This is a genomic window from Shewanella sp., assembly GCF_047975355.1.
In the GTDB taxonomy this organism is placed as follows: domain Bacteria; phylum Pseudomonadota; class Gammaproteobacteria; order Enterobacterales; family Shewanellaceae; genus Shewanella.
The window spans coordinates 1-56,655 of the sequence record NZ_JBKEDJ010000070.1; the positions used below are offsets into that span (position 1 = coordinate 1).

The 56,655-nt window shown below is 47.6% G+C and carries 51 protein-coding genes; 32 read left to right on the forward strand and 19 right to left on the reverse strand.

All coding sequences use genetic code 11. From position 1 onward, the window contains the following. Positions 1-109: 109 nt before the first annotated feature. Entirely contained in the window at positions 110-436 is a 327-nt protein-coding gene (locus ACK5NH_RS17150) for a putative quinol monooxygenase (RefSeq protein WP_416922026.1), read from the forward strand. Positions 437-462: 26 nt separating this feature from the next. Continuing rightward, complete coding sequence (locus ACK5NH_RS17155) at positions 463-1,350, forward strand: radical SAM protein (protein WP_416922028.1); 888 nt, start codon at positions 463-465, stop codon at positions 1,348-1,350. 67 nt (positions 1,351-1,417) lie between these two features. Here ACK5NH_RS17155 and ACK5NH_RS17160 read toward each other — a convergent pair whose 3' ends face one another. After that, positions 1,418-3,526 carry a TonB-dependent siderophore receptor gene (locus ACK5NH_RS17160; protein ID WP_416922030.1) on the reverse strand — a complete coding sequence of 703 codons (2,109 nt, stop codon included), beginning with the start codon at positions 3,524-3,526 and terminating at the stop codon, positions 1,418-1,420. 317 nt (positions 3,527-3,843) lie between these two features. On the opposite strand from ACK5NH_RS17160, the gene ACK5NH_RS17165 reads away from it, so the two are divergent. The 9 genes from ACK5NH_RS17165 (at position 3,844) to ACK5NH_RS17205 (ending at position 11,947) form a co-directional block, all read left to right on the forward strand. After that, complete coding sequence (locus ACK5NH_RS17165; protein WP_416922032.1) at positions 3,844-4,188, forward strand: metalloregulator ArsR/SmtB family transcription factor; 345 nt, start codon at positions 3,844-3,846, stop codon at positions 4,186-4,188. 35 nt (positions 4,189-4,223) lie between these two features. Next, positions 4,224-5,243, forward strand: coding sequence for an ACR3 family arsenite efflux transporter (gene arsB, locus ACK5NH_RS17170; RefSeq protein ID WP_416922035.1), 1,020 nt, complete (start codon positions 4,224-4,226; stop codon positions 5,241-5,243). Between the two features lie 41 nt (positions 5,244-5,284). Beyond that, on the forward strand, positions 5,285-6,280 hold the full coding sequence (locus ACK5NH_RS17175; RefSeq protein WP_416922037.1) for a permease: 996 nt from the start codon (positions 5,285-5,287) through the stop codon (positions 6,278-6,280). A 9-nt stretch (positions 6,281-6,289) separates the two neighbouring features. Beyond that, positions 6,290-6,526 (forward strand): thioredoxin family protein, encoded by a 237-nt coding sequence (locus tag ACK5NH_RS17180; RefSeq protein ID WP_416922038.1) that lies wholly within the window; start codon positions 6,290-6,292, stop codon positions 6,524-6,526. 180 nt (positions 6,527-6,706) lie between these two features. Beyond that, entirely contained in the window at positions 6,707-7,720 is a 1,014-nt protein-coding gene (locus tag ACK5NH_RS17185) for an ArsJ-associated glyceraldehyde-3-phosphate dehydrogenase (protein WP_416922040.1), read from the forward strand. A 9-nt stretch (positions 7,721-7,729) separates the two neighbouring features. Next, positions 7,730-8,992 (forward strand): organoarsenical effux MFS transporter ArsJ, encoded by a 1,263-nt coding sequence (arsJ, locus tag ACK5NH_RS17190; RefSeq protein WP_416922042.1) that lies wholly within the window; start codon positions 7,730-7,732, stop codon positions 8,990-8,992. 4 nt (positions 8,993-8,996) lie between these two features. Continuing rightward, the gene (locus ACK5NH_RS17195) at positions 8,997-9,866 is read left to right on the forward strand and encodes a DUF2927 domain-containing protein (RefSeq protein ID WP_416922044.1); all 870 of its coding nucleotides are present in this window, start codon (positions 8,997-8,999) and stop codon (positions 9,864-9,866) included. 118 nt (positions 9,867-9,984) lie between these two features. After that, positions 9,985-11,427: an MBL fold metallo-hydrolase RNA specificity domain-containing protein gene (locus tag ACK5NH_RS17200; RefSeq protein ID WP_416922046.1), complete on the forward strand. Its 1,443-nt coding sequence runs from the start codon at positions 9,985-9,987 to the stop codon at positions 11,425-11,427. 148 nt (positions 11,428-11,575) lie between these two features. Further along, a complete protein-coding gene (locus ACK5NH_RS17205; RefSeq protein ID WP_416922048.1) occupies positions 11,576-11,947 on the forward strand; it encodes a hypothetical protein in 372 nt (123 codons plus the stop codon). Positions 11,948-12,003: 56 nt separating this feature from the next. Here the strand turns inward: ACK5NH_RS17205 and ACK5NH_RS17210 are convergent, their stop codons facing one another. Next, positions 12,004-13,359 carry a flavohemoglobin expression-modulating QEGLA motif protein gene (locus ACK5NH_RS17210; RefSeq protein ID WP_416922051.1) on the reverse strand — a complete coding sequence of 452 codons (1,356 nt, stop codon included), beginning with the start codon at positions 13,357-13,359 and terminating at the stop codon, positions 12,004-12,006. Positions 13,360-13,638: 279 nt separating this feature from the next. On the opposite strand from ACK5NH_RS17210, the gene ACK5NH_RS17215 reads away from it, so the two are divergent. Next, positions 13,639-14,601: a PDC sensor domain-containing protein gene (locus ACK5NH_RS17215; RefSeq protein ID WP_416922053.1), complete on the forward strand. Its 963-nt coding sequence runs from the start codon at positions 13,639-13,641 to the stop codon at positions 14,599-14,601. A 106-nt stretch (positions 14,602-14,707) separates the two neighbouring features. On the opposite strand, the gene ACK5NH_RS17220 is transcribed toward ACK5NH_RS17215, so the two are convergent. Further along, positions 14,708-14,884, reverse strand: a complete 177-nt coding sequence (locus tag ACK5NH_RS17220; RefSeq protein ID WP_416922055.1) for a PA3496 family putative envelope integrity protein — start codon at positions 14,882-14,884, stop codon at positions 14,708-14,710. A gap of 315 nt (positions 14,885-15,199) precedes the next feature. On the opposite strand from ACK5NH_RS17220, the gene ACK5NH_RS17225 reads away from it, so the two are divergent. From ACK5NH_RS17225 to rimK, 4 genes are all read left to right on the forward strand, one after another. Next, positions 15,200-17,353, forward strand: a complete 2,154-nt coding sequence (locus ACK5NH_RS17225) for a CHASE domain-containing protein (protein WP_416922057.1) — start codon at positions 15,200-15,202, stop codon at positions 17,351-17,353. Beyond that, positions 17,350-17,784 carry a response regulator gene (locus ACK5NH_RS17230; RefSeq protein ID WP_416922059.1) on the forward strand — a complete coding sequence of 145 codons (435 nt, stop codon included), beginning with the start codon at positions 17,350-17,352 and terminating at the stop codon, positions 17,782-17,784. Before ACK5NH_RS17225 ends, ACK5NH_RS17230 begins: the two co-directional genes overlap by 4 nt. 9 nt (positions 17,785-17,793) lie before the next feature. Beyond that, complete coding sequence (locus ACK5NH_RS17235; protein WP_416922061.1) at positions 17,794-19,512, forward strand: putative bifunctional diguanylate cyclase/phosphodiesterase; 1,719 nt, start codon at positions 17,794-17,796, stop codon at positions 19,510-19,512. Positions 19,513-19,678: 166 nt separating this feature from the next. Beyond that, positions 19,679-20,584, forward strand: coding sequence for a 30S ribosomal protein S6--L-glutamate ligase (gene rimK, locus ACK5NH_RS17240; RefSeq protein WP_416922063.1), 906 nt, complete (start codon positions 19,679-19,681; stop codon positions 20,582-20,584). Positions 20,585-20,627: 43 nt separating this feature from the next. On the opposite strand, the gene ACK5NH_RS17245 is transcribed toward rimK, so the two are convergent. From ACK5NH_RS17245 to ACK5NH_RS17260, 4 genes are all read right to left on the reverse strand, one after another. Then, on the reverse strand, positions 20,628-21,320 hold the full coding sequence (locus tag ACK5NH_RS17245) for a TorF family putative porin (RefSeq protein WP_416922065.1): 693 nt from the start codon (positions 21,318-21,320) through the stop codon (positions 20,628-20,630). Between the two features lie 288 nt (positions 21,321-21,608). After that, entirely contained in the window at positions 21,609-21,881 is a 273-nt protein-coding gene (locus ACK5NH_RS17250; protein ID WP_011621350.1) for an HU family DNA-binding protein, read from the reverse strand. Between the two features lie 146 nt (positions 21,882-22,027). After that, a complete protein-coding gene (locus ACK5NH_RS17255; protein ID WP_416922067.1) occupies positions 22,028-22,825 on the reverse strand; it encodes a response regulator in 798 nt (265 codons plus the stop codon). An 81-nt stretch (positions 22,826-22,906) separates the two neighbouring features. After that, the gene (locus tag ACK5NH_RS17260; protein WP_416922069.1) at positions 22,907-23,290 is read right to left on the reverse strand and encodes a hypothetical protein; all 384 of its coding nucleotides are present in this window, start codon (positions 23,288-23,290) and stop codon (positions 22,907-22,909) included. A 124-nt stretch (positions 23,291-23,414) separates the two neighbouring features. On the opposite strand from ACK5NH_RS17260, the gene ACK5NH_RS17265 reads away from it, so the two are divergent. Further along, entirely contained in the window at positions 23,415-23,924 is a 510-nt protein-coding gene (locus ACK5NH_RS17265; RefSeq protein ID WP_416922071.1) for a DUF4240 domain-containing protein, read from the forward strand. A 6-nt stretch (positions 23,925-23,930) separates the two neighbouring features. Here ACK5NH_RS17265 and ACK5NH_RS17270 read toward each other — a convergent pair whose 3' ends face one another. Together ACK5NH_RS17270 and ACK5NH_RS17275 are read right to left on the reverse strand one after the other, a co-directional pair. Then, positions 23,931-24,245, reverse strand: a complete 315-nt coding sequence (locus ACK5NH_RS17270) for a hypothetical protein (RefSeq protein WP_416922073.1) — start codon at positions 24,243-24,245, stop codon at positions 23,931-23,933. A 150-nt stretch (positions 24,246-24,395) separates the two neighbouring features. Further along, positions 24,396-24,704 (reverse strand): hypothetical protein, encoded by a 309-nt coding sequence (locus ACK5NH_RS17275; protein ID WP_416922075.1) that lies wholly within the window; start codon positions 24,702-24,704, stop codon positions 24,396-24,398. Positions 24,705-24,974: 270 nt separating this feature from the next. Here ACK5NH_RS17275 and ACK5NH_RS17280 point away from each other — a divergent pair, with 270 nt between their 5' ends. Further along, a complete protein-coding gene (locus ACK5NH_RS17280; RefSeq protein ID WP_416922077.1) occupies positions 24,975-25,499 on the forward strand; it encodes a DUF3016 domain-containing protein in 525 nt (174 codons plus the stop codon). A gap of 28 nt (positions 25,500-25,527) precedes the next feature. Here the strand turns inward: ACK5NH_RS17280 and ACK5NH_RS17285 are convergent, their stop codons facing one another. Both ACK5NH_RS17285 and ACK5NH_RS17290 read right to left on the reverse strand, forming a co-directional pair. Then, positions 25,528-27,282, reverse strand: coding sequence for a GGDEF domain-containing protein (locus tag ACK5NH_RS17285; protein WP_416922078.1), 1,755 nt, complete (start codon positions 27,280-27,282; stop codon positions 25,528-25,530). Between the two features lie 138 nt (positions 27,283-27,420). Further along, positions 27,421-27,729, reverse strand: coding sequence for a prephenate dehydrogenase (locus tag ACK5NH_RS17290; protein WP_416922080.1), 309 nt, complete (start codon positions 27,727-27,729; stop codon positions 27,421-27,423). A 48-nt stretch (positions 27,730-27,777) separates the two neighbouring features. On the opposite strand from ACK5NH_RS17290, the gene ACK5NH_RS17295 reads away from it, so the two are divergent. Beyond that, positions 27,778-28,677, forward strand: a complete 900-nt coding sequence (locus ACK5NH_RS17295) for a TraB/GumN family protein (RefSeq protein WP_416922082.1) — start codon at positions 27,778-27,780, stop codon at positions 28,675-28,677. Between the two features lie 129 nt (positions 28,678-28,806). Here the strand turns inward: ACK5NH_RS17295 and ACK5NH_RS17300 are convergent, their stop codons facing one another. Then, positions 28,807-29,595, reverse strand: coding sequence for a methyltransferase domain-containing protein (locus tag ACK5NH_RS17300; RefSeq protein WP_416922084.1), 789 nt, complete (start codon positions 29,593-29,595; stop codon positions 28,807-28,809). A gap of 396 nt (positions 29,596-29,991) precedes the next feature. Here ACK5NH_RS17300 and ACK5NH_RS17305 point away from each other — a divergent pair, with 396 nt between their 5' ends. Beyond that, positions 29,992-30,822: a MaoC/PaaZ C-terminal domain-containing protein gene (locus ACK5NH_RS17305; RefSeq protein ID WP_416922113.1), complete on the forward strand. Its 831-nt coding sequence runs from the start codon at positions 29,992-29,994 to the stop codon at positions 30,820-30,822. Between the two features lie 57 nt (positions 30,823-30,879). Here the strand turns inward: ACK5NH_RS17305 and ACK5NH_RS17310 are convergent, their stop codons facing one another. Then, the gene (locus ACK5NH_RS17310; protein ID WP_416922086.1) at positions 30,880-31,770 is read right to left on the reverse strand and encodes an aldo/keto reductase; all 891 of its coding nucleotides are present in this window, start codon (positions 31,768-31,770) and stop codon (positions 30,880-30,882) included. Positions 31,771-32,010: 240 nt separating this feature from the next. Between ACK5NH_RS17310 and ACK5NH_RS17315 the strand changes: the two genes are divergently transcribed. Further along, positions 32,011-33,723 (forward strand): formate--tetrahydrofolate ligase, encoded by a 1,713-nt coding sequence (locus tag ACK5NH_RS17315; protein WP_416922088.1) that lies wholly within the window; start codon positions 32,011-32,013, stop codon positions 33,721-33,723. An 81-nt stretch (positions 33,724-33,804) separates the two neighbouring features. Here the strand turns inward: ACK5NH_RS17315 and ACK5NH_RS17320 are convergent, their stop codons facing one another. Then, positions 33,805-35,457 carry a mechanosensitive ion channel family protein gene (locus tag ACK5NH_RS17320; protein WP_416922090.1) on the reverse strand — a complete coding sequence of 551 codons (1,653 nt, stop codon included), beginning with the start codon at positions 35,455-35,457 and terminating at the stop codon, positions 33,805-33,807. Between the two features lie 221 nt (positions 35,458-35,678). Between ACK5NH_RS17320 and ACK5NH_RS17325 the strand changes: the two genes are divergently transcribed. Beyond that, a complete protein-coding gene (locus tag ACK5NH_RS17325; RefSeq protein ID WP_037430156.1) occupies positions 35,679-36,008 on the forward strand; it encodes a hypothetical protein in 330 nt (109 codons plus the stop codon). Between the two features lie 84 nt (positions 36,009-36,092). Here ACK5NH_RS17325 and ACK5NH_RS17330 read toward each other — a convergent pair whose 3' ends face one another. Further along, a complete protein-coding gene (locus ACK5NH_RS17330; protein WP_011627280.1) occupies positions 36,093-36,218 on the reverse strand; it encodes a hypothetical protein in 126 nt (41 codons plus the stop codon). Positions 36,219-36,473: 255 nt separating this feature from the next. On the opposite strand from ACK5NH_RS17330, the gene ACK5NH_RS17335 reads away from it, so the two are divergent. From ACK5NH_RS17335 to rraB, 6 genes are all read left to right on the forward strand, one after another. Further along, positions 36,474-36,764: an ABC-type zinc uptake system zinc chaperone gene (locus ACK5NH_RS17335; protein WP_416922093.1), complete on the forward strand. Its 291-nt coding sequence runs from the start codon at positions 36,474-36,476 to the stop codon at positions 36,762-36,764. An 81-nt stretch (positions 36,765-36,845) separates the two neighbouring features. Next, positions 36,846-38,027 carry a hypothetical protein gene (locus ACK5NH_RS17340; RefSeq protein WP_416922095.1) on the forward strand — a complete coding sequence of 394 codons (1,182 nt, stop codon included), beginning with the start codon at positions 36,846-36,848 and terminating at the stop codon, positions 38,025-38,027. Further along, on the forward strand, positions 38,011-38,919 hold the full coding sequence (locus ACK5NH_RS17345) for a metal ABC transporter solute-binding protein, Zn/Mn family (RefSeq protein ID WP_416922097.1): 909 nt from the start codon (positions 38,011-38,013) through the stop codon (positions 38,917-38,919). The genes ACK5NH_RS17340 and ACK5NH_RS17345 overlap by 17 nt, the downstream gene beginning before the upstream one ends. Before the next feature lie 4 nt (positions 38,920-38,923). Next, on the forward strand, positions 38,924-39,703 hold the full coding sequence (locus ACK5NH_RS17350) for a metal ABC transporter permease (RefSeq protein ID WP_416922099.1): 780 nt from the start codon (positions 38,924-38,926) through the stop codon (positions 39,701-39,703). A gap of 183 nt (positions 39,704-39,886) precedes the next feature. Further along, a complete protein-coding gene (locus tag ACK5NH_RS17355; protein ID WP_416922101.1) occupies positions 39,887-40,630 on the forward strand; it encodes a 1-acylglycerol-3-phosphate O-acyltransferase in 744 nt (247 codons plus the stop codon). Between the two features lie 43 nt (positions 40,631-40,673). Further along, a complete protein-coding gene (gene rraB, locus ACK5NH_RS17360; protein WP_011715766.1) occupies positions 40,674-41,081 on the forward strand; it encodes a ribonuclease E inhibitor RraB in 408 nt (135 codons plus the stop codon). A 59-nt stretch (positions 41,082-41,140) separates the two neighbouring features. Here rraB and ACK5NH_RS17365 read toward each other — a convergent pair whose 3' ends face one another. Beyond that, the gene (locus tag ACK5NH_RS17365; RefSeq protein ID WP_416922103.1) at positions 41,141-42,112 is read right to left on the reverse strand and encodes a GGDEF domain-containing protein; all 972 of its coding nucleotides are present in this window, start codon (positions 42,110-42,112) and stop codon (positions 41,141-41,143) included. A gap of 18 nt (positions 42,113-42,130) precedes the next feature. Continuing rightward, complete coding sequence (locus tag ACK5NH_RS17370; protein WP_011621374.1) at positions 42,131-43,126, reverse strand: response regulator; 996 nt, start codon at positions 43,124-43,126, stop codon at positions 42,131-42,133. Between the two features lie 578 nt (positions 43,127-43,704). On the opposite strand from ACK5NH_RS17370, the gene ACK5NH_RS17375 reads away from it, so the two are divergent. Then, positions 43,705-44,511 carry a crotonase/enoyl-CoA hydratase family protein gene (locus ACK5NH_RS17375; protein ID WP_416922106.1) on the forward strand — a complete coding sequence of 269 codons (807 nt, stop codon included), beginning with the start codon at positions 43,705-43,707 and terminating at the stop codon, positions 44,509-44,511. Positions 44,512-44,578: 67 nt separating this feature from the next. Here ACK5NH_RS17375 and ACK5NH_RS17380 read toward each other — a convergent pair whose 3' ends face one another. Further along, positions 44,579-45,502, reverse strand: a complete 924-nt coding sequence (locus ACK5NH_RS17380; protein ID WP_416922115.1) for a DUF3530 family protein — start codon at positions 45,500-45,502, stop codon at positions 44,579-44,581. 235 nt (positions 45,503-45,737) lie between these two features. Continuing rightward, positions 45,738-48,644, reverse strand: a complete 2,907-nt coding sequence (gene rapA, locus ACK5NH_RS17385) for an RNA polymerase-associated protein RapA (protein WP_374913075.1) — start codon at positions 48,642-48,644, stop codon at positions 45,738-45,740. Between the two features lie 401 nt (positions 48,645-49,045). On the opposite strand from rapA, the gene ACK5NH_RS17390 reads away from it, so the two are divergent. From ACK5NH_RS17390 to ACK5NH_RS17400, 3 genes are all read left to right on the forward strand, one after another. Beyond that, positions 49,046-50,440 (forward strand): PhoH family protein, encoded by a 1,395-nt coding sequence (locus ACK5NH_RS17390; RefSeq protein WP_011627270.1) that lies wholly within the window; start codon positions 49,046-49,048, stop codon positions 50,438-50,440. Positions 50,441-50,659: 219 nt separating this feature from the next. Then, the gene (locus tag ACK5NH_RS17395; RefSeq protein WP_416922109.1) at positions 50,660-54,370 is read left to right on the forward strand and encodes a response regulator; all 3,711 of its coding nucleotides are present in this window, start codon (positions 50,660-50,662) and stop codon (positions 54,368-54,370) included. An 84-nt stretch (positions 54,371-54,454) separates the two neighbouring features. Then, on the forward strand, positions 54,455-56,655 hold a 2,201-nt coding region (locus tag ACK5NH_RS17400), incomplete at its 3' end, for a zinc-dependent metalloprotease (protein WP_416922111.1).

Here is a 56,655-nt window from a genome sequence, read left to right on the forward strand (position 1 = left end):
CCTGTTCCGAAATGTATTTGGAAGATGGCATTCCCCATATTGATATGCGCTACCAACCTGAGTGAACAGTTTTTTAGTGTTTGAATTTACATCATATTAAGGAAATTAAATGGCTATAGTTACGGACTATAAAATCAATCAACAACAAATAGTTTGTGTCGCAAGCTTTTTAGCTAAGGAAGACAAAACTGAGGCGCTTATCGCGGCGCTTGCTTCGCTGATCCCCGATACACGCCGCGAAGCGGGCTGCATCCGTTATGAACTTAACGTTAGCCGTGATGAACCGCGCCGCGTGACTTTTGTGGAGAAGTTTGTCGATATCACCGCGTTCGATGAGCACTGCGCTAAGGATGCCATTCAGCATTATTTCCATCAGGTGATGCCGGATTTAGTCGAGTCTTTTCATGTGGAAACTTACCATCAAGTCATCGCTTAATTTATCTTACTTAACAGGAGTTTGCAGTGTTAATTAACTATATTGAGCCAGTGTTTAGACCGCCCTCAGAATGGAAGTCATTGATACTGCAAGTGACTAACGGTTGTAGTTGGAATCAGTGTAGTTTTTGCGATATGTACACTCAGCCGCAAAAAGCCTTTAGAGCACAAAAGCTCGATAAGATTGAACAAGATATTATCGCTATTGCCCGTTCTGGAATGCCAGTATCGCGTGTGTTTTTGGCCGATGGTGATGCGATGAGCTTACCCTTTGCACGCCTTGAAGCGATTTGTGAGTTAATCCATACCCACTTGCCACAGGTGACGCGGATCAGTAGTTATTGTTTGCCGCGCAATCTGAATAATAAAACTCCAGAACAGCTAGCACGTCTGCGTGAACTCGGGTTGTCTTTACTCTATGTTGGCTGTGAAAGTGGTGATGACGAAGTGCTGGCCAAAATTAAAAAGGGCGAAACCTTCGAATCATCGCTGGCGGCATTACAAAAAATTCGCGCAGCGGGGATGAAGTCTTCGGTGATGATCCTCAACGGCTTAGGCGGTGTGGCGCTATCGCAACAACATGCCATTAACTCTGCCAAATTGATGAATGCCGCCCAGCCGGATTATCTCTCCACCTTAGTGGTGACTTTACCCTTAGGCACAGAGCGGATGGATGCCGTGTTTGATGGTCAGTTTCAGTTACCGGATCAGCTGGGTTTATTCCAAGAAATGCATACTTTATTGGATCATTTGGAATTAGAGCAGACGATATTTAGATCCGACCATGCCTCCAATTACTTAGTGCTCAAGGGCGTATTAGGAAAGGACAAGGCGAAATTGCTGGCACAGGTCGAGCTGGCCATTAATGCGCCGCGCAGCATTCCACTCAGGCAGGAATGGCTGCGCGGATTGTAATTTATTCCCGAGTAAAAAGCCCCAGACAGATGCTGGGGCTTTTTTATTGGAAACGAATCAGCAGCATTTAGAAATTGTAACGCAGGCTGACTTTGTAGCTGCGTGGCTCGCCTGGCATAGTCCACATCGATGAGTAAGAGCTTTGATAGTAAACTTCGTCGAACAGGTTAGTGATATTAAATTGCAGGCTAAGATCTTGATTTAACGCGTAGGTGCTAAATAGATTCACTAAGGTATATGCCGGCAGTATATAACTTGGATCAATAGTTTCACCCAAGCGATCGCCCACATAAAGTAATGTCGCCCCTGCGGAGGCATCGGAACCAAACAGTGAAGTATCATGTTTGAGCGTGAGATGACCATTGTGTTTTGGGATGTTGATTAAACGGCTGCCTTCGGGAATGCTCACACCCCAATCGACGTTGAGAATATCGTTCGCCGTCTTGGCATCGGTATAGGCGTAGGACAACAGCAACTGAGTATTGGCCGTCAGATAGGCAGCCAAATCCAGCTCAATCCCTTGGCTATCGGCTTTACCCAATGCAGCAGAAAAACCTGAATTCACCGGATCGGCTGTTAGCACATTACTCTTTTCGGCGCGGAAGAGGGCGATAGAGCCTATCAGGTTTTCTAACTCAAACTTAGTACCTAGCTCATAGGATTTACTCTCTTCGGGCTCGAATGCGACACCGCGAGAATCCGAACCTGTGTTAGGGCGGAAACCTTCAGAGTAACTGCCATAGAGACTTAACCAAGGTTGCCATTCGTAAACGATACCGGCTCTTGGACTAAAGACATTTTGGCTCTGATTGGATTCTGTCTGATTTTTATGGTTTTCAATGTTTTGCTCGAAACTGTCAAAGCGGCCACCTAAGGTCAGCTTCCATTTTTCGCTGAGATCGAGTTGATCCTGCAGATAGATCCCGTAGTTATCCTGAGTCTCGACTTGGTTGTAGAGCAGGGTGCCCTCGGGCGCAATTTGTCCATACACTGGATTATAAACATTGATGCTGTAGGTGGTGTCACCTGGTGTTGGGCGGAAGCGCTCCCAATATTTGTCGAAATGGAAGTGATAGCCGTCTGCGCCAATAAGAATGTGGTGGCTAATATCGCCAGTTTCGACTTTGCCGCTTAGTTCAACGCGACCCGATAAGTCTGTTGAGGTAAAATTACGGTAGTTATGCTGCCGGCTAAGGGTTTCACCGTCGATGTTGAGCATTTGACGACTTTTCACTAGTTCAGGATCGCTTGAGTAGCCTTCAAGTCCTGTGTCGCGGTAGCTTATCCCCGATAACAAACTCCAGTTACCAAATTCATGTTCTAAGGTCAGTTGGTGGGCTAACAGATCAATTTGGGTCGCGCCATCGCTGGCTTCAGCTAGATATCTATCAATGGGTAAGGCTTTAATGTCGCCGTTGATAGCCACAATGCCACGGTCGAAGGGGACTTTTTGGTTTGCATATTCCAGTTCATAGCTAAGACGCGTTGCATCACTTGCTACCCAAAGCAAAGACGGAGTTAAAACACGTTTTTCCGAATCAACGGGATTGCGGAAACTGCCCTTGTCTTCAATTGCACCGTTAACCCTAAAGGCTAAATCGTCGGTAATGGCGTTAGTATAATCACCCTCAAGGCGATAATTATCCCAGCGACCTGCACTGGCTTGCAGATAGCCTTCTTGGGAGAATTTAGGTTTTTTGGTGATGATATTAATAGTGCCACCGGGTTCTGCACGGCCGTAAAGCGCAGAACCTGGCCCTTTCATGATTTCGATACTTTCTACGTTCGCAGTATCGCGGGTACCACCAAAACCACGTCCCGCATCATAACCATTAACTAGGTAGCCCGAGGGAACGTTTTCATCGCCCACAAAGCCGCGCACGGCGAAACTGTCCCACATACCACCAAAATTATTTTGGCGATTGACTGAACTCGATAAATCCAGCGCATCCATCAGCGTCGATATACCTGCATCGCTAATTTGCTCCATAGACAAGCTTTCTACCGCCTGCGGCTGAGCTTTCAGTGGCACATCTCCCCTAAAGGGTTGGCGAATACCTTTGACTTCGAGGTGTTCGATATTGGGCCTGGATTCTTCGGCATAAACTGTTTGAGTAAGTACACCTAATATAGCGATTTGAATCAGGGATACACGAAAAATGCCTTTAGTAGACATATGGTTAGGCTCCGAATTTTGGCGGTATCTAATGTTTTTATGATTGCTTAGCTTTGGCTTGATGGTGTGGTAGAGGAGAGAAAACAACATTTTGCGCCATAACCTTTAGCTCAACACGGATTTTAATGTCAACCATTATCATTTGCAATTAATGGTTTTTATGTCAATTGAGTTGATGTGATCTGATTCAAATAACACCTTTCTTATATATAAATGGGTGATATACAGAATTTATTTTGGTTATGGTGACTAGATATATATGTTTTTACATATATACTATTTCCCATATATCTGTTCGATTTGTACAGGGCTATTTCATGCAACCCGTCGCATTTTTTAAGGCTCTTGCCGATGAGACTCGGCTGAAATGTTTACTGCTGATCCAGCGGGAAGGTGAGCTGTGCGTCTGTGAATTAATGGCCGCGCTGTCGGAGATCCAACCTAAGATCTCGAGGCATTTAGCGCAGTTAAAAAAAGCAGAGATCTTAGTCGATAGACGCCAAGGTCAATGGGTATTTTATCAAATAAATCAAGAGCTTAGTCCTTGGTGTCGGCAAGTATTAGCACAAAGTTGTGAGGCCAACAGCGCGTTTTTAGCTGAGAGTATGAAGAACCTGTGCAACATGGGTGGTCGTCCCGAACGCGCTAAAGCCTGTTGCTGAGTTTAAAAGGAAGCATTTTGTGAGTAGAGGACGTTATGGGGATCTTTGAACGCTATTTAAGTGTTTGGGTTGGCTTGAGTATTCTTGCCGGGGTTGTGTTTGGAAATCTGGCTCCGGGTGTGTTTGCCGCTGTGGCTGCCCTCGAATTTGCCCATGTTAACTTAGTGATAGCCCTGTTTATCTGGGTAATGATTTATCCCATGATGGTGCAAATTGATTTTTCCGCAGTGAAAGATGTCGGGAAAGCACCGAAAGGATTGATGTTAACGCTCATCATCAACTGGCTAGTCAAACCTTTCACTATGGCATTGTTGGGCTGGTTATTTTTTAAGTTAATATTTGCCGATTGGGTTGACCCTCAAACTGCCAGTGAATATATCGCGGGAATGATATTACTTGGAGTGGCGCCTTGTACTGCTATGGTGTTTGTGTGGAGCCAATTGACTAAAGGCGATCCTAACTACACCTTAGTGCAAGTCTCTGTTAACGATATCATTATGGTGTTTCTATTCGCGCCACTCTCGGCATTATTGCTCGGTGTGAGCGATATTCAAGTGCCATGGGAAACTCTATTACTTTCCGTAGTCCTCTATGTGTTACTGCCTTTGATTGCGGGTGTCGCGACTCGAAAACGCCTCGAGGCTCGCCACGATGCGAGTGCCGTACCGCAGTTGCTGGCTAAACTCAAACCTTGGTCTGTGATTGGGCTACTCGCAACTGTGGTGCTGTTATTTGGCTTTCAAGCTAAGACCATTGTGAGTCAACCGCAGAATATTCTACTCATTGCTATCCCTTTGATTATTCAGAGTTATGGCATCTTTATCTTGACCTATTGGTTAGCCTTAAAACTTAAGTTAACCCATGCGATTGCGGCACCAGCGAGCATGATAGGTTCTTCAAACTTCTTTGAATTAGCCGTGGCGGTTGCGATCTCGCTCTTTGGTTTGCACTCGGGGGCTGCTTTAGCGACTGTGGTCGGGGTATTGGTTGAGGTGCCAGTGATGTTATCGCTGGTGTACTTTGCTAATCGCACGCGGCATTGGTTTCAATCTTGAGTCATCGAAGGACGTAGGTCGGCATTGCATTAAGGAGCAATATGTTCCAAATATTTACTGATTTTGCGACTTGGCTAGTGTACGGCGTGTTTGGCCTAGAGGCGAGTTCGGCCTTGGGCGCAGCCGTGCACTTTTTTGTTGAAGATGTCAGTAAAATTTTTGTATTGCTGTTGGTGATGATTTATCTCATCGCCTTGCTGCGGGCTTCCTTAGATGTCGAGCGAGTTCGAAATTATTTAGCGGGCAAGAATAAGGGCGCGGGTTATGTGCTGGGGTCGATTTTTGGTGCCATCACGCCTTTTTGTTCTTGCTCGAGTATCCCTGTCTTTTTAGGTTTTACTTCGGCAGGGATCCCCCTTGGGATCACTATGGCTTTTTTGATCACTTCACCTTTGATCAACGAGGTCGCCGTTCTACTGCTGATGAGTTTACTCGGCTGGAAATTTACCTTGCTATATGTGGCTGTGGGGATGACAGTAGGTATGCTGGGTGGACTATTGCTCGATGTGATTAAGGCCGAGCGTTGGTTGCAATCCTTCGCCGCCGAAGCCCTCGTTCGTGGACGCCAAATGGCGGCATCGAATGCCGTTTCTACAACTAAGCGAGTCCTATCTTTTGCCGAGCGGCATCAATTTGCGAAAACTGAGGCACTTGAGATTTTTGGCCGCGTTTGGAAGTGGATCATTATCGGTGTGGGTCTTGGCGCTGCTTTACACGGTTTTGTGCCAGAGGGGTGGGTTGAAACCCATTTAGGTCAGGGGCAATGGTGGTCTGTGCCTGCGGCCGTGTTAGTAGGCATCCCTCTGTATTCGAATGCGACTGGCATTATTCCAGTGATGGAAAGTTTGCTGGCGAATGGCTTGCCTATTGGTACTACGCTGGCGTTCTGTATGAGTACAGTGGCGGCCAGTTTTCCCGAATTTATTTTACTCAAACAAGTTATGCAGTGGCGCCTGTTGGCGGTGCTGCTGGTTGTGCTATTGACGGCATTTACGTTAGTAGGTTGGATTTTTAATTTTGCAGCACCGTATCTTTAAGGAAATAACATGAAACAAGTCAAAGTATTAGGTAGTGGTTGCGCTAAATGTAGTAAAACCGCTGAGATGATTGCGAACATATCAGAAGAAATGGGCATAGATGTGATTGTGAAAAAGGACACCGATCCGCAAACCCTATTGAAATTTAACGTAATGAAAACCCCTGCGGTTGTGATCGATGGCGAGTTAATCCACAGCGGCTCAGTTCCCACCCGTGACGAAATCGAAACTTGGTTAAATGACTAAGGTGTTATTTGGTTAAGCAAGGCGTGCTATCGGCTTTGCCTTAATCGTTAACAAGGCGCCATTGTCATCCAAAATGTTTGGCAATGGCGGTGTTATTACGTAAGTAACCTATTAGTATTGTTAAGAAAATATAAAGATTAGCGACATCAAAATTTTAAATCAACATATTGGAATATCAGCATGGCAATCAAAATTGGCATTAATGGCTTCGGGCGTATGGGGCGTTTAGCCCTGCGCGCGGCGTGGGAATGGGATGATGTTGAGTTTGTGCAGATCAACGATCCGGCGGGTGATGCGGCCACCTTGGCCCATTTGCTTGAGTTTGATTCAGTCCATGGTCGCTGGCGTTATCCTGTGATGGCGAGTAGCGAGCAGATCCACATTCAGGATAAAACTATTCCTACCACACGTAATAAGGCCATTGCCGATACCGATTGGTCGGGATGCGATGTGGTGATTGAAGCCTCCGGCGTGATGAAAACCAAAGCCTTACTGCAAGCTTATTTAGATCAAGGTGTTAAGCGGGTCGTTGTCACCGCTCCCGTGAAAGAAGAGGGTGTGTTAAATGTGGTGATGGGTGTGAATCACCAATTATACGACCCAGCGATTCATCCAATCGTCACCGCCGCATCTTGCACCACCAATTGCCTCGCGCCTGTGGTGAAAGTGATCCATGAGCAGATTGGCATCAGGCATGGTTCCATGACGACTATCCACGATATTACTAACACTCAGACAATTCTCGATGCGCCGCATAAAGATTTACGCCGTGCCCGCGCCTGTGGTTTGAGTTTAATTCCAACCACCACGGGCAGCGCGACGGCGATTACCCATATTTTCCCAGAGCTTAAGGGCAAGCTTAATGGCCATGCGGTGCGGGTGCCTCTGGCTAATGCTTCACTCACCGATTGCGTGTTCGAGCTTGAGCGCAGTGTGACCGAAGCCGAAGTGAATGCATTACTGAAAACCGCCGCCGAAGGCGAGCTTAAGAGCATTTTAGGCTATGAAGAGCGTCCATTGGTGTCGGTCGATTATAAAACCGATCCCCGTTCGAGCATTGTCGATGCGCTCTCGACCATGGTGGTGAATGGTACCCAGTTAAAGCTATACGTTTGGTACGACAACGAGTGGGGATATGCCAACCGTACGGCAGAGCTCGCCCGCTTAGTCGGCCAGCTTGATTTGCCGCGTTAGGAGAGCACAGTGCCTGCTGCCAAGCTATTTGAACAACTGATGCAATTGCCCGCTGCTGTGCGGCAATATTTGCTGATCACCTTCAATTATTGGAGTTTTACCTTAACTGACGGCGCACTGCGGATGTTGGTGGTGCTGCATTTCCACGATCTCGGTTATACGCCATTCGCGATTGCAATGTTGTTCTTGTTCTATGAGATTTTTGGTGTAGTCACTAATCTGGTGGGCGGTTATCTCGGCGCCCGCCTAGGGCTAAATCGCACCATGAATCTAGGCCTTGGCATGCAGGTGTTAGCACTTGGGATGTTATTGGTGCCAGCGGCCAGTTTACCGCTCTGGCTCGCGGGCGTGCCCTGGGTGATGGCGGCGCAGGCGCTTTCGGGGATAGCTAAAGATCTCAATAAGATGAGCGCAAAAAGCGCGATTAAGTTGCTGGTGCCAAAAGGTGAGCAGGGCAAACTTTATCAGTGGGTAGCCTTATTAACGGGTTCTAAAAATGCCCTTAAGGGCGCGGGATTTTTCCTCGGCGGTGCTTTGTTGGCCTGGTTAGGTTTTAACATGGCAATCACCGCCATGATGACGGTGCTGGCGTTTGTGTGGATCATGAGCCTCGTCTTGCTGAAAAAGGATCTAGGTAAAGCCAAGAACAAACCAAAGTTTACTGAGATTTTTTCGAAGAGCCGCAGTGTAAATATTCTCTCGGCGGCGCGACTCTTCCTGTTTGCCGCAAGGGATGTGTGGTTTGTGGTGGCGCTGCCCGTGTATATGGCAAGCCAATTGGGCTGGGATCATTGGGCCGTGGGCGGCTTTTTGGCGCTCTGGGTGATAGGTTACGGCATAGTGCAAACCTTGGCGCCTAAGATCACCGGAGCGAGTCGAGCCGATGCCTCTCATCGTATTCCCGACGGTTATACCGCCTTAGTTTGGTCGAGTCTTCTCACTCTTGTCCCCGCGTTGATTGCCATCAGCTTGTACTTAAATCTCGCGCCACAGCTGAGTCTGCTCTTGGGGTTGCTGTTATTTGGGGGGCTGTTTGCGATTAACTCTTCACTGCACAGCTATTTAATCGTGAGTTACGCTAGTGAAGAAGCAGTATCCCTTGATGTTGGATTTTACTATATGGCCAATGCTATGGGGCGTTTAGTTGGAACAGTGCTTTCTGGCTGGGTCTATCAGAGTTATGGACTGGTAGCTTGTTTATGGATTTCGACTGCCTTTATTGCGACTACTGCCTTGATTTCTATCAAGTTGCCTAGGCAACTGAGGGAATAACAAGATGTTAATCTGGCGAAAGCGTTTAAAAGTGATTAGCTTCATTGGCTTAGTCAGTATTGCTTCGCTACTTGCAGCCTTTGTTTCGCCACTCTGTGCATCGGTTTCTCCAACGTTAAGTCCCAAAGAGACTGACATAGTCAATCTCGCTTCAAAACCTATTCGAGATTGGAAAAATCCTGCCTACATCATCCAAGCTTTCAATGAGATAGCCCTTAAAAATGAATACGATAAAGATAAGCACCGGGTGCGAAAATGGCATAAACCCGTGCGCGTCTTTGTCGAGCATCAAGTGGGGGATAATGGCTTGCATGCGCAATTAGTGCAGATGCATTTAAGTCATCTCGCGCAAATCACGGGTCACAGTATTTTGCAGGTAGATAAGCTCGAAGAGGCTAACTTGCATTTAGTCTTTACCCGCCAATCCCAATGGGCCGATGAGGTGATGCGACTTATGGGAGCGAGTGCGGCCAGTAGTATTCATGGATCTGTTTGTATGGGCAAATTCGCCCTCAACGCTCAGAATGAGATTGAGCGCGCCTGGGTAATTATTCCCGTCGACCAAGCGCAAATGCACGGTAAATTAGTGGCCTGTGTGGTGGAAGAATTCACCCAAGTGATGGGCCTACCAAATGACTCGGTGAAAGTATTTCCCTCTATTTTCAATGATAAAACCCCGCAGGATTTACTCACTGGGCTGGATTATATTTTATTGAAATTGCTCTACAGTGCGGACATCTATGCCGGTATGACTGCGGCCGAAGTGCAGCCCATATTGCAACAGCTGCTCGAACAATGGCAGCGGGATGGCACCTTGAAACACGCCGATAAAACGGTGCGCCAAGGTCAGTTATATCCTTTGTTAGGCTATTGATCCCCAAGGTTTTACATCGAAAGTTGGTTTTGATCATGGTTTGCCAATTATTCCTTTTTCTTTTAGGAATAAGGGCATAGTCTATCTTTAAAAGAGATAAACGTGCTGGAGGCAAGGTATGCAGATGACATTGCAGTTTTTGGGGGCGACCGAGGAAGTTACTGGGTCGTGCCATTTACTCACGGTTGCTGGGCAGCAGTTGCTTCTCGATTGCGGCCTTATCCAAGGCGGCAAGGCAGACGAGTTACGCAATCACGAACGATTTTCCTTTGACCCCGAAGCTATTTCAGCAGTTGTCTTGAGTCACGCCCATATTGACCATTCGGGGCGTTTACCCTTGTTGGTCAAGGCCGGCTTCACAGGGCCGATTTTTACCCACAAAGCGACGGCCGAGCTGTGTGCCATCATGCTAAAAGATGCCGCTATGTTGCAGGTGCGTGATACCGAAAGAACCAATAAAAAACGTGCCAAACATGAGTTAGAACCCTTGGAGCCGCTATTTACTGTGGAAGATGCGGAGCAGGCCATCACCCAATTTGTATCGCTTGAATATGGGCAAGTGACGCAGATTATTCCCCATGTGGATATCTGCTTATCCGATGCTGGGCATATTTTAGGCTCGGCGTTGGTTGAGTTGTGGTTGGGCGAAGGTAAGGCACAGAAAAAGCTGGTATTTAGTGGCGATCTTGGTCGGGCTGGCATGCCCATCTTACGTAATCCCACCTTAGTCGACACCGCAGATTTAGTATTAATGGAAAGCACCTACGGCGATCGTTTCCACCGTAGCTGGACTGATACCTTGGCCGAATTAAAGGCGATTTTTGCCAAGGCCGTGACCGAGAGCCGCGGTAATATTCTCTTGCCAGCCTTCTCCGTTGGGCGAGCGCAGGAGCTTTTATATCTATTTCATTTATATGCTAAAGATTGGGACTTATCTCGCTGGAAAGTCTGCCTCGATAGTCCAATGGCGATTGAGGCGACACAGGTGTATGTTAATAACTACCCCTTAATGGACGATGATTTTAAGCGCTTTACTCGCCAGCATCCGGGGCTACATCCTTTACTATCGAATGTCGAATTTATTCAAACCACCGAAGAGTCTATCGCCCTAAACGATGTACATCAGGGGTTGATCATTATTGCGGGGAGCGGCATGTGTAACGGTGGCCGGATCCGTAGCCATTTGGAACATAATCTGTGGCGGCCAGAGTGTGATGTGATTATCTGTGGTTATCAAGCACTTGGCACGCCTGGGCGCGCCTTGGTCGATGGCACCGACGAACTCACTATTCATGGTAATAGCATCAAAGTTGCCGCTACATTACATACAGTCGGCGGCTTATCGGCCCATGCAGATCAGGCTGAGTTACTACGTTGGTATCGGCATTTTGAAGATCAGCCTCCCTTGGTTCTGGTGCATGGCGAGCCCGGAGCGCAGCAGGGATTAGTCACGGTGATGAATCAAGATCCAAAGACTAAACCTAAGGCGCTCGCTATTGCCACCCGTGGCGATATGTTGGATTTGAATGCCTTACCCAAACTGGTATGGATGACAGCTTAACGACCATAGGATTTGGCTAGAGAATTGGGCTTAAAGGATAATTTTTATTGTGTTATAGCCAATTAGATGTGCTTGTTATAGGTGTTGTCAGCATTTAGGGATATTAGCTAAATACTGTTATTGCTCCAATGCTCTATGGAATGGATTTATGCTCAACGGAATAAAGTATTTGCCGGTGTTAGTGTTCTTGCTTTCGGGATGTAACGGGGCAACATTTCGCACAAACGTAGGATCTGTAGCTCTAAATAATGCGATCGCGGGAACTGTAGATGTTTACACTATGGCTGAGTTATCGCGGCATCAATATGTTGGTCTTGGCGAGGTCTCTGCTACATATTGTAAAACGGACATAGACCCAACGATTAAGGTTAATATTGATGACTTGAAGAAGGACCTAAAACTTCAGGTGCAGAAGCTCGGTGGAAACGCCATTATTTTTTATCAATGTGGTCGGGGAGTATATCCTGCATGCGAACACTATCTAGAATGTAATGGTGAAGGATTTGCTATCGAGAACTAAATCTTAATACATAAGGCCCACATTGAATGTGAGCCTTAGAAGTCGTAAAAGGGATATTAGTCCGAGTTGTTGTCAAATTCAGTGTCGTCGAGTAACTCGAGGCTTGGGTTGATACTGGGCACATCTTTAAATAAGCGAGTGAAGTGACGTTGCACCCCTTTCAAATCGATACCAGCTAATCCTGAGGCGAAACCAAACCAAGCATATAGGCCGCTAAAGTTGTCGAACATTGGCGGCAAATATTTTGGCTGCGTGAGTATGCCTTCTTGGCAGGCTTGGTAGAGCACAGGGATATCCTCAATGGCGAGTTTGCCTAAAAACAACATGGGGATCAGCTCGGGTAAACCCGATGTAATGGCGCTACGGATAAAGTTGATATTCTCAACATAACCACGAACATAGGAGATATCTTTGGTAAAGAAGCTGCCGCCTTCGACCATACCCCCGCGAAACACCCTCTGTGTGACCCGATAACTATCCTTAGCGCTTAGATTTAACTCTCTGAAATAATTGAACACCTCGATAAAATCGGCTCCATTTTCCGCCATATCTACCGCAGCTACACGATCGCTAATACGGCGGGCGCGGCCTGGATTTGAGCTCAGTGTGAGCATTTCAAGTAAGACTGCGAGCCCTTCTTGGGTTGCTGCAACACGGGGAGAACCAACGCTGAGCCAAGTTGCATGGGGTTGAGCGCGACCATTTAGCGTGGTGCCCACATGCACCCAACCTTCATGGACTTCGTATACATTGAGATCCGACTCGCTGAACATGGCCTTACTATTGAGTTTGACCGTATCGCCACCCACAGCGGCATCGGACACAATACCGTCACTCAAACGTACCCGCATATCATCGCTATGAAAGTATTTTTCCAGTCGCTGACTGAGTACATGCACAGCCTCGGGGGCACTGATGATTTTAGGATGGTGCTTATTCATATGCCGCGCAGCGGGCAATGAGAAGATATAACTGAGTTTATCGCCCAATTGGCGCAGCGTGTGGCGATCGCCATGCAATCTGTGGCTGGCGCTGCCGTAGAGTTCTTGGCTTAGTTGACCAAAGACGGGCGTACCTCTATGCCCCAGCATATCGACAACTAGGCGATATTGGTCGACGTTAGCGACTAATATCTTGCCCAGCTTGTCTTTTTTACCTAAGCGACGGTGGATTTCTTGTTTAAGCTCAAGTAATTCGCTCTGTGTTTTAACGGGCTCGAAGGGCAGGGCAATTTTTTGATAAAAATCTTGTGTAATCGCAGGTAGAACTGAGCCTTTGCTGGAGAGAAAACGCTCTTCCATTTCCCGTGGCCATTTGATGGCATCCAAAATTTTAATCGGTGTTTGGATGCGGATAAGCTCATCGGAAAGGCGGCGTAAATCTTCTTGATACTGGGCTAACGACTCTGACATTCCCGTAATCCTGTTGCTACATAGGGGATAAAAATTAGCTTAATCATAGCGGTAAAGCCGCTGTATTTATAGGTATCTGCCCGAAGCAATAGAAGATTGTCGATTAAATGACTAGCTAGCTATCGGTTTAATGAATCATTTTGGTGCAAGGCGGTTGATTTTAGCGCGAGAATGTTTGCATGATTCTTTATAAGTGCATGTTAAATAATGACTTATTCTTGTGGCATCAAAGCTGCTTTGCTTGTGTGAGCAATGTGATGATGTCAATGGGAGAAGGTTATGGCTGCAATGAGCTATTTGAGTGTGATTGAGCGTTATCACGAGTATGAGGCCACAGTGCATGAGTTGATGGAGTCGATTTTAACCGGCATTGCCGACGCGGACTTATTTCACCAACCTAAAGTCGATATCAAGGCCATGAAAGGGATTGCGGGAAGCTATCCCTTTGTCGAACTGATGTATTTGCTCGATACCCAAGGGGTTCAAATTAGCCAAAACATTGCAGTGGTTGACCAGCAGATCAAGTTAGTTCCACTTGGCGGCAATCGCGACCGAAGCCAGCGTCCCTATTTTACTAACCGGGATGAGTCGGATGGAGTGAATATCACTCGACCTTATTTATCCAATGCCAGTGGTAACTTGTGTTTATCGGCATCACTAGCGATTGTTCAGCAGGAGCAAAAGCTGGGGTATCTGGTCGTCGATGTGGATTTGACTCGCATGATTGAATTTATGATGGGTGATAGTGCTCGTCGGCGGGTGACTCCGGCCTTTAAAGCCGTCTATGGTCTGATTGTCGCTGGGCTTTTTGTACTCGTCATGGTGCTGCTTTGGACTGCGCTTAGAGATATTTACGGCTTATTTGTAGTGGATCATGTCGGGCAAGATCCATTACAACCCTTTGGGATCATTATCTTTATGACCTTAGCCTTAGCAATCTTCGACCTAGGTAAAACGATTCTGGAGGAAGAAGTGTTAATGCATAAGGATATTTTTCGCCACAGTTCCACCCGTAGAACCATCACTCGATTTGTTTCAACCATCTTGATCGCTATTTCAATCGAAGCCTTATTGACCATGTTTAAGGCTTCTCTGGGGGAGAAACAATATATAGAGCCTGCGATATGGATGATGCTAGCCGTAGTGGGATTATTAGTTGGATTAGGGGCTTATGTGTATCTTGGGGCAAAAGCGGAATGGCTACTGATAAAAACTCAGGCCTATAAGAGTGGTAAAAAATAATATAAAAATAACAGTATACTGTTGCACCCAGCCCCAAGGAGCTGGGTGAGGCTTATATCGAAAACGCAGGGTCTGAGTGACCTAACGTCTCAAGGGAACGGTAAGCTTAGAAAAAGTCGTCATCTCCTAATGCACGTCTTAACTCGGCGCGTTCGAGGTAATCTTCTAAGCGTTTTTTAATTTCACGCTTATGCAGCATTGCCTCGGCTGCTTTGCTGTTTCTAGGGGTGGTCATTGCCTCAATTTCAGTATCGTTGGGCACGACTTCAGTAATATGAGCCATAACGAATTCCTCATTGTTGTTCCTAACGCCTTTCTATCTAAAAAAAGTGTGGCAGAAAAGCAAAAAATTTTGCGAATAAACGTAAAATTTTCTTCCCGTAATGCCGGAATGCGACGTCGTGGGCGTGTCATATTGTCGCGCTATTTTTGGCTATTTCAGCGAGTGCTGAATTTTGTGATTGAGCGCATAACTCTTTATTTTTTATTTCTAAGTTAATTCCTACTTAAATAGTCGGATAAACTTGAATTTGCTTTAAACACCAACAACACTTGGAGAAGTTATTATCATCAACTTGGTGCTAGGGAATTAGCGAATATGGACATGGATAGTTTCCCCGGCTCTTTTAACTCCTCAAAAAATGTTTATGCCAGCGTGATTAGCTCTAGCTGGTTGATGTTGCTCGCCGCCGTTTTTTTTATGGGAATATCTTGGTATGTCCTCGAAGAGTATTTAAGAGACCGTGGCGAAGAGCGATTTAATAATAATGTTCAAGATCTTATTGGTTCGGTCAGTAGTCGAATGACCGCCTACGAACAAGTGTTACGCGGTGGTGTAGGGCTATTTCTGTCCTCTGATGGAGTGACGCGACATGAATGGCAACTCTATGTTTCTAATGCGCGTTTATCTGAGTATTACCCAGGAATACAAGGCTTAGGTTTTGCACAACTATTAACACCTGCAACCTTGGAGGCTTTTATCCAAGAGGTACAACAGGAAGGGTTTGCTGATTATAGAGTGACCCCCTCGGGAGATAGAGAACTCTACTGTGCAATTAAATACTTAGAGCCATTCGACTGGCGCAATCAACGGGCATTTGGCTTTGATATGTGTTCCGAATCGACCCGCCGCACAGCTATTTTGCATGCCATTGCCACAGGTCTTCCAACCGCCTCAGGTAAGGTTACCTTAGTGCAGGAAACCCCTGATGATGCTCAGGCTGGTATTTTAATGTATGTCCCTTTATACCGCGGTCAGCCCATGACCGAGGAAGAACGTAAGCGACAGGCCATTGGGGTGGTGTACGCCCCATTTCGAATGAATGATCTGATGCAAGGCATTATGGGTAAGCGTTTTTCGGGTTTAAAACTGGCGATTTACGATGGGATGGAGGCCAGCAACGATAGCCTAATGTTTAGCAGCCATAAAGTGCTTCCTTCCGCCGATGATGTGTTTTATCAATCCCAGTTAGAAACCATAGAAGGCCAAGTCTGGCGCTTGGAGGTGTCCTCTGAGTCACGCTTTATCTCGAGTTCTGAACAAACCCAAAGTGTATGGCTACAGGTTGTTGGCTGTGGGTTTATCTTGGCGCTGTTCTATTCAGTGTTGACGATGGCGCGAAATCGATATCAAGAATCTCGATTAACGGCAGAGTTAATTGCCAACGAAAAACGCTTTCGCTTAGTGATTGAAGCCTCACCCAGCGCGCTCTTTATGGTGGATAGGACGGGCATTATTACCTTGGTTAATACCCATGCTGAACGCTTATTTGGTTACGCAAGGGATGAGCTACTCGGCCGTTCGATCAATATGTTGCTTCCCGAAGCGCTGAGAGAGGTACATCAACAACATATGGGGAATTACCTGGTCCAGCCGATTGCGAAAAATATGTCGCTACGGGATGACTTGTTCGGTTGTTGTAAGGATGGGACGCGCCTAGCGATTGAAGTTGGACTGACACCGATCCACTTCAGCAATGGCGTGTCGGTCCTCGCGACGATTAACAATGTGTCGGAGCGTAAGCGGATAGAAGCGCAGCGAATTGAACATACCGCCGAACTTGAGCGCATCAACAAGGAACTTGACCAGTTTGCCTATATTGCTTCTCACGATCTTAAATCCCCACTGCGTGGCATCGAGCAATTAACTAACTGGTTAAGTGAGGATCTGGCCGAAAACACCGATGAAAATGTCCAAAAATATTTAGGGTTAATCCAAAGCCGTATTCAGCGGATGGTGTTGCTACTCGATGGACTATTGATGTTTTCGCGTATTGGACGGGTGGATGCTGAAATTGTTGAAGTCGACACGCGGCAACTGGTCGAGGATATGTTCGCCTTAGTGGCGCCACCACAGGGATTCAGCTTAGCGTTTGAAGGACATTTTCCTACGCTTAAAACTGTAAAAACCCTGTTAGAACTGGTGATTAGAAACTTAATAAGCAATGCGATTAAGCACCACGATAAGGGCGAAGGCGTTATCAAAGTGATGTGCGAAGCGTCGAATGAGCATTATTGGTTCAGCGTGATTGATGATGGTCCAGGGATTTCCAGCAGTTTTCATGGAAAGGTGTTCCAAATGTTCCAAACACTTAGACCAAGAGACGAAGTTGAAGGCAGTGGTTTAGGCCTGTCTTTAGTTAAAAAGACCGTAGAAAGTTTCGGCGGAAAAATTCAACTAGAATCAGAAGGGCGAGGTTGCTGTTTCAGGTTTAGCTGGCCAATGCACATAGTCAACAAGGAGGGGAGATGAGCAATAGTCACGACTATAAACAAGTCACCATTTTATTAGTAGACGATGACGATGTGGATTACATGGCGGTGCAGAGAGCGATGAAGCAGCTTCGCTTACTCAATCCCCTTGTACGGGCGAGGGATGGGCTTGAAGCACTCTCCATTCTGACACGCTCGGATACCATAAAAGGTTCCTATTTGATTTTGCTCGATCTCAATATGCCCCGAATGAATGGCTTCGAATTTCTTGAGCATATTCGCTCCAATCCTGTTTTATCCTCCTCTGTGGTGTTTATGCTAACGACCTCAAGCACAGATGAGGACAGGATGAGAGCGTACAGTCACCATGTTGCAGGTTATATGGTGAAGACGGATATTAAAGACGGTTTTAACAACATTTTTAATATGTTGGAAGGATATTGGCGCATTGTGGAGCTTCCAAGCGTATAGGGCCTGTATATGGATTTACTACTGATCGATGATGATGAAGTCGATAGAACCGCAATTGTTCGGGCACTACGACAGTCAAAATTAGCCTTCAATGTGGTTGAGGCAAACTGTGCTTTCGATGGCTTAAACCTAGCATTAGAGCGTCATTTTGACGGTATATTACTCGATTATTTATTGCCCGATGCTAATGGCTTAGAGGTGTTGATCAAACTCAACTCTATGACTCAGGAGCAAACCGTGGTGCTGATGCTGAGTCGCTACGAAGATGAAAAACTGGCGCAGCGCTGCATCGAATTAGGCGCGCAAGACTTTTTACTTAAAGATGAAGTTAATTCAAGAATTCTAAGCCGTTCAATTCGCTACGCTAAGCAGCGTGCCTCTATGGCTCTGGCCTTACGAAACAGCCATCAAAAACTCAAAGAATTGGCCGAGCACGATTCACTCACCAAATTAATGAATCGCTATGGGTTTGAGTTGTGCCTCAATCGTGCGATAGCGAGGGCAAAACGCAGTAATGACTTTCTAGCGGTTATATTACTCGATCTAGATGATTTTAAAGCGATTAATGACACATTAGGGCATCAAACCGGTGATATTTTATTGGTGAAGGTGGCATCGAGATTAAGTTCGGTATTGCGAGATGGCGATGTTATTGCGCGCTTAGGCGGCGATGAGTTTGTGGTGCTCGTAACCGACAATGACTATAAATATTTCCCTATGGTCGTTGCCAATCGCCTATTGAAGGCCTTCGAAGAAGTGTTTTGCCTAGGGGATAACGACGTCATGATTGGTGCCAGTATTGGCGTGGCCTTTTATAACGAGGCCGCATCCGATAGCTCCGAGTTAATGAAATGCGCTGATATTGCCATGTATCGCGCGAAAAAAATGGGCCGTAATCAGATCCAGTTTTATTCCGAAGCGTTAGACCGTGAAGTGCGCTATCGTAATCATATTGAGTCAAGCCTGAGAATGGCGCTGAAGCAGAACGAGCTTAAGGTCTACTATCAGGCGCAAGTCGATTCGAAAACACACCAAATTATCGGTATGGAAGCGCTAATCCGTTGGTTGCATCCACAAGATGGATTGATTTCGCCGGATCAATTCCTACCCATTGCCGAGGAAATCGGATTGATGGAGGAAATTGGAGATTGGATACTACTTGAGGCGTGTCGGCAGGCACAACAATGGCAGAGCCTCTTAGCCCCGATTGGGCACAGTTTTACCATGGCGGTGAATCTGTCCGCATCGCAAATTGGTCATATCGATCTCTATGAGAAAATTGTTAAAACTCTTGCTGAAACTGGGCTTTCACCCACTGCGCTGGAGTTAGAGATCACTGAAAACTGCCTGATTGAAGAGCCCCATGAACATGCAAAGGTGCTGGATAAAATTGCGCAACTTGGGGTGCGATTTGCCCTAGATGATTTTGGTACAGGCTTTTCATCATTAGAACATATTAAACTCTTTCCTATCAGTGTATTAAAAATCGATAAGAGTTTTATCGCATCCTACGATAAGGATGAAAAGGACACGCGTTTACTCACGGCATTACTCAATTTTGCCTATGGTTTTAATGTCACATCGGTAGCAGAAGGGATTGAAACCGTTGAACAAGCGGAGTTTTGCACCGAAAGACACTGTGACGTACTGCAGGGGTACCTTTTCTCACGCCCCATAGATGCGAGTGAGTTTGAAGCAAAGTACATCACTCCATTACTTCCTAAATAGTGAACTTAAATTGTGAAGATTATCTTACGTTTGGCTATGGCTTAGGTTTTCGTCTGGTGAGGAATATTTTCTTGCTTTACACTCAGCAATAGACAAATATCTGCGCCCCTTTCTGATGCAGTGTGCTCAGAGCTTCAATCACAGTGTTTAACTTGGTCATTTGGTAATGAAAATAGGTATTTTATCCCAGTTCCCTGAGTTGTATTCCACCCGACGTTTAGTGGCGGCCTGTGAGAGCCGTGGCCATGAAGCGGTGGTGATTAATACCTTAAATTGTTACATGAATATCAACTCCATCAAACCGAGCATTCACTATCAGGGCAAAGAGTTAACTGGCTTTGATGCCATTATTCCGCGCATTCACGCTAGCGTGACCTTTTACGGTTGTGCCGTTGTGCGCCAGTTTGAAATGATGGGTGTGTTTGCCGCCAACGACTCTATTTCAATCGCGCGTTCAAGGGACAAGTTACGGGCGCTACAATTACTTTCCCGTAAAGGCATTGGTATGCCAATTACCGGATTTGCCAATAAACCCAATGATATTCCCGATTTGATTAATATGGTGGGGGGGGCCCCTCTAGTGATCAAACTTCTCGAAGGGACCCAAGGTATTGGAGTGGTTTTAGCGGAAACGAAAACCGCAGCCGAGAGCGTTATCGAAGCATTTTTAGGGCTAAAAGCTAATATCATGGTGCAGGAATATATTAAAGAATCCAATGGTAGTGATATTCGCTGTTTTGTCGTGGGCGATAAAGTCGTGGCCTCGATGAAGCGCCAAGGGCCTGAAGGGGATTTTCGCTCCAATCTGCATTTAGGGGGCTGCGGCGAGAAAGTGAAAATTACGCCTGAAGAGCGCAAGATGGCCGTCGCCGCAGTGAAAGCCATGGGATTAGTGGTGGCGGGGGTCGATATTTTACGTTCGAATCGCGGCCCCTTGATCCTTGAGGTAAACTCGGCTCCCGGTATTGAAGGGATTGAGCAGACCACGGGGATTTCGGTGACAGAACCCATCGTAGAGTATATTGAGAAGATGGTATTAGCGCGTAAATCGAACCGCGCCGTGATTGCCTAACAAAAACGCCGCGATTATCGCGGCGTTTTACTAGCGCTTAACTTTATAAATCAAAGCCGTAGGAATAGCCTAAAACAACCTTGGCATCGTCACTATTCCGATCCGTATCCGACACCATAAATGAGACTGTTCCCATGCTGGTATCGGCACTGAGTGTGACGTTGTAATCCGCGTAGTTATCTTCACCAAACCAAGATTCGACCACATCACCGCTGGAATAGCCATAGTGTAATGACAGGCTGAGTTTATCAGTGAGAGGGAAAGATGCTGTAGCCGCAAGATAACTCATATCCTTGTCATCTAATGGCTCTGCCGCGACATCATCACCCGCATTGATCACTTGGGAGTAACTGAGTTCAAACCATTTCCAGGTGATGGCGCCGTGCAACTCACCAAAATCGATACTGTCTTCTGAATCGGGGTAGGCGTAGTAGAGGTAGCCAATATCGTAGCTGAGATCCTCGGTGATATTGCCGCCATAACCTGCGTAGAGATCCAACTCATAGCTAGTATCATTACCAAAGTCGACATTCGATGCCCAAGTGCCTGCATAGAATCCAGAGTCATGGCTATAGTCTATGCCTCCTTGGATGGCTACCGCATCATTGGTTTGAGTGACCCCGCGCCATAGATAATTAGAGGTGCCGCCAATATTGCCAGACACTGCCGCAAAGGCGTTGGTGGTTAGTAACAATCCCGTCGATAATGCCAAAACGCTGTACAGTGATTTTCTCATTCTCATCCCCTCGATTGACTTATTTATCGATTCACTCATGTCACCTCGGAGCGGATGACATTGGTGCATCATGGTTTTTTCTGGTAAGGGAGTTGCTAATCACGTGCCATTATTTTAACTACAGTAAAAACAGTTGTTTACAAAACTTATGTTAAAAAAATGTTTTAAAATGCTCGAAAATGGAGCGGTGGGCGCACTGTGTTTGTGCAAAAAATAGTCTTTTTAGGTTTCTTGAGGCAAAAAAACGCCTCACAGAGGAGGCGTTTTATAAAATCAATGTCGAGCGAATTAGTTCACACTATCACGCAAGGTTTTACCCGCTTTAAACTTAGGCACAGTGGCTTCAGCGATCTGAATTTCTTTACCTGTCTGTGGGTTGCGGCCAGTACGAGCTGCGCGAGTGGAGGTTTCAAAAGAGCCAAATCCAACGATAGAGATCTTGTCACCGTTTTTCATTGATTCAGTAATAGCTGCTTCGAAAGATTTCAATGCACGTGCTGCTTCAGCTTTAGTGATATCGGCATTTTCTGCAATCTTGGCAATAAGTTCAGTTTTGTTCATCTTTATTGTCTCTTCTTTCCGTAGATTTATTAAGTCAGCGTGCCTAACATGCCACAAGGTTTAGCCATTGGAAAGCCCTTTGCTACGGGCTTGTGTCCTATAAGTAACAAAAATGCAGAATATTTACCCCATTCGTGACTTAGGTTTTATTCTTCGAGCAGTTGATATAAGAGCTGCTTCACCAATTTGGGTTCGAAGGGTTTATCGCACAGGGCATTGACGCCCGCCTGAGAGACATTGCTCAGGTGAGCATCATTCGCCTCCGAAGACACCATGAGGATAGGCACATGGGATTGCTGGCTTTCATTGCGGATAAATTGAGTGAGCGCTAGGCCATCGACACTGGGCATATTGTAATCGGTAATGATCAGGTCAAACATATTATTACGCATTAACTCAATGGCTTGAGCGCCATCTTCCGCTTCGGTGATCTGCTTAATCCCAAGGTTGCCAATGGTACGTTTAATCACATTGCGCGCCATGCGGCTGTCATCGACCACGAGCACACGCACGTCGTGTACATCGAAGTGGCTTAAGTCGAGTTCATCGTGGCTGAGTAAATCGATGGTCGCATTTAGCGCCTTTCCTAAGTGCTCGGCATTAAAAGGTTTTGGCAGGATGGCGACCAGGCCAGACTGACGAAAAATCTCCAATTGCTCACGGCGGCATTCGCTCGAGATCAACATAAATTGAATGTCTTTGTATTCACTGTTGGTACGCAGGTAGCTTAAAAACTCGGTCGCGGTGCCATCTTCAAAATACATGGCGCTGGCGATGAGATCCGGTTTGTGGCGGGCTATCAGCTCTTTCGCTTGAGCCAAATCAGCCGCATTTTGAATGCTGATAATGCCTTCTTGTTGTAAGCGCTTAATAATAATGCGGCGCTGGGTTTCCGATGGCTCAACAATGAGAATCGAGAGTTCGCTGGGCGATAAATGAGTCATAGTGGCTGGCTTTATCAGGTCTTTTAGGGAGCCGTTAACTTAGGCTATAAACAAGGGCTTAGCGCTTAGCAATAAACACGCTTACGCTTTTACTTTTGCAGTTAAATAATCACGGGTAACGAGGGAAAACGCTACCCAATACTGCACTGATAACAAAGCAATGATAGTCAATACTAAGGGCAACATAGGGATGTTGTGGCCTTCAACCACCACTTTGACGTCCTGCGGGGTAATTTGATAGGCGATAATGGCGGTGATACCTAGCGCCGACAGGCCTAAGGTTTGTAATCCAATATAAATTTTTAGCACTAAGCTAGACCAAGGGGCTTGAGTCAGTATGCCAAACAAAACCGGCAATACACCTAGGCTAAAGAGATCGAATGAACCTGTCGCAACCGCCCGCAGCAGCGCGACTATAGCAAACAGGGTGTAGAGGGCAATCAGTAGAATAAGGCGTTTAGGCATTGGCTTGGGTTTATTGGTTATTTTAAGTGGAGCAAGTGTAGGAAAAGCCCTGAACTGAGTCCAGCATAACCGTATTATCATGTAGAATACGCCTTTGCTTAGGCATTCAATATTAGGTTAAGTGATGACAGAAGTAGAATTTTGGGACTTAGTGACCCGCAGTGAGCCAGCGCAATCCCAGGAATCTTTAGCGCAGGCATTAAAGCAAAAATTGGCTGAGCTTAGCGACGATGAGTTAAAAGCCTTCGATAAATTGTTTGGCCAACAGATGCGTCGAAGCTACTTATGGTCGGTATGGGGAGCGGCTTATATCATCACTGGCTGTGATTCCGATTATGCCTTTGCCGAATTTCGCGCTTTTCTGATCTCACTTGGGCAGGCCCGTTACGAGACGGTGATTGCCAATCCAGATACGCTGGCGCAGTTAACCGCATGGCCTGAAAAGGACGGCTACGCCTATCCTTTTATCGAAGATTACGACTTGATCGCGGGTCAACTATTTGAAGACAGAACAGGTAAGGAGTTGCCTTTTATGCCTTCGGGTAAGGCGACGCCAGCGGGTAAAAAATTTAGCACTAAGCCCAAAGATTTAAAGCAGCAATATCCTGAGCTTAGTGCACGTTTTCCGTTTTAATTCGGCTTAAGAGCGCAAGCAGGCATTGCTGCTAATATCGAAGGTCATGCCATAGCGAGGGCAAGCTTGGCGCATCAGCTGATGCTCTTGCTCCGCTAATTGACGGCTAAATTCTTGGTCGAGCTGCTCAGTCATGCGCTCTTCTGCCTGCTGTTGTGACTGAGCCAGTTTATCAAAGTGAGACTTTACCACTTGTTGCTGCGCAGCACTAAGCGTGGCGGCATGGCTAGGTAAACTGATGAGTGTGCCTAGGGTTAGGAGTGTCAGTAAGGCAAACTTTGCCATCAAAGGTTGCTGTAGCTTTGCGGTTGTTAGTTTCATAGATAACTCCAAATTAAAATCACCGGAACTCGGTTGATCTTTAAATCGTCGTTTGGCTTAACATCGTGCATCCATGACAAACAAAACCAAAGGTATTGTTGAATAACTAAGCTTACCGGAGGGATCTTGAACCTTAGCTGAACCGCAATCTTACTGCTCGTTACGCATCTCTTGGCATTGAAACCCCTGTTTACGGGCATCAAAACTGCATTTTAAACCGCATTCCCAAGGCACATCATCGTAGAAGGAAGACTGCTCCTTGGCATAGTCTCGACAGGCTTCATAACTGTCAAAATTATCTGTTTTCTTATATTTGCCAGAATCATAACCATGGGTATAAATAAAGGATGACCAATTTTCGGGGCGCGTGTCTTTCTCTACCGAAGAGATAAACCAAATAGCGCTGGCAAAACAAGTAAACAGGATTAACACAAACACAGGTACAACGGGGAATTTCATGTTTCGTTCGTGGTCATAAAATAGTGTGCGAAGGATAATACTTTTTGGCGTAATATGCGCGTTAAATGATCACAAATTAATAACTTTACCTCTTATGGGGTATTGGATACAAAAAGATACGAGTTTCCCCGAAGTTTTATTTGATATTTACTAATCTATACAAAAACTTACTTTACATATGCGGTTGCGAATAGCATTTTGCATTAAGCTAAAGTACAGGTTAGATTTTGTACTGTATATGGCAGAAAGAATTAGGCCTAGGAGGCAAAAATGAAAGTTCAGTTCTTATTACTCGCCAGTGTGTTGAGTTGCAGTGCTGTATGGGCCGCAGATGAGGCGAAAACCGACCCCATGACGGAAGATGGGGTGGTTAAAATTGTTTGGCAAAATCCAAAGGATTTTCGTGATATTAAATCATCGGGCGAAATTCAGTCCCGTTATGAAAAACGTTTATTCGAAACCTTAACGACCAATATCAATAAAGAAGCGACAAAAGTCTTAAAGCCGAATCAAAAGTTAGAGATGACGGTGACCGATGTCGATTTAGCCGGTGATATGCGCCCAACCTTTGGCGCAACTGCGGATGATTTACGGGTGGTCAAAGAGATTTATCCACCGCGTATAACCTTTAGCTATCAAGTGCTTGAAAATGATAAAGTGATTATCGCAGGTGATGAAAAGCTCTCTGACATGGGCTTTATGACAGGCATTCAACCCATAACTGACAAGCCATTTATGTATGAGACTGAGATGGTTCGCGAATGGTTAAAGAAGACCATAGCGCCGAAACTCTAGGCCGAATCAGCAACCTAATCAATCTAGTTTAGGCACTCAAGGCTTGGGGCGTTTCCTTCAGCTCTGCTAACAGGCAAAATCCATTATTCGCGGATTTTGCCTGTTTTTTTGCCTTGGCACTTAAAGTCGATAGGCGATGTTCATTGCAGTTAAAGGTATGGGCGGGCGTGAGGACGCCGACACAGAGGCTAATCAACTTGTGATAACAAGCTTGTCCTTGTCTATCGTCTGCTAGCATTTCTTGGGCTTGCCAATGCTCAGCGCTGTAGAAGAGGGGCTTATTGGCCTCAAATTCCGTCAAAATGCGTTGGCAGCGGTCGATGAGTTGCTCACAGGTACTGATCACCACAAAATCATCGCCACCCACATGGCCGATAAAACAGTTATCTGTTTTGTTTTTCACTAACAGATTGGCCACTTCACAGATCACCTCATCACCGCGACAAAAGCCGTAGATATCGTTATAGGGCTTGAAATGGCAAAGATCAAAATAGGCCAAATAGAAGGGTTTTTGTTGGTTTCTGAGGCGTTTGAGTTCTTCCTGAATAGGCACATTACCGGGCAAATCCGTTAACGGATTGGCATGCCTTGCCATCTTGATCCTGTGCTCGGTGATCCGCTGTAGCAAATCTTTGGTGTGCCCAATGCCGAGCAATTTGCCACTGCGCAGAATAATAAATTGCTGGGCAACGGTATTGGCGCTCTCCGAGGTCAGTAATTGACTCACAATCGACAGAGGCTCGCTGGCTTCAATCTGCAACACTTGCGGGTCCATCACTTCACTGACGGCGTGGTTTTCATGCAGGGCTCGGCCATAGGGCGTGCTAAAAAGCTCCAGCAAAGTCGCTCTACTAATAATCCCCAGAGGGAGTTGATCTTGCACCACAACCACGGCCTGCAAGGCGGGTTGGGAGCTAAAGGTATCGCTTAAGTGCTTAAGCTTAAGTGTCGGTACCACAGTAATGGCGCTGGTGCAGAGGCTTTCGGCGGATTCGCTGTATCTGGGCTGAACTTGGGTATTGTTCGGCACTAAGGTCGCTTTCATCGCGCGGCTCGGTAGCGCTTCGGGGCGCCCGAGCAAATACCCCTGACAATAGACTATGCCTAGCTGTTTGAGTACGGCGAGCTCTTCTTGGGTTTCAATTCCTTCGGCAATCACTTTACAGGTGAGGCTCTGGCACAGTTCGACAATCGAGCGCACAAATTCTTGTTTTACTGGGGTCGAATCGATTTGGTGAATAAAGTGACGATCGATTTTCACATAGTCGGGCGATAACTCTGACCAGAGCCTCAAACCCGAATAGCCTGCACCCAAGTCATCGATGGCGGTCATAAAGCCTTGGCTACGATAGTGATTCAAACAGGATTTTAGTAAATCGATATCGTCGGCGGGATATTGTTCCGATAACTCAATCACCACCTGCGAAGGCGAAATCCCAAGCTGCTGTAACAGTTGCAGCGTCATGCCCTTAGGATGAGTGGGATCGAGCAGGGCCTTAGGAGAAATATTAATAAACAAGCGGCCTTGGAACTGGCGCAGTTTGAATTGCTCCAGCGAAATACGGCGACAGAGGGTTTCTAATTCACTCAATTTCCCATGATGTTCGGCGATTTTAAATAGGGGGATGGGCGAATAAAGTGGGCTGTGTTCTGGCCCACGGCTCAGGGCTTCAAATCCGTGGATCTTGTGTTCCAATATATTGAAAATGGGCTGAAACAGTGGGCTGATTGCCCCCAATGCAATAATCTTATCAAGCTCTTGTGCCAGATCTAAACTCATCATTACTTCAGTCCCCACGACAATGTTTGCGGAGTCTATGACTTAGAAATGACAAAATGATGACAATTTTGTTTGCCGAAAATCCGTACGGTGTAAATGAGAGTAAACGCTGAAATACATGATATTTCAGCGTTTATTGAATTAGCTTTGCTTTTTAAAGGCGAGCAGTGTTTTGAGCAGGGTAGCCAGTTGGCGCACTAAGGTTTCTAGTGCGACGGGATCTAGGTTGGTCTGTTGTTGCAGCTTAGTGAGGTCATCCACCAATTCTTGCACATAGGGCAAAAAGCGGTTGCTCGAAACCATAAAGCCTTGTTCGGCTGTGAAGATGCTAGTGAATTTCCCATGGCCCGCTTTTTTCAACTCATCTAACTTAGTGTCAGCGTCTATGGCTTGGCGATAGGCGATTTGAAGATTTTCTTTCAGTTGCTCTATAACCTTAGTGTGTGGCATAACAGCGTCTCATTGCAAAATTTGCAGGAATTATAAGGGGCAAAGGATATGGCAACAAGTCGGTGGCGACTATTACTGGCGCTGTGTGGCGTCGCAATGTTTACCAGTGCGTTGAGTTGGGCGGCGCCGACGGATAAACCGCCGTTTTATCAGGTGCAATGGCAGGGAAAATCCGCTTACCTTCTGGGTTCTATTCATATTGGTCGTGCCGATTTTTATCCTATGCCGGCGCAAGTAGAGGCGGCTTTTACCAAGTCCAAGGGATTAGTGGTTGAAATCGATATGAATAAAGTCGATAGCAGCGCCTTACTGCAAAAATATGGCATGGCGACTCAAGCGCAAGGACTTGATTGGCAGAGCCGAGATAAACAAACGATAGAGGTGATGCGCCACTATTGTGAAGACAAGGCAAGCCTATGCCAGTCGATTCAAGCCTTTGCGCCTTGGTTGCAGGCATCTCAACTTAATCTATTGCGTTACAATAGCTTAGGTTTCAGTACCGACTATGGTGTCGATATGCAGTTGCTTGGCCGCGCGGGTAAGCCTGTGTATCAGCTAGAGACGGCTGAGTCGCAGTTCCAGTTGCTGGCCTCATTCGATAGCAAAGTTCAGTGGTCTATGGTGCGTGAAGCCATTAATGCGTCGGATAGCGAATTACTCTCACTGGTTGATGCGTGGCGCTCCGGTGATGAAACTGCGCTGGATACCCTGATGCAGGAGCAGCTCGGCGGTGAGGGCGATACCCTGCTGATGCTGGATAAAATTCTCTGGCAACGCAATAAGGTCATGGCCGATGGCATGATGAGATTAATGACTGCAGAAGCTGCCAATGAACCGCTATTTGTGGTGGTAGGTGCTGGCCATGTGGTGGGCGATAAGAGTGTGGTGCAGCTGCTTAAGCAGAAAGGTGCGACAGTGACTGCCTGCTGGCGTGAGCGATGTGACTGATATAGCGGCTCTTATTGAGTGTGGTTGAAATACTCGGTCTAAAAGCGCTTGATTGTAGAAAGCTAAGTTCAAATCAATGGTTTTTAAATAATAAAGGACGCCTTGTGCGTCCTTTATTATTTCGCGATCTTATTCGGATGCTTGGGGCGTTGTGGCGCTTTGCCCCAGAAAATGCACATAACGGCCGAGTGAAATATAGGGCTCGCGTTGGGAATATTCGAGCTCCATCGTCAGCAACTTTTGATAGTCAAAATCTGCAGGCTGGTGTTTTTTCAAATAGTCGTGAATGACTCGCACGCCCGACTCGCGCAGCAGATCCATATTCCACTCGGCAAACCATTGTTTAACATCATGAATATAAAGCGGGTGCGTGGGCGTGAGGCGCACCTTCTTCTTCACCTTAAGATCGGCGGCCACATAGTCGAAATTACCCGACACTAACGCATGGAAGCGCATCGCTTCTTTATTGTAAAACATCAGCGAAAACAAACCATTGGGCTTAAGCATAGTCAGCAAGCCTTCCATGGTGGTTTTGGCATCTGCCAGCCATTCGACCACGGCATGACAGAGGATAAGATCGAACCTGCCATGTTCGGCGATGGACAGGGCTTGAATTGGCGAGTGCACTAAGCTGATTGCTAATGGCATGTCACTGGCATCGATTTGTTGTTTCGCCTGGGCGAGCATTTCGGCGGAAATATCACACAGCACCACTTCATGGCCTAGACGTGCCAGCTTTTGGCTGAAATAACCAAAGCCGCCGCCCGCATCTAAAATCCGCAGTTTTTTATCGCCAAATTGTGCCAATGCCGGTGCGAGATCGCGCCATAACACGGCGGCACGGATTTCACCTTTAGGTGTACCATAAATGTTCTTCGCGAACTTTTGCGCGAGTTTATCGAAATTCTTATCTTGCACGGGTTAACTAAGTTAAAGGCTGGGGGCGATAGTGTGGCACAGGCGTAATATTTTCGCACTCGTAGTGTGGGAATCGTAAAATCACACTAGTTTGATTTTTTGTAATCTTTTGATTTTAAATGGAATAAAAATCACAGTAAAGTTGGGGATACCCAGAACTCAATCCTCTAGGGTATAATCACGCCGTTTTCGATAAACCTGACTCTATAGCTGTCCACCCGGTGAGTCAGCATCAGCCCTTTTAAGACACAGTTTTGCCTGCTTTACACTCGTGAGTTTTTTGATTTTTCAGATGTTCTGCATCTGTACGGGTTTTTTCTGGTTATCCGTGCATAGGGATAGTTAATTAAAAGGTACTCAGACTTGAATAATGCATATTGTGTTGAATTGAACGCGATGCCATCGCTGTTTTCTCTTTATCGCAAGATTTTCTTTGGTCGTAAACCCGGCTGGGATCAACAGCCGCTGCCTTATATCAAGGTGACAGCGCCCAATGTGAGGGTGACTGAGGCAAAAGTCAGCCAATATGCCCAAGTGTGTGGTTTTGATTTCGACGGTAAATTATTACCGCCCACCTACCTCTATGTGATGGCGTTTCGTCTGCACGCGGTGATTTTTACCCACGATGGGATTACTTTCCCGCTGCTGGGGATGATCCATTTAAAGAACCGCATCCAAGTCTATCGGCCAACGACAGTCGATGAAGTGTTCTCCCTCGAATGCGCCTTAACCACCAGCCGTGAAACCGATTCAGGCTTAGAGTTTGAATTTGTCTCTAAGGCTTTTGTGGGTGAAGAACTGGTATGGGAGTCGCTGTCGACTTACCTCTATCGTATCGAGACCACCGGTCGTCGCGTTCGTCCTCCTAAGGCGCTCGAGATGGCTTGGGACTCGCCTCAAGCTTGGGAATTGAGTGAAGATTTAGGCCGCCGCTATGCCAAAGCATCGGGCGACTATAACCTGATCCACTTGCATCCCGTGCTATCGAAACGTTTTGGCTTTGACCGTGTGCTGGCCCACGGTATGTGGTCTAAGGCGCGCTGTTTAGCTGAGTTAATGCCCGAGATCGGTGAGCGTCCCTTCGTGGTCGATGTGGCATTTAAGTTACCGTTGCTGATGCCTGCCGAAGTGGGATTTGGTTACGAAAAATCGCAAGACAAGTGGGTGTTTGAGCTGCGAGACAGTAAAGGTCGCAGACCGCACCTTAGTGGTGAAGTGCAGCTTTAAGCTATCTCAAAATAACGGCGCCTAAGGCGCCGCTTTTCTTGGTGTTGTTTGCGAGCACTAAGGCACGCTATGTCCGGTTGAAGCTTGCCAGATACTAAACCATTGCTGCCTGTCTAATGTGAGCGACTGCGCGGCCACCGCCGTTTTTATCCTCGTGATATTGCCGCTGCCGATAATGGGCACGGGGCGACTCGGTAACATCCGCACCCAGGCATAAATCACTTGGCTGATATCTTGGGCACCAATCTCATCGGCGATGACCGCTAAGGTTTGTTGCAGGCGAATGGCCTGTGGATGGTTATTATCAAAGATCTTACCGCCGCCCAAACAGGACCAAGCCATAGGCCGAATGCGCCGCTCCTGACATAAATCGAGAGTTCCATCGTGCAAACTCGCCATTGTTAGCGGTGAAATTTCGATTTGATTGGTGACTAAGGGGTCACTTAATCTCGACTGTAATAATGAAAACTGTGCGTTGGTGAAGTTGGATACGCCAAAGTGTTGTACTTTTCCGGCTTGTTTTAAGTCAGCAAAGGCTTCGGCCACTTGATCTGCATCCATCAAAGGATCGGGTCTGTGGATCAGCAGCAGATCTAAATAATCGGTTTTAAGCTGTTTTAGTGATTGCTCCACACTGGCAATAATATGCGCTTTGGATATGTCGTAATGGTTTACATAACGCTCGGGGCGACAATCGAAGGCGGGCTTAATGCCGCATTTGCTGACCAATTGCATCTGTTGCCTTAAGGCGGGTTTTAGCGCTAACGCCTCGCCGAACAGGGTTTCGCACTGGTATTGGCCGTAAATATCGGCGTGATCCATAGTGGTCACACCTAGGTCTAAATATTGTTCTATCAGGTTAAGCCGCTCAGCGGGTGACATTTGCCAGCTGTGCATTCGCCAAAAGCCGGCAACAAACTCTGAAAAACTAAAAGGGGATCCGCTCATGTTGTTTCTCTTTTGGGAATCTGTATTTTGTAGGGGAAAGGACCCGAGTCGATTTATTTGATACAGATTAAGGAATCGCTCATTAACCCTTTCGATGGCTATATATCTTAAAGCTAATCACCTAATATCCGCCATATTCAATCAGCCGTTGCTGATACTTACCGATTTTGCGTACCTATTTTGTATTCCCTGCTCGCATGCCTAGCGTGGATACCAAAATACCCAAGGGAGAAATGACCCATGCTAACCGATATGGATATTTCACGCCGCGCGCACCTAAAAGATATCGCCGCGCTTGGCGCCGAGTTTGGGTTATTGCCCGATGAGATGCAGCTATTTGGCACGACTAAAGCTAAGGTCGATTTGCGTGTGCAGCAGCGTTTAGCCGAGCAGCAAAAGGGCAAACTGATCATTGTCACCGCCGTGACACCAACGCCCCACGGCGAAGGCAAAACCGTCACCACCATTGGTTTAACCCAATCCCTACAAGCGCTCGGTAACAAGGTGTGCGCCTGTATTCGCCAGCCCAGTATGGGCCCAGTATTTGGGGTGAAAGGCGGCGCCGCTGGTGGCGGTTACGCCCAAGTGGTGCCCATGCAGGAGCTGAATCTGCATTTAACGGGTGATATTCATGCCGTCAGCAGCGCCCATAATCTTGGTGCGGCGGCGATAGCCTCTCGGCTGTACCATGAAACGCGGTTAGGCAAGGCCGAATTTGAGCTACAGTCCGGGCTGAGTTACTTAGATATAGCTCCAAATGGGATCCGCTGGCACCGAGTGGTCGATCATAACGATCGCTGTTTACGTGAGATTGAAGTCGGGCTAGGTGAAAATAATGGCCCCGCTTACACCTCTGGCTTTGATATTACCGCCGCCTCTGAGTTAATGGCTATTCTGGCGCTGAGCTCTAATCTAGCGGATATGCGCGCGCGTATTGGCAAGCTCGTGCTGGCAGTAAATCGCCAAGGTGCGGCTATTAGCGCGGAAGATCTTGGTGTCGCCGGTGCGATGACGGCGATTATGGCCGATGCGGTCAAACCTACCTTAATGCAGACCTTAAATGGTGCACCTTGTCTTATCCACGCAGGGCCATTTGCCAATATCGCCCATGGCAACTCGTCGGTGATTGCCGACGATATCGCCTTAAAGCTGGCCGACTTTGTGGTGACTGAAGGCGGTTTTGGCTCAGATATGGGATTTGAGAAATTTTGTAATATCAAGGTGCGCCAGTCGGGATTAACCCCGAGCGCCGCGGTATTAGTAACCACCTTAAAGGCGCTTAAGGCTAATAGTGGCTTAACATCGGATGCGGGTATCAATGCGCCCGACCAAGTTCGTCTCGAGGCGGGATTTGCCAACTTAAACTGGCATATCAACAATGTGGCGCGATACGGTATTCCCGTGGTTGTCGCCATTAATCGTTTTGCGACCGATACGGAGGCTGAGCTTAATTGGTTAATGGAGGCGGTTGCGGGCACTGCCGCCTTTGGCTGCGAACTCAGCGAGGCCTTCAGCCAAGGGGAGTCGGGGGCGATAGCCTTGGCGCAAACGGTAATGCGCGCCTGTGAGCAACCAAGCGAATTTAAGCTGCTTTATCCCGATGATATGGCGCTTGAGGCTAAATTATCGACCTTGGCCGAAGTCGGCTATGGCGCCGCTGGGGTGAGCTTATCCGAGACTGCTAAGCTGCAATTACAAGAACTCAATGCACTCGGTTACGCGCATTTACCTGTCTGCATGGCAAAAACGCCGTTATCCATTAGTCATGATCCCCAACTTAAAGGTGTGCCTCAAGGTTTTATCGTACCCGTGCGTGAGTTAGTGTTAAATGCAGGGGCGGGTTTTATTACGGCGCTGGTGGGGAATGTGATGACTATGCCTGGACTTGGGTTAATTCCGGGCTATTTAAAGATAGATATTGCCGCCGATGGTGAGATTATCGGCTTAGGTTAATATTTTAATAGTTTGAATATGAAGACTAAAAAGGCACAATTTAAAATTGCGCCTTTTGCTTAGGGTCGCTTTAACTGAGTGCTATTTGTTGGTTTGATAAATATGCACATCGCGCTGCGGGAAAGGAATGCTGATGCCCTCTGCATCGAAGCGCATTTTCACCTCGCGGGTAATATCCCAATACACATCCCAATAGTCTTCGGGTTTGGCCCAAGGACGAACGATAAAGTCGACCGAGGACTCCCCTAAAACGTGCAGCTTAATGAGCGGTTCCGGGAATTTTTGCACCTTAGGATGCGCCTCCACAATTGACTTAAGCACGGCTTCGGCATGTTCAATATTGTCGCCATATCCAATACCAAAGGTCATGTCGACGCGGCGTTGATGTTCGGCGGTAATATTGTTAATGGTGTCGCCCCAAATCTTATTGTTTGGAATGATAAGCCTTTGGTTATCTAACGTTTTAATTGTTGTGGATACTAAGCTCATATGGCTAACTCGACCAGTTACGCCAGCCGCGCTAATCAAGTCACCCACATCGTAGGGGCGATAGATCAAAATCATCATGCCCGAGGCAAAGTTGGAGAGTGAATCTTGCAGTGCGAAACCTATGATCACACCGGCGATACCAAAGCCTGCCAGTAAGGGGCCTAACTCTATGCCAAGCTGGGAAAGGGCAATCAGCACACCGATAGTAAAGACCGCTTTGCCCGAGAGTGAGGTAAAGAAGTCTTGCAGTAACTTACTGAAATTTAACTTTGAGTTACTGACCGTATTGCTCACAATCTTCTTCACCAGTTTGCCCGCAAGGCTAGCGACAAATAGGATCATGCAGAAGATAAATAACTTAAAGACTAAGGTGGGGCCATGGTTTATGGACTGTTCTTTGGCTGTGTGCAGCCATTGCTCGACTAGGCTTGAGGCCACATCTATGCTCAACACATCCTGGGTGATATCGCCGGAAATACTGAACAGGGTCTTTTTCAGTGAGGCGGTGTTTTGGTCTAACGCATCGAGTAAGTCGATATCTATGCTAAGGCTCTGGCTGTTGAGTGCCAATCTATCTTTTAATTGCATGACTCGACTGGTTTGCGCTGCGGTCACGTCTTTACCGGCATTGGTGGCGGCGTTGACCGCATTTTGCAGCTGTTGCTGGGTAAAAGTGACAAAGCTATCGAAGTTATCGGCGCGACTTAAGAGAATTTGGGTCAGCTCGGTTTTTTGCGCCGCCACATCTTCGCCCATTTGGCTAAGCCAATTTAAGGTCTCGAGCCGTTGTTTGTAGTTGTTATCCTTATCTAGCTCGCGCTTGGAGATCTCGAGCAAGGTTGCCTCATCATCCGCCGAGCCGAGTGTGTGGGATAACTTGTTGACTATATCATTGAAGTAGTCATTGATTTTCAGATTAAATTTCAGCTGTTCTTGGATGAGCGTCAGCATAAAGGTTTTATCGTAGCTGCCATCTTCTAACAAAAGTTTAATCTTATTGCGTAACTGTAAGGTCTTATTTTGAATGCGATATTCAACAATGGTGCGCAATTCACCTTGGGAGTCGGCTAAGCGCGCAATGTCCTCTTTAATCGCAGTTTGCAATGTGGTTAATTCGATTTGGACTTCATTAGGGATGGAAGCTGTTTGAGCGGCTGTTACCGGTTCTGTATCAGCTGCGGAAACATTGGTACTCAATAGCATGGGAAAGCTGAGGGCGAGTATGAATATTAGTGAGCGGCGCATAGGCGTTATCTTCAATAAAAATAGGTAGGTACATAATAGGAGTTGAGTTAAACACTGTAAAATCGCAGCAGCAGAAAATGCTATCTGAGTATAAAATTTGTGCGCTGGTTGGCAGCTTTGGCTGTGGGAATGAGGTTTTGAAACCACTGCGCTAATTAGTTCGACTGAGCGGGGGGGAGATCTGGTAAACTTAGCGCCCCATGTCTAGGAATTTACTCTAAATGCTGTGCTCCCATTGCCATCAGTCGATTAAAATTGCTCAAATTACTCAACAGCGTGGCAAAGGCTTTCACGCTCAAGTGCAGTGTCCCCATTGTTCCGCTTGGCTGGGGCATAGTCCTAAATTGTTGAAGTTAAAATTATTTGGCTTTTATGCGAGTGTGCTGACAGGGTTATACAGTTACTTTGATGCCTCGACGCGGCATTTTTTGATCCCTGTGATGATCTTCTGTGTGATGTTGCTGCTGGTGAGCCATTTTATGGACCAATTACAGACCATTGAGGCGCCAGAGAAGGAAGACGATAGCGATCAACGACAAAAGTATCGCTAGAGAGGGGATGACACAGGGTTAATCCTGTCGAGCCGTGCAGGGTTTTACCACAAAGGCTCGACATTGTTTTTACAGGGAGGCCTGTTATTGAACAACCTGTTCTTGGCTCTCTAATGAGTGTTCTACGTAATAAATCCCGCCCAAAATTACTGCGCCGAAAATCACTATCCCTAAGATTAATCCTAAGTTTTCACGAAAGAATGCTAGCATTTTGGTTGCCTTTTGCTGGATTGAATGGATTCTACATTGAGCTGGTATCACACCGAGCACATCATAGTTTTACTGACTTAAGTAAATCTTAAATAACCTTTTTTGCTAACTTTGACGCATTTTTATCGCATAATGTTTCCTACAAAAGTTGCAATGGTAAATATCTTGTAACGCATTGCTAGGGTATTACCTTATTGCAACTTGCTAGTGGCCTGACTTAAACTTGTGCCACTTTTTTACTATGGGGACGACTGAGTGAGACTGCACAGTCACATAAGACGCACAATTTCGGTATGGCTTGCCGCCGTATTGGTGTTGCTGTCTTTTGTTGCCTCAGCCCATAGTGTGACTCACCTTGATGATGGTGCGAAGACGCACTGTACTCTGTGCTTCCATCAACATCAGTTTAATAAGATCCTCTTAACACAACCTCTGACGCTGAATTTAGCGATACAGCGATTTGATGTTTGTGAGTTTGTCTTACCCGTTACCTTCTCTAAACACGTCAGTGTTTACCTAAGCCGCGCGCCACCTGTTCTCCGTTAAATCAACGTTTACATTTTAACTTATTGTATTTCTTGGTGACTTTACCGAGTCATCGAGTGCTAGTTGTATTTTGGAGATATCATGACTGTTTTGAACAACCGAATTTCTTTGGTGGCCTTGGCGTGTGCCTTCGTTTCGCCGGCACTGTTAGCGGAAGATTCGAGCCTTACCAACCCAGCGATTAGCGCAGTACTCAATGGCTACTACCAAACGGCCGAGCGTCCATTGGCTGAAACCGCTGAAGGCTTTGGCTTAGGTGAAACTGAGCTGGCGATGAGTGCCAATATCGACGATATGTTTTATGGCAAAGTAACCGCTGTCGTTGAGATGCACGACGGTGAGACTGAACTTAATCTCGAAGAAGCCTTTATTCAAACCATGGCGATGCCAGCGGGCTTTTCGATCCGTGGCGGACGTTTCCTATCGGATATCGGTTATTTAAATAACCAGCATTTACATACAGATTCATTCACCGATCGCCCGATTGCCTACCGTGCATTTTTCGGTGGCCATTACTTTGACGACGGTGTGCGCTTAAACTTTGTGGCGCCAACGGATCTGTATTGGACCTTAGGTGCTGAGGCCTTTAAGGGCGAGAGCATGCGCGCCGCCGATGAACACGGTGAACGTGAGTTTAAAAACGTGGGCGTTTACACCTTCTACACCAAAATCGGTGGTGATATTGGTGACAACAGCTCATGGCAGGCGGGATTGAGTTACCTACGTAACGAAAACGGTCAAGTGACAGCCCATGAAGAGGGTGACGAGCACGAAGATGAAGCAGTAGAAGAAGGCCATGACCACAGCCATGCGGCTTCTTACACAGGTAAAAACACCTATGGTGCTGATGTTGTGTATAAATGGGCGCCAAATGGCAACTATAAATACCAAAACCTGACGCTAAGCGGCGAGTATTACCGCGTGACTGACTTTGTGCCGAGCGATCTTCATCCCGAAGATGCGCCGAGCAAAGATTATCACCAGGGTTGGTACCTAAGCAGTGTGTATCAGTTTACCCCTAGCTGGTCTGCGGGTGTGCGTTACGGTGAGGTGGATACACAAGAGCTCCATGGCGATCATTTCCATGGACAGAAGTTAAAGGAATCTGAGGTGAGTCTGGCGTGGCATTCGAGCCATTTCTCGACGGTACGTTTCCAGTACACCAATCAGAAGGGACCTAACTTCGATGGAATCGAAGACGACAATGTTTTCACTATTCAATACATTATGTCTCTGGGGGCCCACGGTGCGCATCAATTCTAATTTTATTAAAGCGGCCGCTGCGGCCCTGTCTTTCGCTTGTTCTGGTTTGGCCCATGCTGAGCTGAATGTGTTTGCCTGTGAACCCGAATATGCCGCATTGGCCAAAGAGCTGGCACCGAATGCCAGCATTTATTCGGCAACGACGGCCCTGCAGGATCCGCATCAAGTGCAGGCGCGTCCGAGTTTGATCGCCAAAATGCGCCAAGCGGATTTAGTGGTGTGTGCGGGTGCCGATTTAGAAATCGGTTGGCTGCCTATGCTGCAGATGAAGTCGGCCAACGCTAAGGTTCGCTCTACCGAACAGGGGCTGTTTTTCGCCGCCGATCAAATCGATACCTTAGATAAATTAGCGAGTGTGGACCGCAGCATGGGCGATGTGCATGCTAAGGGGAATCCGCATATCCACTTTGACCCAACTCGTCTGCTATCCGTCGCGAATGCGCTCAGCGCTAAGATGAGCCAACTCGACCCGAGTGAGGCGGCGAATTACCAAAAGGCCCTAGCGGACTTTAGCACTCGTTGGCAGGCGGCGATTCCCCGCTGGGAAGAACAGGCGAAAGCGTTAAAAGGCAAAAAAGTTATCGCCTATCACACCAGTTTTAGATATCTGTTTAACTGGTTGGGTATAGAGCAAGTGGCAGATTTAGAACCAAAACCCGGCTTAGCACCGACCAGTGGCCACTTAGCGAGCCTGCTAAGTCGCGCCGAGCATGGCGATATCCTGGCGGTAGTTGTGGCGTCCTATCAGGATGAGCGTGGTGCTAAGTGGTTGGGTGAAAAGGCTAATCTACCAGTACTTATGTTGCCAATGTCGGTAGGTGGCAATGATGCGAGTCAAGATCTCTTTAGTCTCTACGACAGTGCGATTGCCCTCTTAAACGGGGTGAAATAAGCCTATGTTGGATCTGGAACTGATGTCGATCCTGCTGCCAGCATTGGCGGCGGGGATCTTAGTGCTCTCAACGCATATTGTACTTGGCAAACAAGTGCTTAAGCGTGGGATCATCTTTATCGATTTAGCCATTGCTCAAGTCGCCGCGTTAGGGGCGATTGTGGCGCACATGGACCACAGGTTAGAAGAGATGCCATTTTCTAATGTGTGGATGCCAGCCTTATTCGCCCTAGCGGGGGCGGGTTTTATCGCTTGGTTATCTAAGCGGATGGCGGGTGAGCTAGAGGCGATGATAGGTTGCTTTTACGTGTTGTCGGCGGTGGCGGCCATGCTATTGCTGGCGAACGATCCCCACGGGGCTGAGCTGTTAAAGCAATTGATGTCGGGCCAGATCCTTTGGGTGAGTTGGTCGCAATTAGTGTTACCTGCTGTGGTTTATGCGGCAGTGTTAGCGGTGATTTTTCTGCGTCCACAGATCTTAAATGGTGCTGGATTCTATCTACTGTTTGCGCTTGTTATTACCTTGTCTGTTGAGCTGGTGGGGGTCTATTTAGTGTTTAGCACTCTGATCCTGCCTGCGCTTGCTCTTAACAAATACCAAGGTAAAAACAGTTTGTTTTATGCTTACATAGTCGGTCTTGCGGGTTACTTGTTCGGTCTCGTGCTATCGGCAACGATGGACTTACCCAGTGGGGCGGCGATTGTCGCGACCTTGGCCATCAGCGCACTAGTATTCCGTTTAGGCTTAAGTAAAGCGGCGGCAGTGAGTCATGCTCCAAACTAGGTCTTTAGCTTAGCATTTTAAGCTTAGATATTGATTTAAAAGCCCATCGATACGCATTATTGCATCAGTGTCGATGGGCTTTTGTTTGGATTGTTAGTAACTCAGCTTACAGATGTAAACATTATATTGAGTCCCTAGGGCTTGGTGGCTATACTGTCGCCACTTTCATCCTTGGAGTATGTCGTGCTGTTAATCGTCAGATCTGTGTTGTTGGCTGTGTCATTGTTACTCGCGTTTATTTTTGGTGGTTTGGTCTGCTTATTGCGGCCTCGTCACCGTGACAATGTACATATGTTCGCCAAGATCTTTTCATCCGTGGCCCCTATTTTAGGGCTTAAAGTCATAGTGCGTCGGCATAAAGAGGTGCAGGATGGCCCCTACATTTTTTTAGGGAATCATCAAAATAACTTCGATCTGTTCACTCATACTAAAGCCGTGCCGAAAAGCACTGTCAGCTTAGGTAAAAAGAGCTTAGTGTGGATCCCGTTATTTGGGCTGATCTACTGGTTATCGGGCAATATTCTGATCGATAGAAAAAATCGTAACAGTGCCTTCGATACCATGGCCAAAACTGCGGAAAAGATTAAGCAGAACCGTTTATCCGTATGGATTTTCCCCGAGGGCACCCGCTCACGTGGCCGCGGTTTGCTTCCCTTTAAAGCGGGCGCTTTCCATACAGCGCTTGCCGCAGGTGTGCCGATAGTGCCAGTGCTGGCCTCTTGCCAGAGCCATATTAATTTGAATCGTTGGGATAACGGCGTGGTGATCATCGAGATGATGGCGCCTATTCCTACCGCAGGGTTAGATAAAGCCGATGTAAAAGCCTTTTCGGCCCAAGTGTATGAGACTATGTCGGCAAAATTTAACGAGATAAATCGTGAAGCGGCAACATTAATGGGTAAAACTCTCGAAAGCGATGACGTATAATAGCGCCAATTTGAGCCAGTTTTACCTTTACGGAGACAAATCCATGTCTATTGAAAGTCAGTTAAAAGCCCAACTTGCCGAGAATCGCGACATAGTGCAAGCCCTGCTTGACGATGGCTCAGAGCCAGATGCGGAATACACCATTGAGCACCATTTCTCATCCAGCAACTTCGATCGTTTAGAAAAAGCCGCCGTTGATGCATTTAAACTCGGTTTCGAAGTCAACGATGCCGAAGAAATGGAACTGGAAGATGGCTCAGTGATTTTCTGTTTCGATGCTATTGCTTACCACAAGTTAGAAGTGGCTTTACTGGATAAAGCGACCGAGCAGTTACTGCAACTCGCGGCTAAGCAAAAAGTGGATTACGATGGCTGGGGCACCTACTTCGTTGGCGATGATATCGACGATGAAGAAGGTGACGACGAAGAAGATGACGGTTTCCCGCACTAGTTCGCGACCATTGAGATTTCAGTAACAAAAAGCCCATCTATGATGGGCTTTTTGTTTTATTAGGCAGAGGTTTGCGCCGTATGCAGGACGCTACAATTACGACCTTTCTGCTTCGCCTCGTATAAGGCTTTATCTGAGCAGGAAATCCAGCTTGAGCCGCTGGTAATATGTTTACCTATTTCGCACACCCCTAGGCTGACTGTGACTTTGATCTTCAACCCTTCGAACACTATGGTGGAGTCGGCAATTCTTTCCCGCAAACGTTCAGTAAAATTGATGGCATCAGCGCCACTAGTATTGGGCATGACCACCGCAAACTCTTCGCCACCATAGCGGCCGACACAATCTGTTTCCCGTAGTGAGTGGCTTAAGATATGGGCGATATGTTGAATGACCTTATCACCCGCGACATGGCCGTAGGTATCGTTGATCTTTTTAAAGTGGTCTATGTCTATCATCACCAAGCTGGACATGCCCGAATAACGGGCGTAGAGATCAAACTCATGCTCTAAGCATTGTTGCCAATGGCGACGATTATGCAGCTGTGTCAGGCCATCGGTCTGGCTGAGGCGTTCTAACTGTTCGTTGGCGGCCTTGAGCTGTAGCTTGTTGACGGCGATATCGGTGACATCATAAATAATCACGCTGATATGGGTGATTTTTCCGGTTAATGAGGCCAGAGGCAACAGCGTCACGTTCTGGTACATAAAATCGGCGCGTCCAGTAATGGGGCGGTAGTTTTTAAATTGAAAAACGTAGGGTCTTTGTTCCCAACTGATAAATGCTCGATTTTTAAGCATAAAAACCGATTCCATCTTCTGCTTTAACCAAGTGGCGGGCAGCTCAGGAAAACGGGTAAACAGGTTTTGGCCTTTAATCGAATTTGGGGATACGCCGCTATGGTTTTCCATAAAGCCGTTCCACAGTTGGATATTATAATCGCGATCTAATACCACTAGACCCACTTCTATGGTTTGCACCATATCGATAAGCCAATGGAGTTCGTTCATTGCGCTTTGATCGTTTGACATAAGGTAAAATCCAACTGATTAATCGAGTAAATAACCGAGCTTATAACTGAGCGTCGGAATAGAGTCTTCGGTAAATAGCAGTAACAAATCGCATTGAACATTATGGTTTTCAATACGATAGTTAATCTCCATTGCTAAGGTTCTATGCCATTTTTCCGAATTATCATGGATAAGATCGTTCACAGTGCAGTGCCGGCCTAATACTACTGGATGAGCCTGACTGAACTTCATATCGAGCTGTTCAGAGATCCCGTTAAGGAAGGCGCCAATCAATACGTTACCCGTGTCGATCAGGACCTCGATCTCTGTGCTGATGTCTTCGGGATTGGCGAGTCCCATGAGTTTTGCCATGTCTTGAAAGCTCGAATCATGGAATAGTAGCAAGGCTTCACCTGCCACACCTGCACCAATAAACCCTTGGCAAAGAGCTGAAACTGTTGAGCTTTCTTCCGTTGCTTTGAGTGCCATCGTCAGCTCGCTGACTTCGAGCACGTTTACATTCGGGATAGGTAAGAGCACAAATACATCGAGTAGTTTGGCTAGCAGATCGGCGGCTCGCCCCATGGCGACGTTGGCGATCTCTTGGCAAGCGTCACGCATATCGACTTTGATCATTGGCGTTTCTTCCGCCTGATCTTTCTGCGTTAAGGTGAGGATGCCGTATTCCTGCAGGATATTACTGATGGCATCGGCACTGACGGGTTTTTGAATAAAATCCAATGCACCCAGAGCTTTAACCCGTTCATGGGCTTTGATCTGAATATCTCCCGAGACCACAATAATCAGCGCGGGGAGATCGTTTTGCTGCACAGTTTGCAACACTTCGTAACCGTCCATCACTGGCATATTGAGATCGAGGAAGACGACTTCGCCTTTACCTGCGCGAATGGCATCTAAGCCTTCTGCACCATTGGTGGCATAGGTGATCTCGACATCCCATTCTTTTGGGAGGGTGCGAGCCATTTGTTTGCGCGCCATGGCGGAATCGTCACAGATGAGTACAGAGATTGTCATGCTGACTACAGATCCTTATTTGCCCATTTATTGAAGATAACACTAATTCTTAATCTTTGAATGACGAATTAAGCACTTCGGGCAAGTTTGATTGATATCATCTATATGTAACCTATAGATTTTATTTGTTAATTCAATTTTTTTATCTCTTTAGCACCAGGCGTTGGCGGTAAAAAACCTTAGATAATCAAATCAAATTTCGAGTACTTGTTGCAAACAGAGCATCAGTCTTGGCGAATATGTTGACGCTCAATTCTGCAATAAGATGTTTACCCTTAGGGTTCAGCTCAGTACGATTTTGCAAATTTGTAGGTAAGTCGCGTCGTTGGTTATGCAACCGATGTTCAAAGATGATGGCTCGTAAAAACGACAAGTTGCACCCAGGGTTGAACATAAGGGATTAATACATTTGAGGTTCTCATGCTTTAGGTGGAGCCTAACATAATCACTCATTAAAACTTAATGACAGTCGACAGTATTTTGATGAATGTCAAAATTTAGGCGCATGTTACATCTTTTGGTGAATTTTTCCAGACGTGTTAACATTCGTTCTGGACTGACCAGTAACGGAATATTTCATGAGTGTGCCTTGTGTGCAAGTAACGATTGAGAATGGCATTGCTTATGTCCAGCTCAATCGACCAGAAAAATATAATGCAATTAATTATTTAATGTTTAGCGAGTTGGATAAAGCGATCAAAAGTATTAAATCGGATCCGCGTATACGACTAGTGATTTTATCTGGGGTTGGAGGCAATTTTTGCTCGGGGCTGGACGTTAAGAGCGTGATGTCGGCGCCGATGCAAGCATTCAAATTGCTGTTTAAATGGTTACCAGGCAATGCCAACTTAGCACAGAGAGTATCACTCGGCTGGCAGCGTTTACCCGTGCCTGTGATTGCCGTATTAGAGGGCTGTTGTTACGGCGGTGGCATGCAAATCGCCCTCGGCGCAGATGTTAGAATTGCGAGCCACGACAGCAAGTTATCTATTATGGAAGCCAAATGGGGGCTAGTGCCTGATATGGCGGGCTTAGTGGCGCTGCGGCAAATCATGCCTAAGGATCAAGCGATGCTACTCAGTTTGACTGCAAAAGTGTTATCGGGAGAAGAGGCTAAAAGCTTAGGGCTAGTCACTCAGCTCAGCGATAACCCTATGTTAAGCGCGCAGCAATTGGCTCAGGAGCTTCTCAATACCTCCCCCGATGCGGCGGCGGCAATTAAGTTGAGTATTAACCGCAGTTGGACGGCTTCGATTCGAGCGCTTTTATGCCGTGAGTCGTGGAGCCAAGTGAGATTGTTACTCGGGAAAAATCGCGCGATTGCGGCGACTCGTCAGCTGAAGGATCCCACCAAAGCCTATCAAGATCGCCAATCGGGTTGGTAGCAGGCGCGATTTAGTTGGCAAGAAAACCGTGGCGATGGATTGCTTAGGGTTTACAAAGGCTCACTCCTCAATAGGCGCCGCTCATGCGAGCGGCGAATCCTCTAATGGCCGCTAAACAATTCTGCCATGCACTCTCGTTATCCAGATTCAATGCCAGTGTCGTTTGCCGATAATTCGGCGCCTCTAAGGTCACGGCCAGCGTTTTACGTTGCTCCGCCGTTTCTAACGAGGCGGGGTGGCCATCGGGTGATTGAATATCGAGTATCGGCATAGTGAGCTTAGCCAGCTTCTCGGCGATGGCTTGGTTGCGCGTCTCATCCTCGCTGTAGGGATTGATGACAATTAATACATCTGGATCGGCAATTTTCTTTTGGCTTAATAGGCTTATTAATAATCCCGCGCTTTGATCTGCGGTGATCAATACCCTTTTGCCGGGGAAGTCGGTGCCGACACTGTCAAGCTGTGACATGCTCTTGACTAAAAAGTCTTCTTGCTCGAGCAGATGCTTATTGCTCTCCTCCGGCTTTACCTTTTGACTCGGTTTATTGGAAGGGCTGCTTAATTGGGCCGAACCCGGGGAAGTAATTTCGGTCGCGGCAGTGGCAAAATTAGGTGCTGGCGGCTCTGTGGGCGGTGTGAGGCTTAAACTGGCCCAGCCGGCAGCATTGATATTACGTCTGACAAAGGCCATCAATCCGGGCGCATCGGCGGTGCCATTAGTGGCGGGTAAGATAATCGCCGCGCCGAGTTTTTTGCGACCTTCCCATGAACGGACTAAGAGTTCGAGCGGCTGATCATCTATAGTGATCTGCTTGATTTCATTAGCGGGTAAATAGCTGCTCGCTCTTTTAAGGGGTGTCAGTTCATTAGGCTTTGGCTGAGCAGCTTCGGTGCTAGGCTCGGGAGTTTGGCTGTTGGGATCGGCGGCGAGTAAGTTCGCACTGGAGAGAGCTAAGATTAGACTCAATACTGAGGGGATAATACGCGCCATAGAATTGATAACCACCTGTGTAGTCTCATAAATTCAATTAGCTAGAGTATAACCTGAAGCGGCGTAGCAGAAGCAATTTTTGCTTAGGGCAGTGATCGCCACAGCTGTGTAGATATAACATCAATTCCAAAGAGACATTTATATTTGAGAAAATAAAACGCCCAGCAATTTGCTGGGCGTTTTTATCATTGGCTTAAGCGAGTCAATTTTGCCTCTAACTTAGCGTCAATCAGGATTAGACATGGCTAACCAATACCATACGAATCGCATCAAGCTGTAGCTGACTCGCGTCGAGGTAAGTGCTCAGTTCCTGCATTTGATTACGCAGGTATTCTAACTCTTCCTCACGGATATTCGGGTTAACCGCTTTCAAGGATTCTAAACGGTCTAATTCGCCCGTCAGTTGGCTGGTCATTTTCTCACGCGCCTGCGCCACTAACTCGTTCACCGCGGCTTGGGCATATTCTTCACCCTTAGCAAATAACGGATGCAGAATCGGTTGTGAAGCTGTGACTAACTTGCTGCCAATATGGCGGTTTACCGCGCTTAACTGTTTGTCAAAGCTAGTGTAATCCACCTTAGCTGACAAATCGTTGCCGTTTTTATCCAGCAGTACGCGGATAGGCGTCGGTGGTAGATAACGATATAACTGGCTGGATTTAGGAGCCGAAGCATCCGCCATGTAGATCAGTTCTAAGAACAGGGTGCCCGCGGGTAAGGCTTTGTTTTTCAAAATCGCGACGCTAGTCGTGCCTGTGTCAGAGCCAGTGATTAGATCTAAGCCTGTTTGCACTAATGGGTGCTCTTGGGTGATCAGGGCGATATCGTCACGGGACAGCGCGGTATCACGGTCGAAGGTGACCGTTACGCCATCCTCATGCAGACCCGGATAGGTTGGGAACATCATGTGTTCACTTGGGCGCAGGATGATAGAGTTTTCACCTTTATCTTCTTGATCGACACCGATAATGTCCCACAAGCGTATCACCGAACCAATCAGCTTAGTGTCCTGATCGCTTTGGGCTAAACGCTCGACAATCGCCTTAGCTTTATCGCCACCGTGGGAGTTGATTTCCAGCAGCTTATCGCGGCCTTGCTCCATAGCGTGTTTCAGTTCTTTGTAACGGCTTTGGGTGTGGTTGAGCAGATTGGTCAGCTCATCTTCATCCCCGCCGACGAGAACATTCAATAGATCTTCGGCAAATTCACTGTACAGCACATGGCCACTTGGACAGGTCAGCTCGAAAGCATTCAGACCTTGGTGATACCAGTTGAGCAGACGTTCCTGCGCGGTATCTTGCAGATAAGGCAGGTGAATTTGTATATCGTTCTTTTGCCCAATACGATCTAAACGGCCGATACGTTGCTCTAATAAATCTGGGTTTAATGGCAGATCGAACAGCACTAAGTGGCTGGCAAACTGGAAGTTACGACCTTCGGAGCCGATTTCAGAACAGATCAACGCTTGGGCACCACCTTCTTCCTGGGCGAAGTAGGCACCGGCCTTGTCGCGCTCGATGATCGACATGCCTTCGTGGAATACGGTGGCTTGGATGCCTTCACGGGTACGCAGGGCTTCTTCTAAGCTCAGGGCGGTATCGGCGCCGCTGGCGATGATCAGCACTTTTTTGCTGCGATGCGACTTTAAAAACTCGATTAACCAATCCACGCGAGGATCGAATTTCCACCAACTGGCGCTGTTATCTTCAAATTCTTGGTAGAGCTTTTCAGGGCTTAGGGCTTGTGCCGCTTTCGCTTCTAAGGTCTTACGGCCACCCATCATCTCATTCACACGGGCAGCAGTAAGATACTGCTCAGGCATTGCATGGGGATAGGCGTTGAAAATACGTTTCGGGAAGCCTTTTACCGAGGCGCGGCTGTTGCGATAAAGCACGCGGCCTGTGCCGTGGCGATCGAGTAATTCTTGCAGCAGTTCGCTGCGAGCCGCTTGTTGCAGCTCGCTGTCGATATCTTCGGCTTGAATTAAACGAATACTCGGCGCTATGTCTTTCTCGCTGAGTAATTCGGTGAGGCTGTTGATGGCGGCATCGGATAATTTTCCGTCGCCCGCTAAGGCTTCGGCGGCAACGGCGACATCTTTGTAGCTGTTTTCTTCGGCGAGGAAAGCATCGTAGTCGTAGAAACGATCCGGGTCGAGTAGGCGCAGGCGCGCAAAGTGGCTCTCATGGCCGAGTTGATCCGGCGTTGCAGTTAATAACAATACGCCAGGCACTACTTCGCTTAATGCTTCAACCACTTGGTAGGCACGGCTCGGGGCTTCTTCGGTCCACTCTAAGTGGTGAGCCTCGTCGACGACCAGCAGATCCCAGTCGGCATCGAGTGCTTGGTCGAGACGTTTCTTTTTACGCAGTAATTCGAGTGAACAAATCACTAACTGCTCGGTGTAGAAAGGGTTGTCGTGATCGGCAAAGGCCTCGACACAACGATCTTCATCAAATACAGAGAAGCGCAGGTTAAAGCGGCGTAGCATTTCCACTAACCACTGGTGACGCAAGGTATCCGGCACAATAATCAGCACTCGTTCGGCGCGGCCAGTGAGCAGTTGTTGATGGATAATCAGACCCGCTTCGATGGTTTTACCTAAACCCACTTCGTCAGCCAGCAATACACGCGGCGCATAACGGCGACCCACTTCATGGGCAATCCACATCTGGTGAGGGATTAGGCCAACGCGTGGACCTTGTAAGCCGAGTAAATCTGAGGTCGCCAATTGATGACGCAGTAACTGGCATTGGTAACGAATACCGAAACGGTCGAGGCGGTCAATCTGACCGGCAAACAGGCGATCCTGCGGTTTGTTAAAGCGAATATTGTGGTTTAACAGGGTCTCACGCAGACTGGCTTTCTCACCTGTTTCGCTGTGGATACCGTGGTAGACGACGAGGCCGTCTTTTTCGGTGAGTTCTTCAACCGAGAGGCTCCAGCCTTCATGGCTTTCAACCGTATCGCCAGGGTTGTATATGACACGGGTCAGGGGGGCTTCGTTGCGCGAGAACATACGGTTCTCACCAGTCGCAGGGAATAACACTGTGACCATACGGCCTTCAACTTGTACGACTGTTCCTAAACCAAGCTCTGACTCGGTATCACTTATCCAACGTTGTCCTAAGGCAAACGGCATCTTAAATTCTCATCTCTGGCGGACTCTAACAAAGGGCGCGTATGTTATATCAATAATAGGGATATTTGAATCGCCCTCTCACCCGTTAGAGCCTAATTCTCCGCACACTAGATTACAAATTGAACAGTGAATAAAATTCTCTATAGTCCTTCGATGATTTGTCATGCTACTGTCATCTCGAGGGACCTACACTGCCCTCGAGTCACCGACTTAAACACAGCTTCATTCGGTTGGCATTCAGGGAGAATGGTGCCAATATTAGTTTAAGCCGCTAGCCGTCTTTATTAAGTAGAGGCTTGAACTTTAAGATCATTCTTTAGCTCGCCAACTGACATAGGAGCCATATCCACTCACCGGGAAAGAGATGTAGCATAAAAACAATCGAGCACTCTGGAGGCGCCATGGAACAAGACGACAGAAAGTTGTTTGTACTGGATACCAATGTGTTACTACATGAACCTTTGGCGATCTATTCGTTTAAAGAGCACGATGTGGTCATTCCGATGACTGTGCTAGAAGAGCTAGACCAGATAAAAGATCGAAAGAGTGATGTGAGTCGGGATGCTAGGGTCGCCATACGGGCGCTGGAAGATACCCTAGGCGGTGATACCACACCGGAACAAATCATTAATGGCGTCCCTTTACCGAGTCGAGAAGGGCATGCTGATGCGATAGGGGCGCTGTCTATTTTCCCTGATCATCTTGTCGATTTTACCCTAGGCGCCCTGCCGGGGGATGGCAACGACAATCGTATCATCAACACAGCTCTGCACCTGCAAAACCTCCACCATCCACGTACCGTGGTGTTAGTCACTAAAGATATCAATATGCGTCTTAAGGCCAAGGGCGCGGGTATTCAATTGGTTGAGGACTATCGAACCGACCAGCTGATCGATGATATTCGTTTCCTCAGCAAGGGTTTTTATCAATTCGAAGGTAATTTCTGGGAGCATTTAAACAAGGTATCCACCGAGCGCCACGGTCGACATACGATTCACGAAGTCCCACTGAAAGATTTAGACAACGAACCCTTCTACATTAACCAGTATCTTATTGATACCGAATCTGATTTTTGTGGCCGCGTCACCGAGCGTAGCGATACCCATCTGCACATTTTGGATCTGGGCCGTGAGCGCTTAAAAAACCTCGAGGCTTGGGGGGTAAAACCTAAGAATGTTTACCAAGGTATGGCGCTGCAGGCGCTGCTCGATCCCGATATCGATCTGGTGATCTTAACTGGGCCAGCGGGTTGCGGTAAAACCTTACTGGCAATGGCGGCGGCGCTGGAGCTGGTGGTAGAGCGCAATCGTTACGATAAGGTAATTGTTACTCGGAATACGCCAGAAATTGCCGAATCCATCGGCTTCTTGCCCGGTACCGAAGAAGAAAAAATGATGCCATGGCTTGCGGCCATCACCGATACCTTAGAAGTGCTGCACAAGAATGATGTGAATCCCACTGGCAGCTTGAACTACATCATGGAGAAGGCGAATATCCAATTTAAGTCGATCAACTTTATGCGCGGCCGCTCGATCCAAAACTCCATCGTGCTCTTGGATGAATGTCAAAACCTGACAGCATCGCAGATCAAAACCATGATCACTCGGATGGGAGAAGGTACAAAATTGATTTGTTGCGGTAACTTAGCGCAGATCGATTCGAATTATCTCACCGCTGTGACCTCGGGTTTAACTTACATAGTGGAACGTTTTAAAGACTTCGAAGGCAGCGCAAACTTGTACTTGAATGGGGTGGTGCGTTCACGCTTAGCCGAATACGCCGAAGAACATCTCTAACCATTAACTAATTTGTTACAAAAGGTCTCACTCGTGGGACCTTTGTTTTTACGCATTTCTATGTTTTTCAATGAACTAATCATAGACTTTGACAGCATTCGTACGGCAATTATTTGATGCGACTCAGGGTTTCTTCCTGCTAATATATGAAGCCATAAATGAACCCAGTCACTTTTGCCTCCGATGGCTAAAATCAAGCGCTGCAATCAAGGGTAGTGGATGAAATCGAGTGAGCCGGATCTCCAGCTAAAATCGCCGATCCAAAAGAATTATAACCGTGCTGTTTTTTATACTTATATCGGCGTGATTGTCCTGTCGTTACTGACGGCATGGATGTTTTTCGATCGCCAGAAATCTCAGCAGATGGATCAGCGTGAAGAGCAGGTCGAGCGCCACGTATTACAAATCGACTTATTGTTGGAGTCGAGCATCCGCGCGGTGAAGAGTCTGCGGGATGTGGCCGTGGATCACCTGCGCTTAGGTGAGTTGGTGCGTAAAGAGCGTTTACCGCAATACGGCAAATTTAACGAGAGTGGTCAGTATTTTACCTTAGAGCCAAACTACGCCAAGGGGGGGAAACCCTTTACCAATATGGGGCGGATCACGGGCGCGGGTTCCCTCGATGGTCGCAGCGATAAGTTCTACCAAGAGCTGGAAATGCTGTTTGAAGTGTCACTGTCTTTCCCTGTCGCCAAAGAAGCCGCACCTAAAGCCTCGGCAATTTATTATTTATCCCGCCAGCGGATGATGTCCTACTTCCCTTGGACCAACGGTGACCAGCGTTTTAGGGACGAGCTGCTCAATAAGAAACAATTCCAATACGCCACTCCGGCGATGAACCCACAGCGCAGTGTGTTTTGGAGTGAGGCCTACGTTGATTCGACGGGTAAAGGCTTGCTGACCACCTTAGGTGTGCCCGTTTATCTTGACGATGAGTTTATGGGGTCCATTAACCTCGATATGACCTTGGCTTCGTTGGCACGGCAAATTCGGGTGTACTTCAAGATGCCGGGGACGGTGATCCTGCTCGATCAGCAGAACAATATTTTGTCCCACAGTGACTTCGATGGCTCTGATATCAATCGGGTATATCACATCAGTCAGCGCATTCCGTCTGAGCTGCATTCGCTTCCCGAGTCCGAATTGTTCGATGCCCACGAAGGCATCATTCGTAACGGTTACTATATTCACTCGGTCGCGCTGCATAACGCGCCGTGGCGCTTGTTGTATCTGCAGAATGAAGACGACCTGTTCCAAGATTCGGTCGAAAAACTGCAACTGACCTTTATCCTAGTGGTGATCGCCCTGTCGGTGCTGGTAACCATAGTGCACTGGCAAACGCGCCGCTCCTTCGTGAGTCCTGCATCGCGGCTGTTATCGCACTTAGAGGGCTGCTCCCAAGAGCCGCGTAAACCGCCGGAAAAAATCACTCCGGGGTGGGAGCCTTGGTTCTTGCTGGTGAGCCGCATCTTTGAGGAAAACAAACAATATACCCATCATTTGGCTGAGCAGAATAAGCGACTCGACAAACTGGTCGCGCGCCGTACCGAGCGGTTAAAAGATGCGACCGAGCGCCGTGAGCGTGAATATGCGTTGTTGCGCTCCTTGCTTGACTCCATCCCAGAAGCCATTGTCTTTAAAGATAAAGAAGGCAATTACCTCGGCTGTAACAAGGCCGCCGAGCGGATGCTAGGTTACACTGAAAGCGAGATGATTGGTCTGTCGTCGGAGGATTTAACCTCGCCAGAAATGGGCATTCGTATTCGCGCCGAGGATGAGCAGATCTTAAAAGATCGCACGCCGCTGCGTTATCAAGAGAAGGTCGAGTTAGCGGGTAAACCAGTGTTGCTTGACACTCTGAAGCTGCCTTTCTATAACCGCCGTGGCGAGCTACAAGGCTTAATTGCCGTGTGGCGCGATGTGACGCGTGAGTATGAGTCCGCCGAGCAGTTGCGGCTTTCGGAGGAGCGTTACCATTTAGCCATGGATGCGGTAGAAGACGGTCTATGGGACTGGTATCTGGATTCGGAGCATATTATTTGCAACCCATCCTACTATTCGATGCTGGGCTATAAACCCAATGAATTCCCTGCGTTAGTGTCGGCTATCGATCAACTGACGCACCCCGACGATAGAATTCGGGTCGAAGAATATCGTAATCAGTATCTGCAAAACCCCGTCGATGCCTATGAGATCGAGTTTAGGATTTTAGGCAAAAACGGCAGTTATCACTGGGTGCTTTCCCGCGGCCGGGTGGTGGAGTTTACCGCCGATAGTCAGCCTAAGCGTATGGTCGGTACCCATAAGGACATCACGCGCCATAAGAGCAACGAGGTGGCGCTGCTGGAGGCGAAACAGGACGCGGAACTGGCGAACCTGTATAAGAGTGAATTCTTGGCGAATATGAGTCATGAAATCCGCACACCAATGAACGCTATTATCGGTATGTTGCAGTTAGCGCAGCGCACTTCGCTGACGGCGCAGCAAAAGGATTACCTCGAAAAAGCCGGTTTCTCGGCGCAATCATTACTGCGGATTATTAACGATATTCTCGACTTCTCTAAGATTGAGGCCGGTAAGTTAGAGTTGGAGCGAGTGCCGTTCCCGCTGGATAAAGTGCTCGACCATGCCCTCGATCTCAACGCGCTTAAGGCGCAGGAGCAAGGCGTCGAGTTATTACTGTATGCGCCAGTGACAGCTGGTCTTATTCTTAAGGGCGATCCACTGCGCTTAGGCCAAGTGTTGATCAACCTATTATCGAACGCGGTGAAGTTTACCCAATCCGGTGAGATTGAACTGGGCTGCGAAGATGTGGGCGAGCGCGACCATCGTATTACCTTAAAATTCTGGGTGCGCGATACGGGTATTGGGATCAGTAAAGATCAGCAGGAAAAACTGTTCGATGCCTTTGCCCAGGCCGATGGTTCAACCACCCGTAAATACGGCGGCACAGGATTAGGTTTATCGATCAGTAAGCATTTGGTCTCCATGATGGGCGGCAAGATGCAAGTGCAGAGTGAGTTAGGCGTTGGCAGTACCTTTAGCTTTACCATCAGCTTTGAAATTGCCGAAGAAGCTAAGGTCGAGCCCTTAGTTGTGCCTGAAAAACTCAATAATTTACGCACCTTAGTGGTGGACGATAATCCGACGGCGCTGCAAATTTACTCGGCGCTGATGCGTGATTTCCACTTCGAGGTGGATACGGCCGCCAGCGGCGCCGAGGCGCTGTATAAGTTGTCGCGGGATCCTATCGATTTATTGTTGCTTGACTGGATGATGCCAGAGATGGATGGTGGCGATGTGATCACCGCCATTGATACCATGGTGGCCGAAGGCCGCATCGCGAAACGGCCAATCATCATCATGATGACCGCTTACGCGGCAGAACCTTTGCAACTCGAGGTCGATAGTGCCAATGTGTTTGCCGTGTTGCAAAAACCCTTTAAGGCATCGAGTTTGTTCGATGAGATCATCGCCGCCTTTGCCGATGAGCCAAGGCTTAATGTGGTGCAGCCTATTGATGAAGTGCCAGTAGAAGAGGGCGACCACACTGGGCTTGTGCTCTTGGTGGAAGATAACTTTATCAACCAACAGGTGGCGACTGAGCTGTTAAAGAGCGCAGGATACGAAGTCGTTGTTGCAGGGAATGGCCAAATTGCCCTCGATATTATCGACTCACGCCCCTTCGATGCGGTATTAATGGATATTCAAATGCCAGTGATGGACGGTTTAACCGCGGCGCGGGCACTGCGTGAACGCTTTAGTGCCGATGTGCTGCCAATTATCGCCATGACGGCCCATGCGATGTCGGGCGATCGAGAAAAGAGTCTTGCGGCAGGGATGAATGCCCATATCACTAAGCCGATAGTGTTAACTGAACTGTTTGAAACCTTATCGCATTGGATAAAACACAAGAATAATCATCATTAATTGTTTGCCCGGGGCCAATGATGGCCCCGCGTGGTTCACTTATTGTGTAACATGACCACGTAGACAGCCCAATCAGGAGGAAAGATGAAACCCCATAGCCTAGCCCTTGCCATCCTACTCTTAGGTTTACCCGCGCTGAGTGTCGCCGCGAATCTGCCGAGCATTAAGGTCGTTAAGCAGAGCCAAGCCGCTAAGGGATTTCTTAATCTTTACTATGAGCCAAGCGAGGGGGAGTTATACCTCGAAGTGAGCCGTTTAAATCAACCTTTTCTCTTGGTGACTAGCCTGCCAGAAGGGGTCGGTTCTAACGATATCGGTCTCGACCGTGGTCAATTAGGCCAAACGCGGATGGTGCAGTTTGAGCGCCAAGGTCCCTACATCCAGCTTAAGCAGCTGAACACTCAGTATCGTGCCAATACTCAAGATGCCGCCGAAAAACGCGCTGTGAATGAGGCCTTTGCCGATTCGGTATTGTGGCAGGGCAAATTGCTCGACGGTAAGCCAGATATGGTGACGATTAGCTCGCTGATGCTCAATGATTTACACGGCGTTGCCAGCGTACTGCAACACACTGGGCAGGGGAGTTATCGCCTCGATTTAACCCGCTCGGCGATTTTACCCGCCGGGGTGAAATCCTTCGAAAAGAATAGCGATGTGGATGTGCAGCTTACCTTTAAAGCCGATGCGGCGGGTGAGCAAGTGGCTAAGGTCACGCCCGATGGCACTTTAATGTCGGTGCGGATGCGCTATTCCTTTGTCGAGCTGCCCGAGGAGGGCTATCAAGCTCGCGCCTATCATCCTATGAGCGGCTATTTATCCGATGAGTATCGTGACTATGCCACGCCGTTTTCGGCGCCACTGGTACAACGATTTATTTTGCGCCACCGCCTGCAAAAGGTGAATCCTGGCCCAGCGCCCAGCGAAGTGGTAAAGCCCATCACCTATTACCTCGACCCTGGCGTGCCAGAGCCTATCCGCTCGGCGCTGCTCGATGGCGCACGCTGGTGGGAAACGGCCTTCACCCAAGCGGGATTTATCAACGGCTTTAAGGTTGAACTCTTGCCACCCGATGCCGATCCGCAGGATATTCGCTACAACATGATCCAGTGGGTACACCGCGCTACGCGTGGATGGTCCTACGGCGCGGCGTTAACCGATCCGCGCACCGGTGAAATCATCAAAGGCCAAGTGACTTTAGGTAGCTTGCGGGTGCGCCAAGATTACTTAATTGCCAAAGGGTTAACCGCAGGCTGGCGTGATAGAAGCGCCGCCGAGCAAGCGGCTAATGACTTAGCCTTAGCGCGTATTCGCCAACTCGCCGCCCATGAAGTCGGCCATACCTTAGGCTTAGATCATAACTTTGCCGCGTCGACTAATCAGGACGCCTCTGTGATGGATTATCCCCATCCTAAGATCCTACTGAAAGGTAATGACATTTATATATCAGCACCTTATGGCGTAGGTGTCGGTCCATGGGATAACTTTGCTATCGCGTACGGCTATAGTGATGAAGGCGATGCCACCGCTCAGCAAGCGCTGCAAAATCAGTTACTGGCCGAAGTGGCCCGCAAAGGGCTGCGCTATATTGGCGAAGCCGATTCGCGCCAGAAGGATGCCAGCCAAGCCTATGCCAGCCTGTGGGATAGCGGTGACGATCCTATCGCGCAGCTGCTGGATTTGAATCGTATTCGCGCTAAGGGGATTGAAGGCTTTAGCAGCTCAGCCCTTTTACCCGGTGAGCCACTGGGTGAGCTAGCCGATGCCTTTGTGCCTATCTATTTACTTAGCCGTTACCAAATCGATGCGGTCAGTAAGTTTATTGGCGGCACAGACTACAACTATCTATCCGTCGGCGAGGGCGCTCGCTGGAGCTATATCGCGCCGCAGTTACAATTGTCGGCCCTCGATGCACTGCTCAGCACCTTAGATGCGACCAGTTTAACGGTTCCTCAAACCTTACTCGATACGCTGGTGCCTAAAGCGGGAAATTATCAAGTTACGCGGGAGTCATTCGAATCGGGGCTTGGGGTGATTAGCGATCCCCTCGGAATGGCTGAAGTGTTAGCGCGTCATACTGTGAGTCAGTTGTTGATGCCACAGCGCTTAAATCGCGTCAGCCAAGGGGCGATGGCGGATAATGAGCAGCTCTCGGTCGAAACTTTACTCAATAAGCTGTTTGCCGCGACGCTTTATCAAGAGGATAAACTCGCTCAGATTGAAGGTGTGTGGATGCGTGTGAATGCGGTGGTGATTGATGAACTCCTATCAAGCTACCATGATCCGCA

Coding starts and splice junctions, on each gene's coding strand:
- ACK5NH_RS17150 (WP_416922026.1), top strand. CDS start 110: ATGGCTATAGTTACGGACTATAAAATCAATCAACAACAAATAGTTTGT.
- ACK5NH_RS17160 (WP_416922030.1), bottom strand. CDS start 3,526: ATGTCTACTAAAGGCATTTTTCGTGTATCCCTGATTCAAATCGCTATA.
- ACK5NH_RS17165 (WP_416922032.1), top strand. CDS start 3,844: ATGCAACCCGTCGCATTTTTTAAGGCTCTTGCCGATGAGACTCGGCTG.
- arsB (WP_416922035.1), top strand. CDS start 4,224: ATGGGGATCTTTGAACGCTATTTAAGTGTTTGGGTTGGCTTGAGTATT.
- ACK5NH_RS17175 (WP_416922037.1), top strand. CDS start 5,285: ATGTTCCAAATATTTACTGATTTTGCGACTTGGCTAGTGTACGGCGTG.
- ACK5NH_RS17180 (WP_416922038.1), top strand. CDS start 6,290: ATGAAACAAGTCAAAGTATTAGGTAGTGGTTGCGCTAAATGTAGTAAA.
- ACK5NH_RS17185 (WP_416922040.1), top strand. CDS start 6,707: ATGGCAATCAAAATTGGCATTAATGGCTTCGGGCGTATGGGGCGTTTA.
- ACK5NH_RS17195 (WP_416922044.1), top strand. CDS start 8,997: ATGTTAATCTGGCGAAAGCGTTTAAAAGTGATTAGCTTCATTGGCTTA.
- ACK5NH_RS17200 (WP_416922046.1), top strand. CDS start 9,985: ATGCAGATGACATTGCAGTTTTTGGGGGCGACCGAGGAAGTTACTGGG.
- ACK5NH_RS17205 (WP_416922048.1), top strand. CDS start 11,576: ATGCTCAACGGAATAAAGTATTTGCCGGTGTTAGTGTTCTTGCTTTCG.
- ACK5NH_RS17210 (WP_416922051.1), bottom strand. CDS start 13,359: ATGTCAGAGTCGTTAGCCCAGTATCAAGAAGATTTACGCCGCCTTTCC.
- ACK5NH_RS17215 (WP_416922053.1), top strand. CDS start 13,639: ATGGCTGCAATGAGCTATTTGAGTGTGATTGAGCGTTATCACGAGTAT.
- ACK5NH_RS17220 (WP_416922055.1), bottom strand. CDS start 14,884: ATGGCTCATATTACTGAAGTCGTGCCCAACGATACTGAAATTGAGGCA.
- ACK5NH_RS17225 (WP_416922057.1), top strand. CDS start 15,200: ATGGACATGGATAGTTTCCCCGGCTCTTTTAACTCCTCAAAAAATGTT.
- ACK5NH_RS17230 (WP_416922059.1), top strand. CDS start 17,350: ATGAGCAATAGTCACGACTATAAACAAGTCACCATTTTATTAGTAGAC.
- ACK5NH_RS17235 (WP_416922061.1), top strand. CDS start 17,794: ATGGATTTACTACTGATCGATGATGATGAAGTCGATAGAACCGCAATT.
- rimK (WP_416922063.1), top strand. CDS start 19,679: ATGAAAATAGGTATTTTATCCCAGTTCCCTGAGTTGTATTCCACCCGA.
- ACK5NH_RS17245 (WP_416922065.1), bottom strand. CDS start 21,320: ATGAGAAAATCACTGTACAGCGTTTTGGCATTATCGACGGGATTGTTA.
- ACK5NH_RS17250 (WP_011621350.1), bottom strand. CDS start 21,881: ATGAACAAAACTGAACTTATTGCCAAGATTGCAGAAAATGCCGATATC.
- ACK5NH_RS17255 (WP_416922067.1), bottom strand. CDS start 22,825: ATGACTCATTTATCGCCCAGCGAACTCTCGATTCTCATTGTTGAGCCA.
- ACK5NH_RS17260 (WP_416922069.1), bottom strand. CDS start 23,290: ATGCCTAAACGCCTTATTCTACTGATTGCCCTCTACACCCTGTTTGCT.
- ACK5NH_RS17265 (WP_416922071.1), top strand. CDS start 23,415: ATGACAGAAGTAGAATTTTGGGACTTAGTGACCCGCAGTGAGCCAGCG.
- ACK5NH_RS17270 (WP_416922073.1), bottom strand. CDS start 24,245: ATGAAACTAACAACCGCAAAGCTACAGCAACCTTTGATGGCAAAGTTT.
- ACK5NH_RS17275 (WP_416922075.1), bottom strand. CDS start 24,704: ATGAAATTCCCCGTTGTACCTGTGTTTGTGTTAATCCTGTTTACTTGT.
- ACK5NH_RS17280 (WP_416922077.1), top strand. CDS start 24,975: ATGAAAGTTCAGTTCTTATTACTCGCCAGTGTGTTGAGTTGCAGTGCT.
- ACK5NH_RS17285 (WP_416922078.1), bottom strand. CDS start 27,282: ATGATGAGTTTAGATCTGGCACAAGAGCTTGATAAGATTATTGCATTG.
- ACK5NH_RS17290 (WP_416922080.1), bottom strand. CDS start 27,729: ATGCCACACACTAAGGTTATAGAGCAACTGAAAGAAAATCTTCAAATC.
- ACK5NH_RS17295 (WP_416922082.1), top strand. CDS start 27,778: ATGGCAACAAGTCGGTGGCGACTATTACTGGCGCTGTGTGGCGTCGCA.
- ACK5NH_RS17305 (WP_416922113.1), top strand. CDS start 29,992: ATGCCATCGCTGTTTTCTCTTTATCGCAAGATTTTCTTTGGTCGTAAA.
- ACK5NH_RS17310 (WP_416922086.1), bottom strand. CDS start 31,770: ATGAGCGGATCCCCTTTTAGTTTTTCAGAGTTTGTTGCCGGCTTTTGG.
- ACK5NH_RS17315 (WP_416922088.1), top strand. CDS start 32,011: ATGCTAACCGATATGGATATTTCACGCCGCGCGCACCTAAAAGATATC.
- ACK5NH_RS17320 (WP_416922090.1), bottom strand. CDS start 35,457: ATGCGCCGCTCACTAATATTCATACTCGCCCTCAGCTTTCCCATGCTA.
- ACK5NH_RS17325 (WP_037430156.1), top strand. CDS start 35,679: ATGCTGTGCTCCCATTGCCATCAGTCGATTAAAATTGCTCAAATTACT.
- ACK5NH_RS17330 (WP_011627280.1), bottom strand. CDS start 36,218: ATGCTAGCATTCTTTCGTGAAAACTTAGGATTAATCTTAGGGATAGTG.
- ACK5NH_RS17340 (WP_416922095.1), top strand. CDS start 36,846: ATGACTGTTTTGAACAACCGAATTTCTTTGGTGGCCTTGGCGTGTGCC.
- ACK5NH_RS17350 (WP_416922099.1), top strand. CDS start 38,924: ATGTTGGATCTGGAACTGATGTCGATCCTGCTGCCAGCATTGGCGGCG.
- rraB (WP_011715766.1), top strand. CDS start 40,674: ATGTCTATTGAAAGTCAGTTAAAAGCCCAACTTGCCGAGAATCGCGAC.
- ACK5NH_RS17365 (WP_416922103.1), bottom strand. CDS start 42,112: ATGTCAAACGATCAAAGCGCAATGAACGAACTCCATTGGCTTATCGAT.
- ACK5NH_RS17370 (WP_011621374.1), bottom strand. CDS start 43,126: ATGACAATCTCTGTACTCATCTGTGACGATTCCGCCATGGCGCGCAAA.
- ACK5NH_RS17375 (WP_416922106.1), top strand. CDS start 43,705: ATGAGTGTGCCTTGTGTGCAAGTAACGATTGAGAATGGCATTGCTTAT.
- ACK5NH_RS17380 (WP_416922115.1), bottom strand. CDS start 45,502: ATGGCGCGTATTATCCCCTCAGTATTGAGTCTAATCTTAGCTCTCTCC.
- rapA (WP_374913075.1), bottom strand. CDS start 48,644: ATGCCGTTTGCCTTAGGACAACGTTGGATAAGTGATACCGAGTCAGAG.
- ACK5NH_RS17390 (WP_011627270.1), top strand. CDS start 49,046: ATGGAACAAGACGACAGAAAGTTGTTTGTACTGGATACCAATGTGTTA.
- ACK5NH_RS17395 (WP_416922109.1), top strand. CDS start 50,660: ATGAAATCGAGTGAGCCGGATCTCCAGCTAAAATCGCCGATCCAAAAG.